General features: G+C 68.9%; 57 protein-coding genes, 1 tRNA gene and 1 riboswitch (2 of these 59 only partly in view). Of the genes, 36 read left to right on the top strand and 22 right to left on the bottom strand.

The features are described from left to right. From EDD31_RS04375 to EDD31_RS04365, 3 genes are all read right to left on the bottom strand, one after another. A protein-coding gene (locus tag EDD31_RS04375) for a DUF2207 domain-containing protein (RefSeq protein ID WP_170163184.1) crosses the window boundary here: on the bottom strand, positions 1-607 show its 5' end (the start). 1,412 nt of this gene lie to the left of the window's left edge; 607 of the gene's 2,019 nt are visible here — the first part of the coding sequence; its start codon is at positions 605-607; its stop codon lies off the left edge, out of view. Positions 608-748: 141 nt separating this feature from the next. Then, positions 749-1,003 carry a GlsB/YeaQ/YmgE family stress response membrane protein gene (locus EDD31_RS04370; protein WP_123303078.1) on the bottom strand — a complete coding sequence of 85 codons (255 nt, stop codon included), beginning with the start codon at positions 1,001-1,003 and terminating at the stop codon, positions 749-751. 139 nt (positions 1,004-1,142) lie between these two features. Next, positions 1,143-2,453, bottom strand: coding sequence for a cytochrome P450 (locus EDD31_RS04365; RefSeq protein ID WP_123303077.1), 1,311 nt, complete (start codon positions 2,451-2,453; stop codon positions 1,143-1,145). A 202-nt stretch (positions 2,454-2,655) separates the two neighbouring features. Here EDD31_RS04365 and EDD31_RS04360 point away from each other — a divergent pair, with 202 nt between their 5' ends. Beyond that, entirely contained in the window at positions 2,656-3,693 is a 1,038-nt protein-coding gene (locus EDD31_RS04360) for a LacI family DNA-binding transcriptional regulator (protein WP_123303076.1), read from the top strand. A 21-nt stretch (positions 3,694-3,714) separates the two neighbouring features. Here EDD31_RS04360 and EDD31_RS04355 read toward each other — a convergent pair whose 3' ends face one another. From EDD31_RS04355 to EDD31_RS04330, 6 genes are all read right to left on the bottom strand, one after another. Further along, a complete protein-coding gene (locus EDD31_RS04355) occupies positions 3,715-4,512 on the bottom strand; it encodes an ABC transporter ATP-binding protein (RefSeq protein ID WP_123303075.1) in 798 nt (265 codons plus the stop codon). Next, positions 4,509-5,456: an ABC transporter permease gene (locus tag EDD31_RS04350; RefSeq protein ID WP_123303074.1), complete on the bottom strand. Its 948-nt coding sequence runs from the start codon at positions 5,454-5,456 to the stop codon at positions 4,509-4,511. The genes EDD31_RS04355 and EDD31_RS04350 overlap by 4 nt, the downstream gene beginning before the upstream one ends. A 14-nt stretch (positions 5,457-5,470) precedes the next feature. Beyond that, the gene (locus EDD31_RS04345; protein WP_170163183.1) at positions 5,471-6,544 is read right to left on the bottom strand and encodes an ABC transporter substrate-binding protein; all 1,074 of its coding nucleotides are present in this window, start codon (positions 6,542-6,544) and stop codon (positions 5,471-5,473) included. Between the two features lie 200 nt (positions 6,545-6,744). Beyond that, a complete protein-coding gene (locus EDD31_RS04340; RefSeq protein ID WP_123303072.1) occupies positions 6,745-7,962 on the bottom strand; it encodes an MFS transporter in 1,218 nt (405 codons plus the stop codon). Positions 7,963-7,993: 31 nt separating this feature from the next. Continuing rightward, complete coding sequence (locus tag EDD31_RS04335; protein WP_123303071.1) at positions 7,994-8,752, bottom strand: DUF1353 domain-containing protein; 759 nt, start codon at positions 8,750-8,752, stop codon at positions 7,994-7,996. A 167-nt stretch (positions 8,753-8,919) separates the two neighbouring features. Continuing rightward, a complete protein-coding gene (locus tag EDD31_RS04330) occupies positions 8,920-9,399 on the bottom strand; it encodes a winged helix-turn-helix transcriptional regulator (protein WP_211336165.1) in 480 nt (159 codons plus the stop codon). Between the two features lie 194 nt (positions 9,400-9,593). Between EDD31_RS04330 and EDD31_RS04325 the strand changes: the two genes are divergently transcribed. From EDD31_RS04325 to EDD31_RS04315, 3 genes are read left to right on the top strand one after another with little or no spacing between them, the layout of a single operon-like run. Then, positions 9,594-10,127 (top strand): dihydrofolate reductase family protein, encoded by a 534-nt coding sequence (locus EDD31_RS04325; protein ID WP_123303069.1) that lies wholly within the window; start codon positions 9,594-9,596, stop codon positions 10,125-10,127. Then, a complete protein-coding gene (locus EDD31_RS04320) occupies positions 10,127-10,471 on the top strand; it encodes a YciI family protein (protein ID WP_170163182.1) in 345 nt (114 codons plus the stop codon). Before EDD31_RS04325 ends, EDD31_RS04320 begins: the two co-directional genes overlap by 1 nt. Continuing rightward, complete coding sequence (locus tag EDD31_RS04315; protein ID WP_123303067.1) at positions 10,468-10,854, top strand: pyridoxamine 5'-phosphate oxidase family protein; 387 nt, start codon at positions 10,468-10,470, stop codon at positions 10,852-10,854. The genes EDD31_RS04320 and EDD31_RS04315 overlap by 4 nt, the downstream gene beginning before the upstream one ends. Here the strand turns inward: EDD31_RS04315 and EDD31_RS04310 are convergent. After that, entirely contained in the window at positions 10,848-11,432 is a 585-nt protein-coding gene (locus EDD31_RS04310) for a winged helix-turn-helix domain-containing protein (RefSeq protein WP_170163181.1), read from the bottom strand. The two genes, EDD31_RS04315 and EDD31_RS04310, sit on opposite strands and share 7 nt — an antisense overlap. A gap of 291 nt (positions 11,433-11,723) precedes the next feature. On the opposite strand from EDD31_RS04310, the gene EDD31_RS04305 reads away from it, so the two are divergent. The 8 genes from EDD31_RS04305 to EDD31_RS04270 all read left to right on the top strand — a co-directional run bounded on the left by EDD31_RS04305 (position 11,724) and on the right by EDD31_RS04270 (position 18,614). Beyond that, the gene (locus EDD31_RS04305) at positions 11,724-13,145 is read left to right on the top strand and encodes an MFS transporter (RefSeq protein WP_123303065.1); all 1,422 of its coding nucleotides are present in this window, start codon (positions 11,724-11,726) and stop codon (positions 13,143-13,145) included. 118 nt (positions 13,146-13,263) lie between these two features. Next, positions 13,264-13,863, top strand: a complete 600-nt coding sequence (locus EDD31_RS04300; RefSeq protein WP_123303064.1) for a hypothetical protein — start codon at positions 13,264-13,266, stop codon at positions 13,861-13,863. Beyond that, positions 13,853-14,452 (top strand): TetR/AcrR family transcriptional regulator, encoded by a 600-nt coding sequence (locus EDD31_RS04295; protein ID WP_170163180.1) that lies wholly within the window; start codon positions 13,853-13,855, stop codon positions 14,450-14,452. The genes EDD31_RS04300 and EDD31_RS04295 overlap by 11 nt, the downstream gene beginning before the upstream one ends. Positions 14,453-14,460: 8 nt before the next feature. After that, a riboswitch (TPP riboswitch) is annotated at positions 14,461-14,566 on the top strand. Then, a complete protein-coding gene (gene thiC / locus EDD31_RS04290) occupies positions 14,565-16,355 on the top strand; it encodes a phosphomethylpyrimidine synthase ThiC (RefSeq protein WP_123303062.1) in 1,791 nt (596 codons plus the stop codon). Its footprint overlaps the riboswitch before it by 2 nt. Before the next feature lie 87 nt (positions 16,356-16,442). After that, positions 16,443-17,009: an RNA polymerase sigma factor gene (locus tag EDD31_RS04285; RefSeq protein ID WP_123303061.1), complete on the top strand. Its 567-nt coding sequence runs from the start codon at positions 16,443-16,445 to the stop codon at positions 17,007-17,009. Continuing rightward, positions 17,002-17,673, top strand: coding sequence for a hypothetical protein (locus EDD31_RS04280; protein WP_123303060.1), 672 nt, complete (start codon positions 17,002-17,004; stop codon positions 17,671-17,673). Before EDD31_RS04285 ends, EDD31_RS04280 begins: the two co-directional genes overlap by 8 nt. 52 nt (positions 17,674-17,725) lie before the next feature. Continuing rightward, positions 17,726-18,112, top strand: a complete 387-nt coding sequence (locus EDD31_RS04275; RefSeq protein ID WP_123303059.1) for a hypothetical protein — start codon at positions 17,726-17,728, stop codon at positions 18,110-18,112. Positions 18,113-18,167: 55 nt separating this feature from the next. Continuing rightward, entirely contained in the window at positions 18,168-18,614 is a 447-nt protein-coding gene (locus EDD31_RS04270; protein ID WP_170163179.1) for a cytochrome b5 domain-containing protein, read from the top strand. A 35-nt stretch (positions 18,615-18,649) separates the two neighbouring features. Here EDD31_RS04270 and EDD31_RS04265 read toward each other — a convergent pair whose 3' ends face one another. Next, positions 18,650-19,087, bottom strand: coding sequence for a hypothetical protein (locus EDD31_RS04265; protein WP_123303058.1), 438 nt, complete (start codon positions 19,085-19,087; stop codon positions 18,650-18,652). A 129-nt stretch (positions 19,088-19,216) separates the two neighbouring features. Continuing rightward, positions 19,217-20,101 carry an SDR family NAD(P)-dependent oxidoreductase gene (locus EDD31_RS04260; protein WP_123303057.1) on the bottom strand — a complete coding sequence of 295 codons (885 nt, stop codon included), beginning with the start codon at positions 20,099-20,101 and terminating at the stop codon, positions 19,217-19,219. Between the two features lie 128 nt (positions 20,102-20,229). On the opposite strand from EDD31_RS04260, the gene EDD31_RS04255 reads away from it, so the two are divergent. Continuing rightward, a complete protein-coding gene (locus EDD31_RS04255) occupies positions 20,230-21,105 on the top strand; it encodes a helix-turn-helix domain-containing protein (RefSeq protein ID WP_123303056.1) in 876 nt (291 codons plus the stop codon). Here EDD31_RS04255 and EDD31_RS04250 read toward each other — a convergent pair. The 3 genes from EDD31_RS04250 to EDD31_RS04240 form a co-directional block, all read right to left on the bottom strand. Continuing rightward, a complete protein-coding gene (locus tag EDD31_RS04250) occupies positions 21,092-21,865 on the bottom strand; it encodes a MerR family transcriptional regulator (protein ID WP_123303055.1) in 774 nt (257 codons plus the stop codon). The two genes, EDD31_RS04255 and EDD31_RS04250, sit on opposite strands and share 14 nt — an antisense overlap. Before the next feature lies 1 nt (position 21,866). Beyond that, entirely contained in the window at positions 21,867-23,102 is a 1,236-nt protein-coding gene (locus EDD31_RS04245) for an MFS transporter (RefSeq protein ID WP_123303054.1), read from the bottom strand. A 94-nt stretch (positions 23,103-23,196) separates the two neighbouring features. Continuing rightward, complete coding sequence (locus EDD31_RS04240; protein WP_123303053.1) at positions 23,197-23,568, bottom strand: MerR family transcriptional regulator; 372 nt, start codon at positions 23,566-23,568, stop codon at positions 23,197-23,199. Between the two features lie 53 nt (positions 23,569-23,621). On the opposite strand from EDD31_RS04240, the gene EDD31_RS04235 reads away from it, so the two are divergent. Continuing rightward, on the top strand, positions 23,622-24,554 hold the full coding sequence (locus EDD31_RS04235; protein WP_170163178.1) for an SDR family NAD(P)-dependent oxidoreductase: 933 nt from the start codon (positions 23,622-23,624) through the stop codon (positions 24,552-24,554). A 118-nt stretch (positions 24,555-24,672) separates the two neighbouring features. On the opposite strand, the gene EDD31_RS04230 is transcribed toward EDD31_RS04235, so the two are convergent. Continuing rightward, positions 24,673-24,745 (bottom strand) — tRNA-Lys (locus EDD31_RS04230). 10 nt (positions 24,746-24,755) lie between these two features. Then, positions 24,756-25,565, bottom strand: coding sequence for a hypothetical protein (locus tag EDD31_RS04225; protein WP_123303051.1), 810 nt, complete (start codon positions 25,563-25,565; stop codon positions 24,756-24,758). Positions 25,566-25,648: 83 nt separating this feature from the next. Here EDD31_RS04225 and EDD31_RS04220 point away from each other — a divergent pair, with 83 nt between their 5' ends. From EDD31_RS04220 to pstB, 8 genes are all read left to right on the top strand, one after another. Then, complete coding sequence (locus tag EDD31_RS04220) at positions 25,649-26,284, top strand: hypothetical protein (RefSeq protein ID WP_245990884.1); 636 nt, start codon at positions 25,649-25,651, stop codon at positions 26,282-26,284. Beyond that, on the top strand, positions 26,284-27,252 hold the full coding sequence (mshD, locus tag EDD31_RS04215) for a mycothiol synthase (protein ID WP_123303049.1): 969 nt from the start codon (positions 26,284-26,286) through the stop codon (positions 27,250-27,252). Before EDD31_RS04220 ends, mshD begins: the two co-directional genes overlap by 1 nt. A 91-nt stretch (positions 27,253-27,343) precedes the next feature. Then, positions 27,344-29,761, top strand: a complete 2,418-nt coding sequence (locus tag EDD31_RS04210) for an RNA degradosome polyphosphate kinase (protein WP_170163177.1) — start codon at positions 27,344-27,346, stop codon at positions 29,759-29,761. A 47-nt stretch (positions 29,762-29,808) separates the two neighbouring features. After that, positions 29,809-30,813 carry an NUDIX hydrolase gene (locus EDD31_RS04205; protein ID WP_123303048.1) on the top strand — a complete coding sequence of 335 codons (1,005 nt, stop codon included), beginning with the start codon at positions 29,809-29,811 and terminating at the stop codon, positions 30,811-30,813. A 19-nt stretch (positions 30,814-30,832) separates the two neighbouring features. Beyond that, positions 30,833-31,942 (top strand): phosphate ABC transporter substrate-binding protein PstS, encoded by a 1,110-nt coding sequence (locus EDD31_RS04200; RefSeq protein ID WP_123303047.1) that lies wholly within the window; start codon positions 30,833-30,835, stop codon positions 31,940-31,942. 182 nt (positions 31,943-32,124) lie between these two features. Then, positions 32,125-33,102 (top strand): phosphate ABC transporter permease subunit PstC, encoded by a 978-nt coding sequence (gene pstC / locus EDD31_RS04195; RefSeq protein WP_123303046.1) that lies wholly within the window; start codon positions 32,125-32,127, stop codon positions 33,100-33,102. Continuing rightward, entirely contained in the window at positions 33,102-34,184 is a 1,083-nt protein-coding gene (pstA, locus tag EDD31_RS04190; RefSeq protein ID WP_123303045.1) for a phosphate ABC transporter permease PstA, read from the top strand. Before pstC ends, pstA begins: the two co-directional genes overlap by 1 nt. Before the next feature lie 33 nt (positions 34,185-34,217). Then, positions 34,218-34,997, top strand: coding sequence for a phosphate ABC transporter ATP-binding protein PstB (gene pstB, locus EDD31_RS04185; protein WP_123303044.1), 780 nt, complete (start codon positions 34,218-34,220; stop codon positions 34,995-34,997). A 115-nt stretch (positions 34,998-35,112) separates the two neighbouring features. Here the strand turns inward: pstB and EDD31_RS04180 are convergent, their stop codons facing one another. After that, positions 35,113-35,556 (bottom strand): septum formation family protein, encoded by a 444-nt coding sequence (locus EDD31_RS04180; RefSeq protein ID WP_170163176.1) that lies wholly within the window; start codon positions 35,554-35,556, stop codon positions 35,113-35,115. Between the two features lie 207 nt (positions 35,557-35,763). After that, on the bottom strand, positions 35,764-36,459 hold the full coding sequence (locus tag EDD31_RS04175) for a winged helix-turn-helix transcriptional regulator (protein ID WP_123303042.1): 696 nt from the start codon (positions 36,457-36,459) through the stop codon (positions 35,764-35,766). Between the two features lie 110 nt (positions 36,460-36,569). Between EDD31_RS04175 and EDD31_RS04170 the strand changes: the two genes are divergently transcribed. The 6 genes from EDD31_RS04170 (at position 36,570) to EDD31_RS04145 (ending at position 42,644) form a co-directional block, all read left to right on the top strand. Beyond that, positions 36,570-37,334 (top strand): hypothetical protein, encoded by a 765-nt coding sequence (locus EDD31_RS04170; protein WP_123303041.1) that lies wholly within the window; start codon positions 36,570-36,572, stop codon positions 37,332-37,334. A gap of 50 nt (positions 37,335-37,384) precedes the next feature. Beyond that, positions 37,385-37,975 (top strand): heme-binding beta-barrel domain-containing protein, encoded by a 591-nt coding sequence (locus EDD31_RS04165; protein WP_123303040.1) that lies wholly within the window; start codon positions 37,385-37,387, stop codon positions 37,973-37,975. Beyond that, entirely contained in the window at positions 37,975-39,075 is a 1,101-nt protein-coding gene (gene ygfZ / locus EDD31_RS04160) for a CAF17-like 4Fe-4S cluster assembly/insertion protein YgfZ (RefSeq protein ID WP_123303039.1), read from the top strand. The genes EDD31_RS04165 and ygfZ overlap by 1 nt, the downstream gene beginning before the upstream one ends. Before the next feature lie 88 nt (positions 39,076-39,163). Then, entirely contained in the window at positions 39,164-39,496 is a 333-nt protein-coding gene (locus tag EDD31_RS04155) for a DUF2516 family protein (RefSeq protein WP_123303038.1), read from the top strand. Then, a complete protein-coding gene (gene dtd / locus EDD31_RS04150) occupies positions 39,493-39,918 on the top strand; it encodes a D-aminoacyl-tRNA deacylase (protein WP_123303037.1) in 426 nt (141 codons plus the stop codon). Before EDD31_RS04155 ends, dtd begins: the two co-directional genes overlap by 4 nt. 146 nt (positions 39,919-40,064) lie before the next feature. Then, positions 40,065-42,644 (top strand): ATP-dependent Clp protease ATP-binding subunit, encoded by a 2,580-nt coding sequence (locus tag EDD31_RS04145; RefSeq protein ID WP_123303036.1) that lies wholly within the window; start codon positions 40,065-40,067, stop codon positions 42,642-42,644. Between the two features lie 286 nt (positions 42,645-42,930). Here the strand turns inward: EDD31_RS04145 and EDD31_RS14700 are convergent, their stop codons facing one another. Both EDD31_RS14700 and EDD31_RS04135 read right to left on the bottom strand, forming a co-directional pair. After that, positions 42,931-43,863: a hypothetical protein gene (locus EDD31_RS14700; RefSeq protein ID WP_170163124.1), complete on the bottom strand. Its 933-nt coding sequence runs from the start codon at positions 43,861-43,863 to the stop codon at positions 42,931-42,933. A gap of 314 nt (positions 43,864-44,177) precedes the next feature. Beyond that, positions 44,178-44,930 (bottom strand): glutamine amidotransferase, encoded by a 753-nt coding sequence (locus tag EDD31_RS04135; protein WP_123305122.1) that lies wholly within the window; start codon positions 44,928-44,930, stop codon positions 44,178-44,180. 243 nt (positions 44,931-45,173) lie between these two features. Between EDD31_RS04135 and EDD31_RS04130 the strand changes: the two genes are divergently transcribed. Next, the gene (locus EDD31_RS04130) at positions 45,174-45,344 is read left to right on the top strand and encodes a CsbD family protein (RefSeq protein ID WP_123303034.1); all 171 of its coding nucleotides are present in this window, start codon (positions 45,174-45,176) and stop codon (positions 45,342-45,344) included. Positions 45,345-45,616: 272 nt separating this feature from the next. Beyond that, entirely contained in the window at positions 45,617-48,163 is a 2,547-nt protein-coding gene (locus tag EDD31_RS04125) for an MMPL family transporter (RefSeq protein WP_123303033.1), read from the top strand. On the opposite strand, the gene EDD31_RS04120 is transcribed toward EDD31_RS04125, so the two are convergent. Beyond that, positions 48,160-48,768, bottom strand: coding sequence for a TetR/AcrR family transcriptional regulator (locus EDD31_RS04120; protein ID WP_123303032.1), 609 nt, complete (start codon positions 48,766-48,768; stop codon positions 48,160-48,162). The genes EDD31_RS04125 and EDD31_RS04120 overlap by 4 nt on opposite strands. Before the next feature lie 117 nt (positions 48,769-48,885). On the opposite strand from EDD31_RS04120, the gene EDD31_RS04115 reads away from it, so the two are divergent. The 6 genes from EDD31_RS04115 to EDD31_RS04090 form a co-directional block, all read left to right on the top strand. Beyond that, complete coding sequence (locus EDD31_RS04115) at positions 48,886-49,851, top strand: ABC transporter ATP-binding protein (protein WP_123303031.1); 966 nt, start codon at positions 48,886-48,888, stop codon at positions 49,849-49,851. After that, positions 49,848-50,612: an ABC transporter permease gene (locus EDD31_RS04110; protein ID WP_123303030.1), complete on the top strand. Its 765-nt coding sequence runs from the start codon at positions 49,848-49,850 to the stop codon at positions 50,610-50,612. Before EDD31_RS04115 ends, EDD31_RS04110 begins: the two co-directional genes overlap by 4 nt. Before the next feature lie 46 nt (positions 50,613-50,658). Continuing rightward, positions 50,659-51,777 carry a sensor histidine kinase gene (locus EDD31_RS14970; protein WP_245990883.1) on the top strand — a complete coding sequence of 373 codons (1,119 nt, stop codon included), beginning with the start codon at positions 50,659-50,661 and terminating at the stop codon, positions 51,775-51,777. Then, positions 51,771-52,400: a response regulator transcription factor gene (locus EDD31_RS04100; protein WP_245991279.1), complete on the top strand. Its 630-nt coding sequence runs from the start codon at positions 51,771-51,773 to the stop codon at positions 52,398-52,400. Before EDD31_RS14970 ends, EDD31_RS04100 begins: the two co-directional genes overlap by 7 nt. Before the next feature lie 181 nt (positions 52,401-52,581). Next, positions 52,582-53,568, top strand: coding sequence for a trypsin-like serine peptidase (locus EDD31_RS04095; RefSeq protein ID WP_148058859.1), 987 nt, complete (start codon positions 52,582-52,584; stop codon positions 53,566-53,568). A gap of 89 nt (positions 53,569-53,657) precedes the next feature. After that, on the top strand, positions 53,658-55,980 hold the 5' portion of the coding sequence (locus EDD31_RS04090) for an FAD-binding and (Fe-S)-binding domain-containing protein (protein WP_123303027.1). It continues 608 nt past the right edge of the window; 2,323 of the gene's 2,931 nt are visible here — the first part of the coding sequence; its start codon is at positions 53,658-53,660; the stop codon falls past the right edge of the window.

The raw sequence follows: 55,980 nt of genomic DNA, 5'->3' as shown, positions 1-55,980 counted from the left end.
TGGAGCATTCCTGCTCGGAGCCGATGGGGCCGCTGAAGCACGCGGCGGAGGTGACTTCCTCGGGCCCGGTGACGGAGACGCTGACCTCCTCCATGGTCACGAGCGTCTCGTGACCGGTGGCGTTCCAGTAGAGCTCGTCCTGATCGGACACGTCCTGGTCACGGATGGCGTTCACGGCGCCGTCGATCGTGTAGCTGAGCACGTAGGTCTGCACGCCGCTGCGCGTCTCCTCTGACCCGTCGGGGGCACCGATGACCAGTTCGAGGTACTCGTCGTCGCGTTCGACCCACCACTGTGCCGGCGCCTGTGAGGGTGAGGAGACGGTGATCTCCTCGATGTCGAGCACGCGCACCATCGAGGGCTCGGGCTCCCAGTCCATCCGCTGCAGGATGTTGCGGTAGAAGCCCAGCCCATCCCGGTCACCGAAGTCCCATGCGTAGGTCTCGGTGATGTGCAGCGATCCGGTGGGGTCGAGCTCGGCCTCGATCTCCAGGGAGCGCACCACATCGTCGTTGACGTCGGCAGCAGCCGGTGCCGCCAGGAGCACTCCCGCGGAGAGGCCGACCACGGCCGCCAGAAGGGGCGCAGCTGTGCTCCAAGTCTTCACGCCCTGCACGGTACCGCGCCGCTCACCGCTGCAGGGAGGTGAAGCTCGACCAGCCGAGGCAGGTCACCGGAGATCGTGGCGTACACGCACGCAGGGAGGCCCCGCCCTCGGGCGGGACCTCCCTGTATGCGCGGTGGTCTGTCAGACCCGGGACTTGCGGCCGAAGGCACCCACGTAGATCGAGATGAACAGGACGGCAAGCAGGATGCCGACGATCCACATCACGAGGGTGGAGCCGTCGAAGAGCTGCTCAGCGATCCACCCGCCGGCCAGCGCCCCCAGTGCTCCGAGGACGATCGTCCAGATGATGCCGATGGGCTGAGAGCCCTTCATGAATAGGCGTGCGAGCGCTCCGAAGATGGCGCCCAGGATGACGAGTCCGATGAACGTTCCCACGGTGGTCCTTCCGTCGATGGTGAGATCTCAAGCGCGCTTGCGCTCAGTGCTCCGCAGCGTGGCATGGGCTGGGTGCGCGCGCATCCGGTACCACCCGGAGCGTGCCGATCAGCCGAGATGCGTGTGGCCCGTCAGTCGGCTAGGCGCGCCGGGTGGCGCGGAACCTCAGCGAGAAGGGATCCAGCGAGGGCGGGATGCGCTGCGCGGGGAACTCCCGGCCGCTGAAGTCGTGACCGGAGACCAGCCGGCTCAGCACCAGGGAGGAGACCATCAGCACCACGTTGCGTCCCGGGCACATCCCCGGCCCGCCCGAGAAGGGCACCAGGGGCCAATCGGCGTCGGTGCGCTCGCGCATCCACAACTCCGGGGCGAAGGAGTCGGCCTCGGCGAGGTGGTCCGGATCGCGATGGAAGAAGGGCGCGAAGATCACCAGGGATGACTGCGGCGGCAGGGTGCCCGAGGCCCACTCGGTCTCCGTGGTGGTCTCGCGGAGCACCAGGGGCGTGGTGGAGAACAACCGCAGCGACTCCAGGATGACCGCGCGCGAGTAGGGCAGGTCCGGCCGGCCCTGATCGGCCCCGGCCAGTTCCTCGCGTAGCTGCGTCACGACCTCCGGGCTGTTCGAGACCAGGGCGAGAGCACGCATGGTCGCCCAGGCGGCGGCGTCGAAGGCGAAGAGCCATTGCGGCACCTGCTGGTGCCTCTCCACCCCCGGCTCCGCCGGAACCGTGGCCACCATCTGCGCCAGGCTCCCTGGCTCGGCACGCTCGACGTAGTCCTGGATCGAGGCGAGCACCCTGGCGCGCAGCTTCTTGCGTGTGGGCTTCAGATAGCTCGTGTTGGCGTCCTGGCGCAGGCGAAGCAGCCCGTCGGTGGTGGCGGTGTCGTCCCGGGCAGAGGCGCCCAGGGTGATCTGGCGGACCATGCGCCACCAGGCGATCGCGAAGGGCCGCCAGCTCAGCCCGCCGGCGAAGTCCACGTGCCCCAGGAGCGCCTCGGTCTCGGCCTCGATCGCCGCGCTCATGGTGGCGGCATGGTCGTGCACGGGCTGGCGTGTCTGCAGTGCCGCTTCGTTCAACGGCCGCCGCTTGAGGCGCTCTTCGGGGGTGGAGATCAGCACTCCCTCGGGCTGGAAGTGCTCGAGCGCGCCGCGCTTCTCCTTGGTGTCCGGCCGGAACGGCTCGGGCGTGTTGTTCAGGATGTGGTGGACGTCGTCCGGGTCGAGGACGAGTGCCAGGCGGCGTCCCGGGGTGATCTGCACCGGCCCGGGCCCGTACTTGCTCCGTAAGCGGCGCATCTCGTCGATGGCGCCGGCGTCGAGGTTGAGCCGGTCCACCATGCGCATCATCGTCGGGCGCCGGGCGATCGCGCCCCCGGCAGCCATGGGGAGCAGGATCTTGGCGATGGCGCGTGTGGCATCGGTGGCGGCAATGGCCGGCATATCGGTCATCGGTGCGTCCTCACATCCCTCGTTCGGGTTCGGGTGTGGCTCTCCACCAGTAGACGGGACCGTGACGCACGCCGCATCTGGGGCGGCACAGTGGCCGCCGACCAGCCGCGTGGGCGAGGTGGCCGACCGGCCCGTGGACACGCCCGGGGCGAGGCGTCCCACAGGTTACGATTTGGCAAAGTGGTGAAGGAGTGGAGCTGATGTGAGCAGAGCTGCGGTACGGCTCGTCGACGTTGCCGAGCAAGCCGGCGTCTCGTTGGCCACCGCGTCGCGCGTGTTGAACTCCTCGCGCCCGTACGGAGTGCGCGCCGATTTGCGCGCCCGGGTGCTCGAGGCGGCGGAGCAACTCGGTTACGAGCCCAACCATCACGCCCGGGCACTCGCCGGCTCGGCCTCCATGACCATCGGCCTGGTGGTCCACGACGTGCGCGACGCCTACTTCGCCCTGGTGGCCGGGGCGGTGGTCAGTGCGGCCGAGGAGCACGGTCTCTTTGTCACAATCGTGAACACCTATCGCGACCCGGAACAGGAGACCAAGTACCTGCGTCTGCTCCGCGCCCAGCGCCCGCGCGCCATCATCGTGGCGGGCTCCGGGTTCCGCGGCGAGGCCGCTGAACCGATCCTTGCTGAGTTGAAGCAGTTCGAGGCTTCCGGCGGGGTGGTGGTCGCACTGGGCACCCAGCACGCCGGGCACAGTATTGATGTGGGGAACCACGACGGGGCGCGGAGGCTTGCGCACTCGTTGTGCGATTTGGGCCACCGTGAGTTTGCGGTGGTGACCGGGTCGGCTGCGATGAACACCGTGGCGGACCGCGTCGAGGGATTCCGCCAGGGGCTCTCCGAACGTGGCGTTGAACTGGGCGAATCCGCGGTGCATTACGGCGAGCCCACCCGAGAGACCGGCCGGCAGGCTGCCGAGCGGTTCGCGGCGGCGCGTGCGGCGGGAGCGCAGGTGCCTACCTGTGTCTTCGGTACCTTCGATCTGATCGCAGCCGGGTTGGTGGGTGGGCTGACCCAGGCAGGGATCGTGGTTCCGGATCAGGTCTCGGTGGCGGGCTTCGGTGACGTACCGCCGGCGGCGGACATGACCCCGGCGCTGACGACCGTGCGTCTGCCATTGGAGGACATCGGGCGACGCGCTGTGGAACTGGCTCTGCTCACCGAGGGCGACCGTCAGCTCGTGACAGTCGAGCCCGAGGTCCTGCTCCGCCAGAGCACCGCTGCACCGCGGGAGCGCTGAGCGTTCCCGCGGTGCAGCGAGTCAGACCCCCGACATCACGTTGCGGATGGCTTGCCGGTACTCGCTGGACTGTGCCTCGTTCAGATCGCCTCGCACGTCGAACTCCTTGGCCACGTGCCCCGGGGCGCGGAAGACGGCCACGCGGTCGCCCACGGTGACGGCTTCCTCGATGGAGTGGGTGATGAAGACACCGGTCTTCCCCTCCTCCTTCACGATGGAGGCGAACTCGCTGCGGAGGCGATCCGCCGTGAGTTCGTCGAGCGCGGAGAAGGACTCGTCGCAGAGGATGATGTCCGGGTTCAGGGCGAAGCAACGGGCGATGCCCACACGCTGGCGCATGCCGCCGGAAAGTTCGTAGGGGTAAGCCTTCTCGCGGCCTTCCAGCCCCATGCGGGCCAGCCATTCGCGGGCCCGCTCGAGACGTTCGGCCTTGGGTACGCCCAGGTACTCCAGGCCGAGCGCGGCGTTCTGCTCGGCGGTGCGCCACGGAAGCAACCGGCCGTCCTGGAAGACCACGGCGATGCGTCCCTTGAGGGCCTCGAAGTCCTTGTGCGGGTCCATGCCCTGCACGGAGACCGTGCCGGACGTGGCGTCGTAGAGACCGAGGAGCATGTTGAAGGCGGTCGACTTCCCGCAACCGGTCTGCCCGACGATCGCCAGCATCTCGCCGCGCGCCACCGTGAGATTGAGGCCCTGCACGGCACGCACCTTCTCACCCTGGCGGGTGATGAAGGTCTTGGACACGTTCTCGAAGATGATCGAGGGCTCGGATGCTGAGCGGGTCACCGGCGTCTCCTGGTAGTCGTGCAGGGTGCTCATCGCGAGCTCCCGCCGCCGAAGGTGGTGGGCGAGGTGCGGTCTGGCGTGCCGGCATCCGAACCGGCCGGGCCACCCACGGGCTGGAGCGGCTGGTCCGGCTGGTCCGCGTCGGTGGCGGTGGCCGTGTTCGCACCGGGGCGGTAGCGCAGCAGGTGCCGTTCCACGCGCTCGATCAGCCACTGGATGATGAGCACGAAGATCACCAGCGAGGCCGTCCACGCGAGGATGCCGTCCATGCGCAGGAGCGCCTGCTCGCTGCGCATCTGGATGCCGACTCCGATGGTGGTTCCGGCGTACTCGGCGATGATCACCACGCGCGTTCCCAGGCCGAGGTTCACGCGCCAGGCGGTGAGCAGGCCGGGAGTGATGGCAGGCAGGGTCAGCGTGCGGAACATGTCGAGCCGGGAGCGGCGCGGCCGCAATGACTTCGCCATATCGCGCAACTCCTGCGGGATGGCCTGATAGGAGTCGCGCGTCTGGAAGACGAAGCCGGGCAGGGTCACCATCAACATGAGGAACCAGATGCGCACCTCCGCCTCGGTGAACCACGTAGCGGCGATGAGCACCCAGGCCAGAGAAGGGATGCCCTGGATAATCTGCAGGTAGGGCATAAGGATATTGGTCAGCCGCTTGGACTGTGCCATCAACAAGCCGCCGACCACCCCGACGACGAAGGCCGAGACCAGGCCGAGCATGACCCGGCCAATCGTCACAAGCCAGTTCCACCGCTGGTCAGCATCGGTGAAGACTTCGATGACGCGGGCGATGGCGACATCCAGCTGCGGCAGGACGAAGGGCGGGGTGACGTGGGCGAGGATCACCCACAGCACGGCACCGACGGCCAGAGCGGCCACAGTCTCCCAGGCGGGTAGCCGCTTCGCGGAACGCGCCAGCCGGCGCTGCCAGATGCTCTCGGCCCTCGTCGTCGAGGGGTTGGCGTTCATGGGTTGAGGCTCTCTCAGTTCTCTGGGATCAGGGTCAGCGAGGGGGCGGTGTCGAAGTAGTCGATGTCGACCCCGGCGTCGAAGACGGCCTGGATGCCCTCTTCGATCTCGCTGGCTGGGCGCACGTTCAGCCCGAGGCGGTCGTTGTCCGCGATGAGGCCGGTCAAGGCCTCGACATTGTCGCTGCCCATAGCCTCGGCAATGATCTCCGCCGCTGCCTCCGGGTTGGCCAGGGTCCACTCCGCGGCGTCCTCGTAGACGCGCTGCAGGGCTTCGGCCTCGTCCGCGTGATCATCGAGCCACGCACGGTGCACGGCCACGCCGAGGAAGGGGATGTCCGAGGTGCCGAATTCCTCTTCCCACAACTCGAAGGGCAGCGGGATGTCGGTGACATTGTCCAGCTCCTGCGACATGAGGTTCGCGTAGGCCGGCTCCCAGAGCTGAACGGCGTCCGTCCGGCCGGTCTGCGCCTGGCTGCCTAGAGCGCCGGTGTCGTGCACCTCGACCCCGACGTTGTCCATGTTCACTCCGGCTGCCTGGGCGAACCACAGGAACATCGCGTAGTTGGTGGAGCTCGTCGCACCGGAGAGGGTGTGGCCTTCGAGGTCGGTGATGTCGGTGATCTCGTCGGTGGTGGAGACCAGGCCGCCCCAATAGTCGTGCACGTTGAAGAGGTAGACCACGTCCACGCCCTGGTCGAGGCGGCGAGCTTCGGACATCAGCGAGCCGGAGGCACCGATCTGGTACTGGCCGACCGTGAATTCCTGGTTGTAGACGTCCGGCGGTCGCTCCACGAAGGTGATGTCCAGGCCGTGCTCTTCATCAAAGCCTTCGGCCATGATCACCGAGGGCAGGAAGGCGCCCAGGGACGGGTGCTGGAAGCCGACGATCTCGAGCTCGGTGAGCTCCTCCGGTGCGGCGCCGTCGTCACCCTCGTCGGTGTCGGTGTCGGTGTCGGTGTCGGTGTCGGTGTCGGTCGTGTCCGGGGTGTCGTCCCCGTCGGTGGTGCCGCCGTCGTCGTTGCAGGCTGCGAGAGTGAGGGCGAGAGCAGAGGCCGCCGCGGCAGCCATGAACTTCTGGTGACGCATCATTGCGTTCTCCCAAAGGGGTGAGTTGGGCGTTCGGTAAGCGCTTACTAAGAGTGCACCCGGGTCCGGAGGGAAGTCAAGGAGGGGCGAGTGCTTCCGCCGACCGTGCCACTTACTCGCTATGGCGCTACTGGTGGGTGCCCGTGAGTGGCGTGCTCACGAGTTCGTGGCGCGTTCGCGAGAGTGCCAGCCAGAAGCCCTTACGCCGCCCGGGCGGAGCGGGCCCGGCCTCCGGCGGTGGCCGCCGCCAGGACGTACAGCGCGACCAGTGCCGCCCACGCCCAGGTGTAACTGCCAAGAGCGTCGACGATCGCGCCGACGCTCACCGGCCCCATCGCGAAGCCGAGGTACATCCCGAGGGCCACCAGGCCTGAGGCGCGACCGACGGCCTCCGGGCCGACGACCCGCAGCACGTCGACCATCACCACGACGTTCGCGGAGATGCCCGTGGCACCGAGCAGGATCGCCCCGGCCCAGACCAGACCGGGATGGATGTGCTGGGCGAGGAGGATCAACGACATCGAGACAGCGCCGCCGAGGGAGACGATCACCAGTGCCGTCGTGCCGCTCAGGCGCGAGGAGAGCGCACCCCAGCCGATGCGGGCGATCACTCCGACGGTGCCCACCACGGCGGCGAGCAGACCCGCAGTGCCCAGTGGGAGACCGAGTTGCTGATAGCCGTAGAGCGGGAGGTAGAAGTTCACGCCCTGCAGCGCGGCGCCGGTGAGGAAGAGGAAGGCGGTCAGCCACCACACCGGGGCGGGCACGTGGGTCCCGGCCGACTTCGGGAGGCGCGCGGCCGGAGCTTCATGCGGGACGTAGCGCGCCACCAGTAGCACGCCGATGAGCAGGCAGCCGCCCGCGATGACGGCGAAGGCTCCGCGCCATCCCGCCAGGACGGCCAGGGCCGGGAGTGCGAGTCCCGCGGCGGCCTGTGACATCTGCACGCCGGATTGTTTGACCCCCATGACCATGCCGCGATGCGGCAACGGGATCCGGTGGGCCGCCAGGCGGTTGGTCACCGGGTTGGACAGGGCCGTCAGGATGCCGGAGGCGGTCACGGCCATGAGCAGGACGGCGTAGCCGGGCGCGGCGGCCGCAGCCAGGACCGCGCCGGCTGCTCCGAGGATGAGCCACCACATGATGACCCGGACGCCGGTGGTGTCCACGATGCGTCCTGCTTGACGTGAGGCGAGGGCGGCGGCGGCGAAGTTGATCGTGGCCAGCGCGCCGTACTGAGTGCTGCTCAGGCCGAGGTCGCGCACCAGCACCGGGCTGAGTGTGGAGATCGAGTAGACGATCAGGGGGCCCGCTCCCATGGCCACCGCCATGGCGGCGGCGAGCCCTGGGACAGATCGGACCGGGGGAGTGGCGCCCTCGTGTGGCCGGGCAGGCTCGTCGTCAGGCGCACGGGGCATGCCCGACAACCTAAGGCATGCCCGCACCGGGTCAGTGCGCCGGTGGGCTCGCCGGGGCGCGGCCTTCCCTCGCCGCTCGAGGTCCACTGACGAGGCGTTCGGCGAGCAAGTACAGCGCAGTCAGCACCGCGAGGAGCACGGTCACGTGCAGCAGGAAGGCGAAGGCGATGCCGGTGATGGCGCCGGCCGCCCAGAGCCGCCCCCAGGTCAAGGACAGGAGTGCCGGAATGACGATGGCGGCGCCGGCCCCGATCAGCAGATCGGTCCAGAGGTGCTGCTGCCCCAGCCAGGGCAGCAGACTGGTGACGCCCAGGAGATCCAGTGTGGACAGCGTGCCCAGCGTACCGATGGTCGCGAGCACCCCCACGAGCGGGAGGCGCCAGCCCCAGCGGCGGGAAGTCCACATGGTCGCCATGACCACGGCGGCCCACATCATCCAGGCGCGCACGCGGCCGGTTCCGAGCACGATCATGGCCTCGCGGAAGATCTGGTCGGACTCGATGCGCTCGATTCGTGGGCCGCGGTAGTGGCCTCCCACGTGTGCGTCATGCAGGAGAGCTGCCGGAGTGAAGATCCCCGCTCTCGGAACCAGCCAGGTGAAGATCTTGGGTACCGACGCCAGATCGGTGCTGAAGGTGGCGAGGTCGTCCGGGATGACCCAGGGTTCGGCGAAATCGGCGCTGCGATAGGCAAAGGGGCGGAGCATGGTGAAGTCCCGGCCGTCCACGCTCTGCAGCTCCACACGCAGAGGTCCGCCGTCGCCGATGTCGTAGAAGCTCCCCCGAGGCATGTCTCCGAGCCTACGAGGTCGAGCCCGGCTGATTGGGGAGACAAAGTGTCACCAGGCGCCACTTTGTCTCCCCGCTGAGGCGTGTCGGGGTCGTGGCGGGCGGGAGCTCCGAGTGGCTGCTCCGAGTGGCTGCTCCGAGTGGCTGGGCTCGGTGCCCGTTCGGAAAGTCAGGAGAGAGCGGCCTGGTAGGCGGCTTCGAGTTGCTCCATGACAGAACCGGCTCCCTCCGGCCGGGCGATCCCCAGGTGCAGCTCGCGCAGCTCATCCATGAAGTCCGCCCACATGGATGGCCCGCCTGCGCCCAGGATGGTCGCCCGGATGCTCAGCTCGGGAGTGGCCGGTAGATGTGCGGCCCCCCAGGCTCCCAGGGCTGCCAGTACCGGCACGAGCTGGATCGAGGCTTCGGTGAGGCTGTAGATCTGGCGCTGGCGATGGCGAGGGTCGGGCGCCTTCGACAGCAACCCGGCGGACTGCAGGCGGCGCAGGCGGTCGGTGAGGATGTTCGAGGCGATGCCTTCCTCGGAGGCGGTGAGGAGTTCGCGGAAGTGCCGGCGGTTGCCGAACATGACGTCACGGATGACGAGCAGGGACCAGGTGTCGCCGATGACCTCGAGGGAGAGATTGATCGGGCACCCTGAGCGCTGCATTGCTGCCACGTCCTTCTCCTGACTAGAAGGTGCTGCCGGAAGGGCCGCCTCCCCGTGGCTCCCTGCCGGCCAGACCAGTTGCATTCTACCTCCGGTGAGCGCTATGGTGCTGAAACCAGTTGCATAACGCAATCAGTCGATGGGTTGATGCGGACGGCTCGTCCGTCTTACCGTGACGTCCCTCAGGAGTTCCGATGTCTCACTCTCCCGTGCTGTGGCACGTGACCATGTCGCTCGATGGGTACATTGCCGCACCCGGTGATGACATGAGCTGGGTCTTCGACTTCGTCGACGCGTCGGATCCGGGTGGTGACGGCGTGGGGGAGCGGACGGGCGCCGTGGTCGCCGGACGACGGAGCTTCGAGGTGGGCAGCCGCGATGGCCGCGATGTACTCGACGGCGCGTGGTCCGGCCCGCAGTTCCTGCTCACCCATCGGCCAGTCGAGGTCCCGGAGACCATCGCGGTCCGCTCCGGCGACGTGCGCCCGGTGATTGCCGAGGCGCGTCGCGCCGCTGCGGGGCACGGCGTGCTCCTCATCGGTGCCGACGTCGCCCGGCAGTGCCTGGAGGCAGGCCTGATCGACGAGATCGTCGTGCACATCGCACCGGTCCTGCTCGGTGACGGCGTGCGATTCCGCGGCGCCACCGGCCGCCACAACCTCCACCTCACCGACGTCAGCCGTCACGGCGACCTCATCACCCTGCACTACCGCACGGAAGGACGATGATGACTGAAGCGACCCACCTCCTCATCCACCGCTACCGCCCCGGTACGGGGCCGCAGCCGGGCAGTGCCGAGCACGAGGAGGAGATGCGGCAGTGGGCGGCGGTCGATGCCGAGCTCCGGAGCTCCGGCGTTCTGGTCGGCGGATACGCCATCGCGGATCGCGGCGTCCTGGTCGGGGCGGCCGTGGGCCCCGATGGCGAGCGAGCCTGGGCTCCGGGCGAGGAGATCCTCTTTGCCGTCCATGCCATCGCCGTCGAGAGTGACGAGGCGGCCGTGGCGCTCGCGCGGAACATGCCGACCGCCGAGTACGGCAGCATCGAGGTGCGCCCGGCGATGGACGGATGACTCTGCCGAGCGACGTCCGGCGAGTTCTTGAGCAGCCGGTGATTGCGGCGCTGGCCACGGTCATGCCGGACGGCGCGCCCCACAGTGTGCCGCTCTGGGTCGGCCTCGAAGGTGAGTACCTGGCATTCCTGACGGCCCCGGGATCGCAGAAAGCCGTCAACATCGCCGCTGAACCGCGGGTGGCGATCTCTGCGACCGACCCCCGCGATGCCGCAACGATGGTCATGGTGCGCGGCACGGTTGTCGAGAGGGTGGACGGTGCGGCGGGTTGGGCCGTGATCGATCGGATTGCCCAGAAGTACCTGGGCGGCCCGTATCCCCTGCGCACCGATCGGGTCGCCTTTCTCGTGCGGCCCGATCGTGCGATGCGTGCGAGCTACTGAGGCTCCGTCCCAGTCTCTGCGGTTCCACCGGGGTCGTCGCCGGGTTCGCGGCGCAACGGGAAGACGTCGATGTGGGCCCGGACGCGCCGCCGGCCGTCGGTCTCGCCCGCTGCCCGTTTGTCGCGGGCCGCATCGATGTGGCGTTCGGCCACCGCAGTCAGCTCTTCGGACATCGCGGCCATCTCCTCGACGGTCAAGTGGGCCGAGAGCATGCTCATGCGAGTGGCCTGGGCCCAGGCGACGGGCTCGTCGCTGATCCGCTCGAGGAGGTCCTGCAGGCCCAGTGCGCGGTTCGCGATCGACTGGTGCGCCATGATCTGGAACGACGGGTCGCGTGCCAGTGAGGGCACGGACTCCGGCGTGGTGCTGAACCCGACCATCTTCCACCAGCGCTCGCGGCCGGTGCCTCGGCCCTCGATCTCGGTGATGACGCCGTGTCTGGCGAGCTGTCGCAGGTGGTAGGACGTCTGCCCGGTGGACTCACCCAGCTCCTTGGCGAGGGTGGTGGACGTCGCCTCCTCGTGGTCGGTGAGGTAGCGGATGATCTCCTGGCGCAACGGGTGTGTCAGCGCTTTCAAGCTCTGCGCATCGAGGGTGGGCGCGAGCGGCTCCGATCGCCGCCGACGTGCTGTATCGGATGGGCTCGCCCCAGGGGGCGGTGCGTCCGAGGGGGCGGGGGTGACGTCACCGGTCATGTCAGGGCCACTCTCCCGAGCAAGGTTTCCAGAGCATTCTTTGCAGAGTGTACCCAACCCCCTTGCCAAGACTGATCTGCAAAGCTATCTTTGCAACATGCATACAGAGATTGCTTTGCAACTAGTTCTTGGTAGCGATCGCGGCGTCGCCGCGTCGACGGAGGGAGTCGCGGCATGGGAAAGCAGGAACAGCGGCCGCCGCACGGTGGCTCACGGTCCGGAGCGCACGGGGGTGCGGCGCTCGATGTGGCGGCGGGCGCCGGTGGTGGCAGCATGAGCGCGGACGCGCAGAGACTCCCCGGTCCCGCTGAGCCGGAGATCGCCACGACCTCCGCTACGGCCGGGAAGGTCGACGACGGCGGGCCGCTGGGGCGCCCGTTCCGGGTCTCGCTCAGCTCCTTCGCCTTCACCGCGGCGGCGATGGGCGTCTTCATCGCGGGGGTGCCGCTGATTGCGGCCTCGCTGACCGACTCCCCGCAGGAGATCTCCTGGATCCGCACGGCCATGGCGCTCCCCGCACTCCTCTTCGGTGTGGTGATCGGATTGATCGTGGATCGCACGGATCGGCGCCGCGCCCGTCTCGTGGCGCTGGTCGCGCGGTCGGTGCTGCTGTTCGGCGGCGCGGTGCTGGCCCTGGTGGGAGGGTTGAGCATCTGGGTGCTCGTGCTCTTCGCCTTCGCCTTCGGCACCATCTCTGAACTCTCCACCACCGCGGCGCGGACCATCACCCCGCAGCTGGTCCGCCGCGAGCACCTGGCGCGGGCGAACAGCCGTGAGGAAGCCGTCGGGCTGGCCTTCGCCGAGTTCGTGGGGGCGCCGATTGCTGCGGCGCTGGTGCTGCTCGGTTCGGTCTGGCTGCTGGGTGTGCCTGCCGCGCTGACCCTCGCGGGGGCGCTCGTGCTGTGGCTGGGCTTGCGCGGCCGTGACTTCCGGGTGCCGCCCTCGGAGGAGGTCGGCACGGAATCACGGTGGGCCACGCTGACTTCCGGCTTCCGCTTCGTGCTCACCCACCGTGCGCTGCGGCCCGTGATCATCATGGCGATGATTGCGAACTTCGCTTCCAGTGCCTACCTGGCTGTCTTCGTGCTCTGGATGGTGGGGCCGGAGTCGCCGGTCGGCGTGACGGCGGCGCAATTCCCCTTCTTTCTCACGGCGCAGGCCGTGGGTGCAGTTGCGGGAGCGCTGTCGGTGGGCAGGCTGAAGCAGGTCATCTCCGAGGTGCCCTTGGCCTACCTGGGCTGGGGTTCACTGTCGGTCGCGGTCGTGGCGCAAGTGCTCTGGCCCACGTGGTACGTGATGGCCATGAGTCTGGCCTTCCTCGCCTTCGGCAACATGGTCGGCAACATCACCTTCATGACGATCCTCCAGCGGCTCACCCCTCAGCGTGTGCTGGGCCGGGTGATGGGTGCGCTGAGCACGCTCGGGTCCGGGCTCGCGCCGGCCGGCGCGCTGGTCGGCGGAGTGGTCGCCGAGGCCTGGGGGCTCTCCGTGCTCTATCTCGGTGTCGCCGCCGCGGTGGCCCTGGCCGTGCTGTACCCGACGCTCACGGTCAGCCAGCGGCTGGTCGATGAGTACGAGGCGGTCACCGGGGAATGAGAGCGCGGGCCTGGCCGCTCCGAGGGGGCGGGCCGGTACTGCCGACACGGGTGATCCGGGGCGTCAGGTTATAGTAGAGAGAAGTCTCTATTATTGTGGTGTAGTCCGGGAGGGGCCCATGTTCTCCAGCGAGGCACAAGAGCGCGCCGGCCGTCTGCCGTGGGTGTGGGGCGCGCCCGTGGCGGCCGAGGCGCTCGCCGTCACCGAGCCCATGGGTGGCCGTGAGGTGCGCCGGGCAACACGTGCGGTGGTCACCGGTGCCGAGCCCTCGGCGCTGTTTCTCTGGTTGTGTCAGTTGCGGCGCGCCCCCTACAGCTATGACTGGATCGACAACTTCGGGCGGCGCAGTCCCCGCCAGGCGGACCCGGAGATGCAGGATCTGGCGATCGGCCAGGAGTTCATGACGATCTTCACGCTCACGGCGTACGAGCCGGGCTGGGCGTTGACTCTGCGGATGAACCCGGGCTGGCCCCGGCGGGTCTTCGGTGACCTTGCCGTGACGTACCGGATCACGCAGGTGGGCAGATCCCTCTCTCAGCTCAATGTGGTGCTGTGGTTGCCGCTGAGCGGGCATGGGTTCGGCCGCCTGCGAAGGTATCTGCTGGCCTGGGGCGACGTGCTGATGATGCGCAAACAACTCCATGTCCTCCGCCGGCTCGCCGAACACGAACCATTCGCGGGTGCTCCTCTCGCGCACCACAAGCGGCGTGACAGCTGAGATGGGACGGACGGCCAAGTACACCGACCAGGACATTCTCGATGCGGCGCTGGGCCTCACAGCGGAGGGTGGGGTCCAGGCGGCCACCGTGGTCGCCATCGCGAAGCGCATCGGCGCACCGTCAGGGTCGATCTACCACCGGTTCGCCTCTCGCGACCTGATCCTCGCCACCCTGTGGATCCGGACCGTCAGGCGCTTCCAGGGCGGGTTTCTCGAGGCGCTCGCCCTTGAGGAGCCAGTCGATGCCGCCCGCCGAGCGGTGTCCCACACCCTGCAGTGGAGCGCGAGCCACCACAGCGAGGCCCAGGTCCTGACCATGTACCGGCGTGAGGATCTCCTCGAACTGTGGCCTGAGGAGCTCGGACCCGAACTCGCCTCGCTCAACGACGAGGTCAGGAGGGCCATGGTGAGGTTCACTGCCGCACAGTTTGCCGTGGTCAATGCCGAAACGCTCGGGAGAGCGCGGTTCGCACTGATCGAGATTCCCACGGTGGCCGTTCGCCAGATGATGGGCAATGGGCCACTCTTGCCGTGGCTGGAGCGCACGGTGACCGACGCTGCGATGGCGGTACTGCGCAGCACGCCGTGATATAGATGAGACGTCCACACGGGGGCCCTGAGAAGGGCTGAGATCGAGCTGAGGCTCGGGACCGTTGAACCTGATCCGGTTGATACCGGCGTAGGAAGTGAGGAGCACAGCTATGTCTGCGTTCGTGCCTCAGGAATCCCGCCTCGAAGAGTCCGCGCCTGCGGACACCGAACAGCATCCCGCCCACCGTCTGGGGTGGGTGGAGGATCCCGATCACGGCGTGCGTGTGCCGGTGACGGAGGTTCACCTCGAGGAGTCTCCCGGTGGCCAGCCCAACGCGCCGGTGCGGGTGTATCGGACGATGGGTCCCGGCAGCGTGCCGGAGGAAGGATTGGCCCCCGCTCGGGCCGAGTGGATCGCGGCCCGGGATGACACCGAGACCTATCAGGCCCGGGGGCGCCAGCTCCTGGACGACGGCCGGGCGGCGGTCCGCCGTGGCGCGCCCTCCCAGCTGTGGCAGGGACGCCGTCCCGAACCTCGGCGCGCCAAGCCGGGAGCGCGGGTCACGCAGATGCACTACGCGCGCCGCGGGGAGATCACCCCGGAGATGCGCTACGTCGCCCTGCGCGAGCAGTGCGACCTGGAACTGGTCCGTAGCGAGGTGGCAGCCGGGCGGGCGATCATCCCCGCCAATGTGAACCATCCGGAGTCCGAACCGATGATCATCGGCAAGGCCTTCCTGGTGAAGATCAATGCGAACATCGGGAACTCTGCGGTCACGAGTTCCATTGCCGATGAGGTCTCCAAGCTGCACTGGGCAGCGAAGTGGGGCGCGGACACGCTGATGGACCTGTCCACCGGCAATGACATCCACACCACCCGTGAGTGGATCATTCGCAACGCTCCGATTCCCATCGGCACCGTGCCGATCTACCAGGCGCTGGAGAAGGTCGATGGTGACGCCAACGCGCTGACCTGGGAGATCTACCGGGACACGGTGATCGAACAGTGCGAGCAGGGGGTGGACTATATGACGGTCCACGCCGGGGTGCTGCTCCGATACGTGCCACTGACCGCGGAGCGCGTCACTGGGATCGTCTCGCGCGGCGGGTCGATCATGGCCGGCTGGTGCCTGGCTCACCACCAGGAGAACTTCCTCTACACCCATTTCGACGAACTCTGCGAGATCTTCGCGGCCTACGACGTCGCATTCTCCCTCGGGGACGGGCTGCGGCCCGGTTCGATCGCCGACGCCAACGACGCAGCCCAGTTCGCCGAACTCGACACCCTGGCCGAGCTCACCAGACGCGCGTGGGCGCATGACGTCCAGGTGATGGTCGAAGGCCCCGGGCACATCCCCCTGCACAAGATCCGAGAGAACGTCGAACGACAGCAGGAACTCTGTGACGGCGCGCCGTTCTACACCCTGGGCCCCCTGGTGACCGACATCGCTCCCGGTTATGACCACATCACCTCCGCGATCGGCGCGACGGAGATCGCCCGCTACGGCACGGCCATGCTCTGCTATGTCACGCCCAAGGAACACCTGGGGCTGCCGAACCGCGATGACGTCAAGACCGGGGTGATCACCTACAAGATCGCCGCCCACGCCGCGGACATCGCCAAGGGGCACCCGGGCGCCTCTGCTCGCGACGACGCCTTGTCCAAGGCCCGCTTCGAGTTCCGTTGGCGCGATCAGTTCTCCCTCGGCCTCGACCCGGTCACCGCCCAGGAGTTCCACGACGAAACCCTGCCGGCCGAGCCGGCCAAGACCGCTCACTTCTGCTCGATGTGCGGGCCGAAGTTCTGCTCGATGCGCATCTCCCAGGACATCCGCGACACCTACGGCAGCGCCGAGGCGCAGGCTGCGATCGCCGGTATGCAACGCAAGAGCGAGGAGTTCCTCGCCTCCGGCGGGAAGGTCTACCTCCCGGAGCCGACGGTGGGACCGTCGCAGGCGTGAGGCGCCCGCGCTGCGAACGGCGACGTTCCCGCACCGGTCGGCAATCCTTTTCGGCTGCCCGCCCGTAATGTCTCAGTGGTGGTCTTGATGGGAGCGGATGCAGCAGACGATGCTGCGCTTCTGGCTGCCTTCGCCGTGGGGGATGAGTCCACCTCGGCAGCCTTCGTGCGCCGCTTCCAGGGCAAGGTCTACGGGCTGGCCCTGTCGATCATCCGTGACACGGCCATTGCGGAGGACATCAGCCAGGAAGTCTTCGTCCGTGCCTGGCGGGCGGCGCAGAACTACGACCCGCGGCGCGGCACGGTGCTCACCTGGTTGCTGACCATCACCCGCAATGCCGCCATTGACGTCATGCGGGCCCGGCGCCTCATCCCGGCCGAGGACGAGATCCTGGACCATCTCCTCCACGCCACTGTCGACGGCAGCACGACCACGGAGGACCTCGCCGTCCACCGGGTCGAGGTCCAGTCCGCACTGCGGTACCTGCAGGGGATCTCGCGGGAGCAGGCGCGCGCCGTCGTCCTCGCCACGATGGGTGGGTGCACCGCGGCGGAGATCAGCCGCCGCGAAGGGATTCCTCTGGGCACCGCGAAGACGCGGATCCGTGATGGCCTGCGCCGGATCCGCCAGCATCTGGAGACTGCACATGACTGAGAACCTGCATCCCGACGAGGACCGTCTGCTCGACGTCGTCCTTGGTCGCGCCTCGGCTCAGGACAGCAGCCAGATCATCCGACACCTGGGGGCCTGCGGGCCGTGCCGCACGGCCTACGATGAGCTGTCCGCAGCCCTGGAGAGCCTCCTCCCGGCCGTCCCCGAAGCCACCGCCCCCGTGGGATTCGAGTCCCGCGTGCTCGCACGCTTGCACCCACCGTCAGCGTCCCCCGCCGTCAGCGCGCCGCCCCGGCGTCGCCATGCTGTGCTGGCGGCCGCGGCCGTGTGGGTGCTCGGCGTGGTGGCGGGCGGTGTCGGCATGTATGCCTACGGGCTGGGCGACGCTGAGGAGGCGACGCAGCCGTCTGCCCAGGCAGAGCGCTCGGCAGATCTGGTCACCACGGAAGGGGACACCGTCGGCTGGGCAGCGGCCGGGTACGACGCCGAGGGGCCTGTGCTGATCCTCGCGGTGGATGATGCCTCCGCCGGCACGACCTTTGCCTGCCGCGGAGTCTTCGAGGACCAGAGCACCGAGATCCTCGCCGAATGGACGGTCTACGCCGACGAACCCAACTTCTGGATACTCGACGATGCTGAGCGAGCCTTGACGGCACTGGAACTCGTCGATGACGCCGGGCGCGTCTGGGCGGTGGCGAGTTGGTGACCATCATGCTGCCGCGGCAATCTCTTTCGGCACCTCGCCCGTAGTACCTCACATGACGCCCGCTTCGTTGTTGCTTGCCGCCCGGATCGCTGCGATCCTCACCCTGGCCTTCGTGGGGGTGCTCTTCGTCTCGGCAGGCCTGCTCGTCCAAGAAGCTCGCGGCCTGGATGTGCACGGCATCGGAGCGATCGCGATCCACGTGTCCTCCGGGCTGCTCGCCGCGCTCCTCACAGTGCGTGCCTGGCGCACGGGTTCAGGGCGTACCGCGGCCGGGGTGGCGATCGTCCTGTTCGGGGCGACCTTCGCGCAAGCGGCGCTGGGGGACTATCTGACGCTGGCGCTGCATGTGGTCGGGGCACTGGTCGTGACCGTGCTCGCCACAGGGCTTGCCGTGTGGGCCTTCACTTCACCGAACAGGACGGCGGCCGCCACGCAGTGAGCGTGGCGCCCAGCGGCCTTTGATCCGATCAACCATTCCATCGAAGGAGAACCTGATGACCCGCACCCAAACGCGTATGCGCCGACTGCTGACCGCCCCGCTCATGGCGGCCGCGCTGGTGGTTGCCGCCGGATGCTCCGACGACGCCGGTTCGAGCCCGGAGTCCGACGAGGACACCGGCGCCGAGCAGGAGGACGGCGCCGGCGACCTGGACGAAACCGGCGACGAGGACGGCGCCGACGACCAGGAAGAGAGCGGCGACGAGGGCGCGATCACGCTCGCGGAGGTCGAGGAGAATGACTCTCCTGACTCGTGCTGGGCCGTCATCGACGGCACGGTCTATGACCTGACCGACTGGATCGGCCGGCATCCCGGGGGAGCTGACCGCATCGAGCAGCTCTGCGGTACGGATGCCACCGAGCTGTTCACCCAGCAACACGGCGGGAGTCAAGGGCCCGAGGGGCAGCTGGAGAACTTCGAGATCGGCACGCTGGAGGGGTGAGGAAGCCTGGCCGGCGTGCTTCGCCTGCGCAGTGACTACTCCTGGACAGTCGTCCCGCAGGTGACCTCCTCGCCCGGAGCTGGTGACTCTTGCTCGTCGACGACTTCGCCGTCGACGAGCACCGTGCAACTGAGGACCGCCCCGGGTATGGCTGCTGCCGTGATGGAGACCGAGTCGCCAGATTGGGCGAGTGTCTCGTAGCTCACGGGAAGAGCGGCGGCTCGGGGTACGGTTTCGCCAACAGTCTCCTGGTCGCCCAGGCCCCACTCCCGCCCGAGGTATTCCACCCGGACCGGCTCGTCATCGACGTCGCCGGCCACGTCGACCTCATAGGTGATCGGCAGCGCCTCCTCGAAGAGGCTGCATGCGCTGAGCGCGCCCACGGCGGTCAAGCAGGCTGCTGCACCCAGGAGGCGGCGAGCGTTGCTGCCGGCTGGGGTGGAGGGTGGTGTGCTGATCGTCGGGCTGGGCATCGGTCAATCCTCATCAGTCGCTGGACGGAGTCACTGTGGGTTTCCACGCGGCTGGTGCGCTCGCGCCCCCACAGCTCCAGGCTGGCAGCGCGAGCGTCTCGGCACATCGACCGCCAGGAGGATCTCGCCCTACGCCGCAGGCATGACACCACTCACGAGACTGGCCGTCTCCTCCCAGAGCACCTTCGCTCCGCCGGCATCCCGGGCGGCGGCGGAGGCCCGGCCGATGACCGGGAAACCTTTGATGCCCCCGAGGCCATCCGGGCCGACGTAGGACCCGCCGGGCACGTCCTGGGTCGCCGCAAACAGCGTCGGTAGCGCGCCGTGCTCGACGTCGTTGAGCAGCGGGCCGAGGGAGTTGACGCGCCCGAAGATGGATGGATCGTGGGCGACGAGCGCGGTGCGGGCGATGCCGGGATGGGCCGTGATCGATCGGACCCCGCTGCCCGCGTTGCTCAGCCTTCGCTGCAGTTCGTTGGCGAACAGGACGACGGCGAGCTTCGAGTCGGCATAGGCAGCAGCGGGGCTGTACCGGTGCGTGGCGTAGTTCAGGTCATCGATCCGCAGGCGGCTGGTGCGGTGCAGTTGTGAGGAGAGTGAGACGACGCGGTCGGTGAGGTGCGGCAGGAGGGCCTGGGTGAGTGCGAAGGTGCCGAAGTAGTTGGTGGCCATCTGCAGTTCGAAGCCGTCTTCGGTGTACTGCAACGGCATCAAGCTGATGCCCGCATTGTTGATGAGGACGTCCACCGGTCCGGTCCAGTCCTGTGCGAACCTGCGGACTGATGCCAGGCGGGAGAGATCGAGCTGGCGCACCTCGATCACGCCACGGGTCTGACCGATGCCGTGCACGACGCGGGATGCCTTGGCTTCATCGCGAACCGCCATCACCACCCGGGCTCCGGCCCGCGCGAGTTCGCGGGTGGTCACTTCACCGAGCCCGGCCGTGGCGCCGGTGACGATGAAGGTGCTGCCGGTCAGGTCGGGAAGTTCTGCTGCTGTCCACTTCTGGCGCATGACGTGCCTTTCTCTCAAGGGTGCGGAATGCCCAGAGTCGCCGGTGTCTCTCCAGTCCTCCAGGCCGCGTTCATCAGTGACCTGACAGGTCCTGTTTCCGGAAAGGGCGAGCGGGGAGAATGGCCGGTATGGACCGATCTGCGCTGGCGAGCTTCCTGCGGGTGCGCCGCGAAGCGCTGCGCCCGAACGACGTCGGGCTGAGCCCGGGCATTCGCCGCCGCGTTGCGGGCCTACGCCGGGAGGAAGTCGCTCACCTGGCGTCGATGTCGGTGGATTACTACAGCCGTCTCGAACGAGGACAGGGCGCCCAGCCGAGTCAGCAGATGCTCACGGTACTGGCTCGCGTGCTGCACCTCTCCCTCGATGAGCGCGACTACCTGTACCGTCTGGCCGGGCATCATGCGCCGGACCGGGCATCGGGCGATGCACATGTGGCGCCACGACTGCAGCGCATCCTGAATCGGCTGGCGGACACTCCCGCGCTCGTGCTCTCGGACCTCGCGGAGACCCTCAGCCAGAACCACCTTGCCGCCGCGCTCTTCGGGGACGTGGCGGGGCTCCGCGGGCTGGAGCGTAGCGGGGTGGCCCGATGGTTCCTCCAGTCCGAGCACGAGCGACGTGTCTATCGGGAGCAGGACCGCAACCGCCAGGGGCGCGCTCTGGTGGCCGCACTGCGCGCGACCGTCGGCCGCCGCGGCCCGGCCTCGCCCGCTGCCGAGCTCGCCGAGGAACTGCGCCGGCGAAGTGAGGAGTTCTCCCGGTTGTGGGATCTACAGGAAGTCGGTACCCGCTACGAGGACCACAAGGTGCTCGTCCACCCCGAACTCGGCCCGATCGAGCTCGATTGCCAAGCGCTGTCGACCGAGGACCAGTCGCAGACTCTCCTGGTGTTCACCGCTGCACCGCGCAGCGCTGCCGAGGAACAGCTCGCGCTGCTTTCCGTGCTCGGCAGGGCCCGGTTCGCGGCGGCACCGGGCGACGATGGTGGGTTCATGGCTCGCTGAGGCTTCCGGTGAAGCGCTGGGCCAACAGGGCCAGCGCCCGACGCTGTGCCTCGGTGTACGTCTCGGCGCCGTACTCGTCGAGAAGCTCGGCGGCTCTGCCCAACTCGATGACCTGTCCCTGGGGCGTGAGCGCGGTGAGCACGTCCGCCAATGCGGTCGCGAAGTCCCCGACCAGATCCGCGATCTGTTCATCGCTACTGTTCTCGCCCAGAGCGTCGAAGCGCCGGGAGAAGTCTGCGGCGGCGCGGACCACATCCGGTCGGCGGCTGAGCTGCTCGTAGAGCGCTGACAGGTAGGCCTTCCCTGACTCACCGGAGAAACGACTGAGCAGCACTGCCTGGTCGCGGTCCATCTGGGCCACGCGCTGGGGATATCCCGCCACCGCGAAGAGCCCGAAGAAGGGGGCCAGCTCCGTCGGCATGTCGGGGGATGCTCCATGACGGCGCAACTGGGCGATCAGCTCGCGCTGCTGGGCGAGGCCCTCGATCTGCCGGTCGAGTTCCCGGTCGAGCTCATCCAGGAGCTGCGCTGCACTCTCGCCATCGCCATCGCCATCGCCCAGGAGGGCGGGCATCTGACCCAAGGTCACCCCCAGCCCGGAGAGCTGTCTGATGCGCAGGACCTGGACGAGGTCGCGGATGCTGTACTCGCGGTACCCGTTGGAGGCACGCGGGGGTTCAATCAGCACGCCGACCTGGTGGTAGTGCCGCAGCGTGCGCACGGTGATCCCCGCGAGGCGGGCGAGCTCCGCACTGCGCATCTCAAGCCTCCTGGAGCTCCTCGGGCGGGGATTTCTCCAGCGTACGGAACGCCGACGCGAAGAGACCGTAGATCACGAAGAGCACCCAGATGCTGACGATGATCAATGCCGCAGCCCCCAGGCTGAGGAACTCCACCATCACCGCAGCCCCGGCAATGCCCGCCGGCGCCGCTGCAGGGACCAGGGCGTTCTGAGTTCCCAGGATCCTTCCGCGCATCTCGTCGGGGATGCGCTCGATGTTCAGTACCGAGATCAGCGCTCCGAACAGGGCGTTGAAGAAACCCAGGACGAAGGCTCCCACGAAGACCACCCAGATCTCCGCCAAGCTGGCCACGACCATCAGACCCACGGCGCTGCCACAGATGCCGAGAACGAACCAGACACGGCGCCGGCCTCGCGCCCCGGTCACGGTGTAGGTCAGGCCACCCAGCAGGGAACCGGCTGCCAGGGAGGTGAGCACGAAGCCGAGCAGCTCCGGCGAGCCCTCCGTGGTGAAGTAGACGGGCAGGATCAGGCCCTGCAGTGACGCGACGGTCACCAGCGCTGCGATCATCAGGAGCGTCACACCGACCAGGAAGCGGCTCGTCAGCAGCGCCTTCCACCCGTCCTTGAGCTGGGACCATCCGGTACCCGCCAGCTTGGGCATCTCACCGTCTGCGGCAGCGGATCGGCCGACCACCGCTGGAAGCATCAGCATCATGACCGCCGCGACCAGGGACGTCGCGGCGGTGATCCACAGGACCGTGGTTCCGTCGAAGAATCCCATCAAGGTGCCCGCCGCGGCAGGTCCGAGCAGCAGAGCGATCGTCGTCATGGTCTCCCGCAGGCCCATCAGTCGCTCAGCGGAGATCCCCCCGTGGCGGACGATCGCCGGCAGCAGGGTCTCCCGGGCGGTCACACCTGGCCCGTCGCCGAGAGCGGACAAGGCGCCGAAGAGCATGAACCAGCCGAGGTTCAACCCGGTGATGAGGTCGATGATCGGCAGCGCGGCGATCGCCGCCGCAGAGATCAGGTCCGACATGACGGCGGCCGTACGGCGGTTGATCCGATCCAGGACCACCCCCATGAACAGGCCGGCCAACAGGCCCGGGATAGCGGTGGCGGCCGCCACCGCACCGGTGCCCAGGACACTGCCGGTGGTGGTCAGCACGATGAGCGGCAGGGCGATCGCGGCGATGGATTGCCCCAGGACCGCCAGGGTGATGGAAGAGAGATAGAAGACGACGACTCGGCGCATGCCCTCTATTCAGAACTATGACGTCGCGTCGGGGTCAAGCGGTCAGTGTGTGACGGGCGGGAAGGGCCCAGCGGTGCCCCCGCTAGGGGTGCTCTCACTCGGTCGAAACAGCCGGAGACGCCTGGGCGTTGGCGCTCAAATACGACGTCAGCGATGCGTCGATCGACTCGAAGCGCGCCGCGCGGGATCGAACATCGTCACGAAGAACTGCGATTCGCTCGAGGAGCTCCGGGCATGCCGCCTCGGCCTTCTCTCCCACCGTGCATGGCAGCACATCCTTCACCAATGCGGTCGGCAGGCCGATATCGAGCAGCGACCGGATCGTCTGGACCATGGCCACCGCATTGGCCCCGTACTCCCGGTAGCCATTCGACTGGCGCTCCGACGACAGCAGTCCCTGCTGCTCGTAGTAGCGCAACGACCGAGGGCTCGCTCCCGTTCGCGCACTCAGTTCACCGATACGCATGGCGTCCCCACTCCTTGACCTTGACACTGATGTCAAACAATACGGTCCGTGGCATGACCCAGTTGACGCGCATGCGACTCACCGATCCTCTCGCCACCGCACCTGACCTCACCGGGCGCCATGCCATCGTGACGGGCGGTGCCAGCGGCCTCGGGCTGGCCAGCACGCGCTCCCTCGCGCTCCGCGGTGCCACCGTCCTGATCGGCGCCCGAGACCTGGAGCGAGCCAACACCGTTCGCGACCGCCTCCTTGAGGAGAACCGTCTACCCGCCGAGCGGATCGCCCTCGCCCCCCTGGACCTCATCGACCCTGAGTCCATTCGGCAGTTCGCCCTTGGCGCGGCACATCGCTCAGTGGACCTCCTGGTCCTCAATGCGGGGATCAGCAGCGTCCCTCTCCGACATGATCGCGCCGGAGTAGAGAGCCAGTTCGCCACGAACCACCTGGGGCACTTCGCTCTCACCGGAAGACTCCTCCCTTCCCTCGGGCGCGGCACCGCAGCCCGCGTCGTGACGGTGTCTTCGGCCCTCTACGTGCGGGCCAGGATGGACCTGGGCGATCTCGCCTCCACCGGCCACTACTCGCCCGGTGGCGCCTACGCTCGGTCCAAGCTCGCCAATGCGGTATTCGCGGTCGAGCTCAACCGTCGCCTCGCGGCCTCCGGAAGTCCCATCCGCAGTTTCGCGGCTCACCCCGGAATGGCGCGCACCCCTTTGCACACCACGTACCCCTCGGCCGCCACTCGACTCCTGACCGGCGCCATTGCTCGCGCCATCGGCCGCGAATCTGACCCCGCCAACGTCGGCGTCATGACCGCAGCCCTCCATCCGAATGCCGACCCAGGTCTCTTCTGGGGGCCTGTCGGCTCCAAGACGGCGCCCGATGCCCTCGGCGAACCGTTCAAGCCCATCGCCACCGACCTCGCGACGGGGACGGCTCTCTGGAACACGTCCGAGCGGCTGACCGGTATCCGCTTCCTCAGTTGAGATGAGGTCACCAGGATCCGGGGCTGCCTGCCTTCCCACAGCTCCAATCTGGTAGCAGTGGTGATCGAGTCTGGCGTCCGGATCGCCCTGGGTGCCCGCGCGTAGAGCGACGTTTCGGTGCCCCCCGTGGGACTCGAACCCACGACCCTCGGATTAAAAGTCCGGTGCTCTACCAACTGAGCTAGAGGGGCACAGACGATCCTAAGGGTCTGCCCGTGGCTCCGTCGCTGAGGTGCCGGTGGCGGAACCGTCGGCTCCGTCACTCTCGCCGTCAGCGTCGCCGTCGCCGTCGTCACCCTCGTCGTCGTCCTTGTCCTTGGGGCTGCGCACGATCAGGTACATCGCCCCCATGGTCAGGAGGCCGGCCGCGACGGCGGCGGCGATCGCGAATTCCTCACCCACCAGGTCCTCCAGGAACGTTCGGAACTCCGATTCCGGATCGATCAGGGCAATGATCACGAAGGCCGCCACCACCACCGTGGCCAGCACCTTGCCCAATAGCGGCAACCAGGGCGAGGAGCCCTTGGACTGCAAGGATTCACCCGCCCGGGCCACCTGCTTGGCGCGCAGTACCCGAAGGGCTCCGACACTGCGGACCAGCCGCAGGATCTGCATCGGTCCGAAGCTGAAGACGACGCCGAGGATCACCAGTGCGGTGAGTCCCACCAGCCACCAGTTGCGCTTGAGCCAGTCGACCTTCTTCGGCGAGACGAGGAAGAGCACCACGACCTCGACCACCAGCACAGCACTGGTGATCCAGAGCCCGATGTGCCCGATCATCTCCCAGGGTTCATCCAGCAGGGTGAGGAAGACGGCGGGTACGGAAATGACCGCTGCACCGAGCACCGGCCAGACCAAGCGCCGGTCCCAGCGCTCCTGCAGCTCCTCGGCTCGCTCTTGTGAAACCTGGCCGGATGAGGTTTCCCGGAGCTCCTTGGCAGCTGAGGTCGCCTGCGCCTTCCGGCTCTGCGGCGAGCGCTCGCCGGCGGATGATGTGCCCTCGGAACTCATGCTGTCAGGTTAGGGGGCGCGGACCGAGTGCGCCCGGTCCGCGGCGGGGAGTACCGTGCAAGGACGCGAGTGAGGAGCACCCCATGAGTGAGCAACGACGACACCGGCGGCCGGCCATGCTGGATCCGGCCGAGGCCGATCAGATCGAGGGCGATGAGGATCCGGCTGTGCGCTCGGAGATCGCGCACAGCACTGCCCATGCCATGGTGACCGGCGGGCGCCAGAACGCTTCCGACGCCGCCATCGTCGAGCGGCTCGTCACCCTGGTGGACACCGAAGGTCTCGATGCCGTGGCCACCCTGTGGTCCCGCAGCCCGCACACCACGCTACCCGGCACGCTGTGGCGGCTGTACCTCCTGCGGGAGTGGGTCAAGCTCGGACCGGATATCGTGGCTGATCGCTACCGTCGCGGTCTCGAACGCGCCGAGGTGGCCGGCGTGATCGCCGGCGTGGCCGACGCCCCAGGGCCGGAGGAGATCCGCCGCGCCGTGGACCAGGTGCTCACCGGAGTCTACGACGGGGACTTCGCCGTCACCCTCGAACGTGCCGGCGCCTTCCTGCGCGTCCTGGCCACGGGATCGGCCATGGACGCTGACTGGATCGAGGACGACGATCACGATCTCGCCCACGTGGTGACCCGCCGCGCCGGTGCCCTCCTGGCCACCGCCGAGGAACTGGAAGAAGCAGCGGCCTTGCATCGCCAGGGCCGGCTCAGCTGATGCCGGCGGGCACGCTCACCATCGAGAACCACCTCAGCCGGGCCGATGCCCACGCCGCCTTGGCGCTGGCCACGATGATCGACGAGCACGACGGCGTGAGTGCGTTCAACGATCAGAGCCGCGTGGTGCTGCGCAGCCAGCTCACCGGCGGTCCCGCCCCGGAGGCTGAAGGCGTACGACACGTCCTCCTGCGCGCAGGCGATGCCCTCGTGGGCTATGCCCAGCTCGATGTCGCGGGGCACTCCGGCGAACTCGCGGTGCACCCGGAACGCCGCAGGCAGGGCCACGGCCGTAGCCTGCTCGACGCCGTCCGCACCGAAGACCCACGCGCCGCCCTGTGGGCCCACGGTGACCTGCCCGGTGCCCGAGCGCTCGCCGCCTCCGCCGGCCTGCAGCCGCAGCGCACCTTGCTCAAGCTCGCCGCGAGCCTGCCCGAAGCCATGGCGGTCGCCGGTGTACCCGCCGATTCGAGCCCCGCCGCGCACGGGCTGCCCCAGGCCCGGACCTTCGAGGACGACGATGCGCAGGCGCTGCTGGAGCTGAACGCCCGCGCCTTCGCGACCCACCCGGAACAGGGCCGGATGAGCCTCGCCGATCTGCGCGCCCGGCAGCAGGAGCCGTGGTTCGACCCCGGGGAACTGTGGCTGGTGCCCGCCGAGTCCCTCGAGGTCGCAGCTGAGCCTTCGGGGTCCCCGGCCCCCCGGCTTGCGGCCTTCCTGTGGCTCAAGATCGAGCCTGGCGCCGATCGTGCCGGACCGCAAGAAGGAGAGATCTACGTGCTGGGAGTGGATCCGCAGGAGCAGGGGCGGCGATGGGGATCGCGCCTGACCTCTCTGGCCTTGGCCCGCCTCGCCGCCCGTGGCCTGCGGCACGCGGCGCTCTACGTCGAGGCCGACAACATCGCCGCGCGCCGCACCTACGAGCGCAAGGGCTTCGCCACCGCAGCAGTGGACACCCAGTTCGCGTGACGAAGAGTCCGATGATCGTGAGGACGCACGGTGGCCCGACGCGGCCCGGCTTGGTCACTCATTGGTCACCTGGGGATGACACCATGACCTCATGACCGCTGACTCCACCGGCCACAGCCAGCCGGACGCCCGCGACGAGGACGCTCTGGCCGCTCAGGCCCGCTCCATGGCGCAGGACACCAGCGCCACCAGCCCCGCCCACGCCAACGGCGTGGCGACCGGCTCCCCGGCGCCGGCAGCAGCCGAGGAACGACCCCCGGCACAGACCCCGATGCCGCTCGCGACGCCACAGGCGGCGGCTCCGATCGCCTCCCCGGCCTCACCGGACGCCGCCCCACACGACGATGAGCTGCCGGACGACCGCTTTGCCGACCGGGAGCTCAGCTGGCTCGCCTTCAACGAACGCGTGCTCGAGCAGGCGGAAGACCCGGCACTGCCGATCCTGGAGCGCGCGTGGTTCCTGGCCATCTTCGCCTCGAACCTCGACGAGTTCTACATGGTGCGCGTGGCCGGACTGAAGCGCCGGATCGCCGCCGGGATGGCGGTCACCGGCGCCTCGGGGCTGAGCCCGCGCCAAGTGCTCGAGGCGCTCTCGCACCGCGCCCGGGAACTGGTCGAGCGTCACGCCCGCACCTTCGCCGAGGACGTCCAGCCGACGCTCGTCGAGCACGGGATCGACATCCTGCACTGGGACGATCTTGGCCACAGCGACCAAGAGCGGCTGAAGAAGTTCTACCGCAAGCAGATCTTCCCCGTGCTGACTCCACTCGCCGTCGACCCGGCCCACCCCTTCCCGTACATCTCGGGACTCTCACTGAACCTGGCGGTGCTGGCGCGCAATCCCGCCACCGGCAAGGAGCACTTCGCTCGCGTGAAGATCCCGCCCCTGCTGCCGCGTTTCATCGCCGTGGACGCCGAGGGCAAGCCCTACCGTCCCGAGGACGTGCCCAGCGACAAGGCTGGGCGCACGGCGTATGTGCCCCTCGAGGAGATCATCGCCCACCACCTCGACGCGCTCTTCCCGGGCATGGAGATCGTGGAGCACCACACCTTCCGTGTGACCCGCAACGAGGACGTCGAGGTGGAGGAGGACGACGCAGAGAACATCCTCAAGGCCCTGGAGAAGGAGCTCATGCGCCGCCGCTTCGGCCCGGCGGTCCGCCTCGAGGTCGCCACCGGCGTCTCCAGTCACGTGCTCGACCTGCTCATGCGCGAGCTCGGCGTGGGAGAGCAGGACGTCTTCCACCTGCCTGAACCCCTGGACCTGACCGGTCTGAACGTCATCCACGATCTCGACCGCCCTGAGCTGAAGTACCCGAAGTTCGTGGGTGTGACCGCCAAGGGCCTCGCTGAGGTCGAATCCGCCAACCCTGCGGACATCTTCGGCCGGATCCGTGAACGCGACATCCTGCTGCACCACCCCTACGACTCGTTCTCGACGTCGGTCCAGCAGTTCATCTCCCAGGCCGCAGCCGACCCCCATGTGCTGGCGATCAAGCAGACCCTGTACCGCACCTCGGGGGACTCGCCGATCATCGATGCCCTGATCGATGCCGCCGAAGCCGGCAAGCAGGTGCTCGCCGTGGTGGAGATCAAGGCGCGCTTCGACGAGGAAGCGAACATCACGTGGGCCCGCAAGCTGGAGCAGGCCGGCGTGCACGTGGTCTACGGCATGGTCGGGCTCAAGACCCACGCCAAGCTCTGCCTGGTGGTGCGTCAGGAGACCGATGGGCTGCGCCGCTACTGCCACGTGGGCACCGGCAACTACCACCCCAAGACCGCGCGCGGCTACGAGGATCTCGGCCTGCTCACCTGCCACCGCGACGTCGGTCAGGATCTGACCCGGCTGTTCAACCAGCTCTCCGGCTACGCCCCGTCGACCAAGTTCCACCGGTTGCTCGTGGCGCCGAAGTCGGTGCGCACCGGCCTGGTGGACCGGATCGACCGCGAGGTGGAGAACCACCGCGCGGGTCAGCCCGCATGGGTGAAGATCAAGATCAATTCCCTCGTGGACGAGAAGATCATCGACGCGCTCTATCGTGCCTCCCGCGCCGGAGTGCCGGTGGACATCGTGGTGCGCGGTATCTGCGCCATCAAGGTGGGTGTACCCGGATTGAGCGAGAACATCCGGGTGCGCTCCATCCTGGGGCGCTTCCTCGAGCACGCCCGGATCTTCGCCTTCGCCAACGGCGCCACGGTGCCCGAGGGGTCGCGCTCGCCGGCGGAAGAACCCGAGCTTCTCCCGGAGGTGTGGATCGGTTCGGCCGACCTCATGCACCGCAACCTCGACCGCCGCGTCGAGGCGCTCATCCGGCTGAGCGACCCGGCCCACGTGAGCGAGCTGATCACGCTCATGGAGATGTCCATGGCCGAGACCACCGCCTCGTGGCACCTCTCGCCCGAGGGCTGGGAGCGTCATGCCGCCGTCGACGGTGAACGCCTGGATGACCTGCAGGAACTGCTCATGGATCGCGCCCGTTCGCGCACGGCGGCCTCCCGCTCGCGCTGATCGACGGTGATGTCGCGAGTGTGCACCCGAGCCGAGGAGGCAGGGCATTGAGCAGTTCGAGTTCCGAGGTCCAGGCCGCCGGCGGAATCATCTGGCGCACCTCAGGCCGCCGTCTCGAGGTGTTGCTGATCCATCGTCCCAAGTACGACGACTGGTCCTTCCCCAAGGGCAAGCTCGACGCCGGGGAGTCCCTGCCGCAGTGCGCGGTGCGCGAGATCGCAGAGGAGACCGGTCTCGACGTCGCCCTGGGGCAGCCGCTGCCCGCGGTGCGGTACCGGGTGGCCGAGGGGCGGCGCAAGGTCGTCCACTACTGGGCAGCCCAGGAGACCGCCCCGCCCGCGGAGGCTGCGGAACGTCCCGAGGACGACGAGAACGCTGGCGGACCACGCCACCGCGCGGCCGGCCCACTCGACCTGACCGAGGTCGACGAGACCCGCTGGGTGGAGGCACGTGCCGCATGGTCCATGCTCACCAACGCCCACGATCGGGCGCCGCTGGAACACCTCATCGATCAGTGGCGCGACGAGAAGCTCCGCACCTGGACCCTGGTGGTGCTCCGGCACTCCCGTGCCATGAAGCGATCCGCCTGGCGCGGCGACGAGGACACCCGGCCGTTGACCGGCGGCGGCTCCCAGCGGGCCCAGCACCTGGTGCCCCTGCTCGTGTCGTATGGCATCAACGAGGTGATCACCTCGCCATGGGAACGGTGCGCCGCGACCGTCCGGCCCTTCCTCGAAGCCACCGGGGTGGGTGCCTCGCTCGCCGAGGAACTCACCGAGGCCGCCCATAAGGCGCGGCCCAAGCTGGCACGCCGCCTCATCCGGCATGAGCTGATCACCCGTGATGTGCCCGTGGTCATCTGCACACACCGGCCGGTACTGCCCACGCTCATCGAGGAGATCGCCGCGCGCACCCCGCATCGGCTGCGCAAGCGCCTGCCCCAGGACGATCCCTATCTCAAGACCGGGGAGATGCTGGTGGTGCACGTGGCCCAGCGCACCGGCCGCGGTGCCACTGTGGTCGCATTGGAGAGTCACCGCTCGCCCCGCTGAGTGTGCCTAGAGTGAGCCCGTGGGTTCTGCCGTTCGTCTCCCGTTCACTGCCCGATCCCGGGCCGCACTGCTGAGTGCAGTCGTCCTCGCGCTCGGGGTGGGTGCGTGCACGCCGGCCGAGCAGTCCGGTGTCGGGGGGCCGCTCGCCGGCGCCGGATCCTCGGCGCAGGAGGTGGCGATGACCGCCTGGGTGGCCGGCATGAACGATTCCCATCCCGACCTCCTGCTGTCCTACGACCCGGTGGGTTCCGGGACCGGGCGCGAGATGTTCCTCGAGGGCGCCACCCATTTCGCCGGCTCCGATGCCTCACTGAACGAGTCCGAGGTCGAGCGGGCCAGGCAGCGTTGCTCGGGCGCCGAGCCCATCGAACTGCCGCTGTACATCTCGCCGATCGCGGTGGCGTACAACCTCCCCGAGGTCGAGGAGGAAGTACAGCTCACCCCCCAGGCGCTGGCCGCCGTCTTCGCCGGCGAGATCACCGCCTGGGACCACCCGGAGATCGCCGAGTCGAATCCCGGCCTGGACCTGCCGGATCTGGCGATCATCCCGGTCAACCGCTCGGACGACTCGGGCACCACACAGAACTTCACTGAGTACCTCGCTGCGGCCGGTGGCGAAGCCTGGCCCTACGAGCCCAGCCAGACCTGGCCGCGTGGGGGAACGCAGTCCGCGCAGGGTTCCAGTGCGCTCGTACAGACCATCCAGGCCGCCGACGGGACCATCGGCTACGTCGATGCGGCCCTGGTCAGTGACGAACTCGAGACGGCGGCGGTGCTCGTGGGGGAGGGCTTCGTGTCCTACGACGCGGCGGCGGCGGCCGCCGTCGTCGACGCCTCGCCGCCTGCCGAGGGGGCGAGCGACCTGCGCCTGACGCTCGATCTCGCCCGGGACACGGACGAGGCCGGGGTCTACCCGATCGTGCTCGTGTCGTATCTCATTGCCTGCTCGGCGTACGAGTCCGAGCGAGAGGTCGCCAACGTGCGCACCCTGCTCGAGTACGTGGCCTCACCGGAGGCTCAGGATCGCGCAGCGAGGCTGGATGTGGCGGGTTCTGCGCCCATCACCGAGAACCTCCGGGAGCAGGTCCTGGAAGTGGTGGCGCAGATCCACGTGGTGGAGGGCGACTGAGTCCCCGTGGATGACGCCCAGGATCGTGCTCGGTGTGGGGCACGCAACAGTGGTTGTTCACCCGTCGTTCACCTTGCGCCTTTCTTATGGGTACCGGCCCTCCCTGGCGCGCGGGTGGCCGCATGACGTGACCACCGCGCCGCTCGCCGCCAGTGACCGCCGAACTGCCCTGAGGAGGAGCCGTGGCCTCTGCCGCACCTGAGCCGCGCCGTGGCGGTCCGGTGACCGCTCTGCGCGATGCCCCCGGGCGCGTGGGCAACGTGGTCTTCTCCGGGATCTCCACCGGTGCCGGGATCGTCATCCTCGCCGTCCTGACCGCGGTGGCTTCCTTCCTGCTCTACCGCTCCTGGCCGGCCCTGACCGCAGCGCGTGAAGACTTCGCCTCTGTGGGCTTCATGCGTGGGCAGGGGCTGGCCGAGTACATCGCACCGCTGCTCTTCGGCACGCTGCTCTCCTCGGCGCTGGCGCTCCTGATCGCCGTGCCGCTGAGCATCGGCATCGCCCTGTTCATCTCCCACTACGCGCCACGGCGCGCCGCGCAGGGTCTGGGCTATCTCATCGACCTGCTTGCAGCGATTCCCTCTGTGGTCTACGGCATGTGGGGTATGGCGTGGCTGGTGCCGCAGCTCAACCCCTTCTTCGCGTGGCTCTCGGGGAATCTCGGCATGATCCCGCTCTTCGCCGGATTCCAGGCACCGGCACGCAACATCATGACCGTCGGGGTCGTGCTGGCGGTGATGATCCTGCCGATCATCACCGCCACCACCCGAGAGGTCTTCCTCCAGACGCCCCGCCTGCACGAAGAAGCCTCGCTGGCCCTGGGGGCCACCCGCTGGGAGATGATCCGTCAGGCGGTGTTCCCCTTCGGTCGCTCGGGCATCATCGCCGGATCCATGATCGGCCTGGGGCGGGCACTGGGGGAGACCATGGCCGTGCTGATGATTCTCTCGCCCGGCTTCGCCATCAACGCCTTCCTCCTTCAGCCCGGCCAGCACCAGTCGATCGCAGCGAATATCGCCGCCCAGTTTCCCGAGGCGTACGGGCTCGGTGCCGACGTGCTGATCGCCACCGGCCTGGCGCTCTTCGCGGTCACCCTCGTGGTGAATTTCCTCGCCCGCTGGGTCATCTCGCGCCGCGCCGAGTTCTCCGGAGCCAACTGATGGCCAGCAAGACGGACCTGTACCCCAGCCCGCGCAGCGCTGGGACCGGCGTCTCCCCGCAACTGGCCCACCAGGGAATGCTCCCGGCGTGGGGGCTGTGGGCGGTCGCCGCCGGCTCCCTCGCTCTCGCCCTGCTCGTGCTGACCCTGGCCGGCCGGCCCACACCCGTGGCCACGGCGGCGCTCACCGGACTGTTCTTCATCGCCGGCTCCTGGGCGGCCTCGCGAGCTGTCGAGGGAGCGCGCCGGGCCCGCGACCGCCTAGCCACCTCCGTGGTCACCGCAGCCTTCGTGATCGCCACCATCCCGCTGATCTCGCTGGTGTGGACCGTGGTCTCGCGGGGGATGGACATGATGTCCTGGGAGTTCCTCACCAGCGACATGAGCGGCATCTACGGTCAGATGCGCGAGGGGGGCGCCTTCCACGCCATCATCGGCACGATCATCGTCACCGGACTCACGGCGGCGTTCTCGATACCGCTGGGGCTCTTCACCGCCATCTACCTGGTGGAGTACGGGCGCGGGCGCCTCGCGCGAGCCATCACCGTGCTGGTGGATGTGATGACCGGAATCCCCTCAATCGTCGCCGGCCTGTTTGCCTTCGTGCTCTTCACCTCCTACGCGCCCCAGTACCGTTCGGCATTCATGGGCGCCATCGCGCTCTCCGTGCTGATGACCCCCGTGGTGGTACGTGCTTGCGAGGAGATGCTCCGTCTCGTGCCGAACGAGCTGCGCGAGGCCTCCTACGCCCTCGGTGTGCCCAAGTGGCTGACCATCGTCAAGGTGGTCCTGCGCACCTCCGTGGCCGGGGTGACCACCGGGTGCATGCTGGCGATTGCGCGAGTGATCGGTGAGACCGCCCCGCTGCTGCTCACGGTGGGCTTCATCACCAACATCAACTGGGATGCCTTCGACGGACGCATGGCCACCCTCCCGGTCTACGCCTACCGCTCCTTCGTCCAGGGTGGCGTCGGGGTCGAACGCGCCTGGGCGGCAGCGCTGACGCTGGTGGCCATCGTGATGCTGCTCAACCTGACGGCGCGGCTGATCAGCGCCTACTTCGCCCCCAAGGGAGCCAAGTGATCTGCTCTGCTCCCCGCCAGACCTGGAGGACCCGTGTCTAAGCGCATCGATGTCAGGAACCTCAACGTCTACTACGGCGACTTCCTCGCCGTGGAGGATGTGACGATGACGATCGAGCCCTGCTCGGTGACCGCTCTCATCGGGCCATCGGGCTGTGGCAAGTCCACCTTCTTGCGCACCCTGAACCGCATGCACGAGGTCATTCCGGGGGCGCGCGTGACCGGTGCCGCCCTCATGGACGGGCAGAACCTCTACGGCCCCGGCGTGGATCCCGTGCAGGTGCGGCGGCAGATCGGGATGGTCTTCCAGCGGCCGAATCCCTTCCCGACCATGTCCATTGCCGACAACGTGCTGGCCGGGGTGAAGCTGAACAACCGCCGGCTCGGCCGTGAGGAGTCGCAGGACCTGGTGGAGCGCTCGCTGCGGGGCGCGAACCTGTGGAACGAGGTCAAGGACCGGCTCGACCGCCCCGGCTCCTCCCTCTCCGGCGGCCAGCAGCAGCGCCTCTGTATCGCGCGGGCGATCGCGGTCAAGCCCGACGTCGTGCTGATGGATGAGCCGTGCTCCGCGCTCGACCCGATCTCCACCCTCGCCATCGAGGACCTGATCTATGAGCTCAAGAACGACTACACGATCGTCATCGTCACCCACAACATGCAGCAGGCAGCCCGCGTCTCGGACAAGACCGGGTTCTTCAATATCGCCGGCACTGGCAAGCCCGGCAAGCTCATCGAGTATGCGGCGACCGACAAGATCTTCTCGAACCCTGCCAACGAGCAGACCGAGCGTTACGTCTCCGGGAAGTTCGGCTGAGTGCCCGGGATTGCCTGAAGGGCCGCGCAAGCGACCGCGTGGGCGGTGGTGCGGCCGTTCGTTCGGCTGAACGACCGCGTGGGCGGCCGAAGGGAAAGCGCGCTACTCGCTCCGCTCAGGTGCCGGAGTTCTCCAGTGAACCGCTCACCGGCTCGCTGACGAGCAGGCAGAGGCTGGTGCGGTCGTCGGCGTTCTCCCAGGACTCCTGGGTGGGGCTGACCACGTAGTACTCGTGCGCGGACTCTTCGTACGGCACGCCCACGAAGCTCTGGAACTCGTAGTAGCAGTGCTCGTCGGCCTCGTCGAACAAGTCCTGCAGTGCGGGCGCCGTCTCGCTCTCGGCGTGCTCCAGGGAGCCGAAGACCTCGCCCGTGTGCTCCTCGGTGCAGTCCACGGTGTCGACCGTGCTGACCTCGTCGGCGCCCTCCAGGGCGGAGGCGTCAAAGCAATCACCGACCTCCAGGTCCATGACCCCGGTGCTGCAGGCACTCAGCGGAGCGATGGCGAGCAGGGCAACAGCGGGCAGTGCGAGACGGCCCATCCGGTAGTGCCGAGACATGGGGGACCCTTCGACGTGGCGCGGGGCCAGCAGGCATGCCCCCTGAGCAAAGCAAGGACGCCGGGCCGAGAAGCGCCAGTCGGCGCGTAGGCCGCTCGTAGCGGCTGAGGGTGGAGCCCGGGGCATTCTCGGCCCGACGTCGTGATCGAGTCTACGCCCGTGCTTCGGTCTCGCAAAGCCCTGGGCCCTGAGCGCCGCGGGCGGGGATCAGGAGCTGGCGGCCTCGCGGCTGCGCAGATCGAAGCGGTAGCCCACGTTGCGCACCGTGCCGATGAGATGGTCGTGCTCGGTGCCCAGCTTGGCCCGCAGACGCCGCACGTGGACGTCCACGGTACGCGTGCCGCCGAAGTAGTCGTAGCCCCAGACCTCCTGGAGCAGCTGAGCGCGCGAGAGCACCCGGCCGGGATTGGTGGCCAGATGCTTCAGGAGCTCGAATTCCTTGTAGGTCAGATCCAGAACCCGCCCGCGCACCCGGGCGGTGTAGGCCTGGGCGTCGATCACCAGATCGCCGGCTTCCAGACGGTCGGGCGCGGGAACTGTGATGGCCTCTTCTCGGGTGGACTCGGCCATCATGCGGAGCCGGGCCTCGACCTCGGCCGGTCCGGCCGAGGTCAGGATGACGTCGGCCGCACCCCAGCTGCGCGAGACGGCAGTGAATCCACCCTCAGCGAGGACGAGGAGGACTGGAGGTGATTGCACGGGGCCGGCCAGGATCTTGCACAGGCTGCGCGCGCCGACCAGATCGTGGCGTGCATCCAGGACCACCGCGGTGGCGTGCTCGTGTTCCACGAGCGCGGAGGCTGACGGGGCCGCCACGTGCACGTGGTGGCCCAGCAACGTCAGCGAGGGCAACACCTTGGTAGTGCCACCCGGCTCATTGGTCAGCAACACGAGTTCCGACACGGAACTCCCTTCGTACGGGTGGCCATACTCTAATGCGATCCCGGCCCTGTGCCCGACTCCAGCCCTGCGGTGAGACACGAGGGCACCGGCGCCCGTGCCAGAATCGCCGGGTGGCCCTCGACGACGCTCCCTCAACGACCACCGGAGCGGTGGCGCGAGCGTCCGTCACGGCGGTCGCTGCCGCCGCGATGGCCACCTCCGGTTATCTCGGTGCCCACGGCATCGGCGTGGTCGTCCTCCTGATGGCGCTGGCCTTCGCGGCCGGCTGGCCCAAACTGCTCGGCCTCCCCACCGCGCACGGTGGCAGCGTGGTGATCGCGCTGAGCGCGATCGCGGGCGTTGTGGTGGTCCGGGTGCTGTCGTTCAGTCACCTGGCCATCGTCATCGCGCTTGCGGTGATCGCCGGGGTGATCCATCAGATGGTGCGTCGCGATGGCCGGCCGCGCCTGGTCGAGTCCCTGTCCGGGATCGTCACCGGAGCGGTGGTGGCGATCTCCGCCGCCGGGTGGGCCGCCACCGAGACGGACGGTGAACTGGTGGTGCTGGCCGCCGCGACGATCGCCACGGCGGCACTGGTGACCTCCCTGCCGCTGGGGGCGGGTCTCACCGGCATTCTCGCCGCCGTCGCCGGTAGCCTCATCGGCGCCGGGGCGGGGTTCGCCTTCGAGCAGATCGGTTGGCTGCCGGGACTGCTCATCGGTATGGCCACTGGAGTGCTCACCGCCGCCTGCCATGTGCTCTACGGCCGGTTCCCGGGTGCCGGTCACGGCCGTGCCGCCCTGGCCGCGGGCCTGGTGCTGGTGCTGGTGCCCGGGGTGCCGGTGTACCTCGTAGGCGAACTGCTCGACGGTCGCTTTCTCGGTTTCCTCGGCTGAGTCCTCGCCGGTGCTCTCCTGGAGACCGGCCCGGCCGATACCCTGATGGGGTGGCTTTGACGATTCCTGATGACCTGGCACCCGAGTGTTACCCGCTGGCATGGCTCGTGGGGACGTGGCGCGGTTTCGGCCAGCTGACCTATCCCGGCATCGAGGAGTCCGCCTTCGTGCATGACCTCGTCTTCGATCACGACGGCGGGCCTTACCTGCGTGCCTCCAGCACCCTTCGGGTGGCCACCGGCGAGGTCAACCCGGAGCAGAGTGGCACTGCGGGTGCCGCCGGCCTCGACGCCGGTCAGATCTGGTCCTCCGAGACCCAGTACTGGCGTCCGGTTCCCGGGGCAGCGGACACCGCCGAGGCGACCTCGGAATCCGATAACGGCCCGGCGCCCACCGAGCTTGAGGTCCTGGTGGCCAACCCCGCCGGGCACGTGAGCGTCTACGTCGGCCAGGTGCGCGGCCCGCGGATCAATCTGAGCACCGATGCCGTGGTGCGGACCACCTCGGCGGCCGAGATGACCGGCGCCACCATGATGTACGGCCTGGTGCAGTCCGATCTCATGTGGGCCCAGGATCTCGCCGCCTTCGGCCATGAACTGCAGACCTACGCCTCAGGGCGCCTGAGCCGGGTGGACGGCTGATGGGCTCGCCACTGCTGACCACCACGGGAGCCGTCGAAGCGGGCGCCCCGGACGCCGGGGTGGCCCTGCACTACGGCGACCCGGTGCGCGAGCAGCGCGCGCTCGCCCGCGGCGACGGCCTGGTCGATCTCTCCCACCTCGGCGTCGTGACCATTGCCGGCGCGGACCGGATCACCTGGCTGAACACGCTGTCGTCGCAGTTGCTGCTGGATCTCGCGCCCGGGGTGTCCAGCGAGGTGCTGCTGCTCGACGTCCACGGCCACATCGAGCATGCCCCGGCCGTGCAGGACGACGGCGAGACGCTCTGGCTCATCACCGAGGCGGCCAGCGCGGAGCCACTCGCGGCGTTCCTGGACTCCATGCGCTTCACCCTTCGCGTCGAGGTCGCCCGGCGGGAGGACGTCGCCGTCCTCGGCACCCACGCCGGGGGCTGGAGCCGGCTGACCGACCACGAGGCGCATCTGCTCACCTGGCAGGATCCGTGGCCCCGCGTCGGTGCCGGATCGACGAGCTACGGCCCGGAGGAGGCCGAGCATCCCGGCATCGAGTTCCACCGCGCGTTCAGCCTGGTGCGCCGCGAGGCACTGACCGCCGTGGTGGCCGCCGCGCAGCAGGACGGCGCCCGCTTGGCCGGCGTCTGGGCCTGGGAGGCGCTGCGCATCGAGGCGCGCCGCCCGCGTGTGGCACGGGAGGTGGACGAGCGCACCATCCCGCATGAGCTGGACTGGCTGCGCACCGCCGTGCACTTGGACAAGGGCTGCTACCGCGGCCAGGAGACCGTCGCTCGGGTGGTCAACCTCGGCAAGCCACCTCGGCGGCTCGTGTTCCTGCACCTCGACGGCTCGGACCACCTGCTCCCCGAGGCCGGCGCCGAGGTCACGCTGGGGGAGCGCACCGTGGGGAAGCTGACGTCCGTGGCGCGGCACGAGGAGCTCGGGCCGATCGGGCTCGCGCTGATCAAGCGCAATGTGGACCCGGAGGCCGAGCTCAGCGTCAGCGGTATCGCTGCGGCCCAGGAGGTGGTGGTCCGCCCCGATGGCGTGACCGACGTCCGTCCGGCCGAGCGCCCCGGCGCGGGTCTGCGGCGCCGCACGATCTAGCGTGGTGGCGCTCCCGGCCCCTCCTGCGGTCGCGCCTGGAGCTCCAGGGAGGCCGCGGAGCGTTCCATCTGGCCGGTAGGCTCATCGGGTGATCGGCGGCCTGCAAACGCTCATTTTCCTCGTCCTGGCCTTGGCACTCTTCGGTGTCGAGGTCTGGGCCCTGGTGGACGCGGCCCGGCGCCCGGCCTCCGCCTTCGTGACGGCAGGCAAGCGCACCAAGACCTTCTGGCTGATCCTGACCGGCGTGGCCGCGGTCATCGGCTTCCTCACCCTGCCCCCGCCGGTCGGCGTCGCGCAGATCGGCGGATTCTTCATGTTCATCGCCGTCGTCCCTGCCGGGATCTACCTCGCCGACGTCCGGCCCGCGGTGGCTCCTTACTCCCGGCGGCGCCCCCCGTCGTCTCCCGGGAACGGCTGGTGAAGGCGGTCCTGCAGCGGGTCACCCGGGCCTCGGTCACGGTCGACGGCGAGGTCGTCGGGGCCATCGAGCGGCCGGGAATCCTCGCACTCGTCGGGGTCACCCACGATGACGGCCCGGCCCAGGTGCAGGCGCTGGCCGGCAAGATCGCGGGGCTGCGCATCCTGCGCGAGGAACGCTCGGTGCTCGACGCCCACGCCCCCGTGCTGGTCGTCTCGCAGTTCACGCTCTACGGGGATGCCCGCAAGGGCCGCCGCCCCACGTGGGCCGCCGCCGCCCCAGGTGCCGTGGCCGAACCACTCATCGACGGGCTCGTGGTGGCGCTGCGGGAGCTGGGCGTGGAGGTGGCAACCGGGAGCTTCGGCGCCGATATGGCGGTCGAACTGGTCGGCGACGGGCCGGTCACCCTGCTGCTCGAGGTGTGACGGCGGCACTGCGCCGCCGCCCAGGCGATCACGCCTGAAGCGAACACGGGCAGATATGGCCCCCTCGCGCCGTTAGCCTGGACGAACCGCCCAGACCGGTCGCTGCCGGGGTGACCAGGCCGTGGCGGAGCCAGTGAGGAGTGCACATGTTCGAACGTTTTACCGATCGTGCCCGACGCGTAGTTGTCCTCGCCCAAGAAGAGGCGCGGATGCTCAACCACAACTACATCGGCACCGAACACATCCTCCTCGGTCTGATCCACGAAGGCGAGGGGGTCGCCGCCAAGTCCTTGGAGGCCCTCGACATCTCGCTCGAGGCCGTGCGGGTCCAGGTCACCGAGATCATCGGCGAGGGCCAGCAGTCCCCCTCCGGGCACATCCCCTTCACCCCGCGCGCGAAGAAGGTGCTCGAGCTCTCCCTGCGCGAGGCGCTGCAGCTCGGCCACAACTACATCGGCACCGAGCACATCCTGCTCGGCCTCATCCGTGAGGGTGAAGGCGTCGCCGCCCAGGTGCTGACCAAGCTCGGGGCCGACCTCAACCGCGTGCGCCAGCAGGTCATGCAGCTGCTCTCCGGCTATCAGGGCAAGGAGCCGGCCACCGCCGGCGGTCCGGCCGAGGGGCAGCCCGCCGGCTCGGCAGTGCTGGACCAGTTCGGCCGCAACCTCACCCAGGCAGCCCGCGAATCCAAGCTCGACCCCGTCATCGGCCGCACCATGGAGGTCGAGCGGGTCATGCAGGTGCTCTCCCGGCGCACCAAGAACAACCCGGTGCTCATCGGTGAGCCCGGTGTGGGTAAGACCGCCGTCGTGGAAGGCCTCGCCCAGGACATCGTGCGAGGCGATGTGCCGGAGCTCCTGAAGGACAAGCAGCTCTACACCCTCGACCTCGGCTCGCTGGTGGCCGGTTCGCGCTACCGCGGTGACTTCGAAGAGCGGCTCAAGAAGGTGCTCAAGGAGATCCGCACGCGCGGCGACATCATCCTGTTCATCGATGAGATCCACACGCTCGTGGGTGCCGGTGCCGCCGAGGGCGCCATCGACGCCGCGTCCATCCTCAAGCCCATGCTGGCCCGCGGTGAGCTGCAGACCATCGGTGCGACCACGCTTGAGGAGTACCGCAAGCACATCGAGAAGGACGCCGCTCTTGAGCGCCGCTTCCAGCCCATTCAGGTGGCTGAGCCCTCGCTGCCGCACACCATCGAGATCCTCAAGGGCCTGCGCGACCGCTACGAGGCCCACCACCGTGTCTCCATCACCGATGAGGCGCTGGTGGCCGCGGCCAACCTGGCGGATCGCTACGTCTCCGACCGCTTCCTGCCGGACAAGGCGATCGACCTCATCGACGAGGCGGGCGCGCGCCTGCGCATCCGCCGCATGACGGCGCCCCCGGAGCTGAAGGAGCTCGACGAGAAGATCGCCGAGGCTCGTCGGAACAAGGAATCGGCGATCGACGATCAGGACTTCGAGCGCGCCGCGAGCCTGCGGGACGACGAGAAGCAGCTGACCGAACGCCGTGTCGAACGGGAGAAGGCCTGGAAGGCCGGCGACCTGGACGCCGTCTCCGAGGTGGACGAGGAGCTCATCGCCGAGGTGCTGGCGATGTCGACGGGCATCCCGGTCTTCAAGCTCACCGAGGAGGAGTCCTCGCGACTGCTGCACATGGAAGACGAGCTGCACAAGCGCGTCATCGGGCAGGACACGGCCATCAAGGCGCTCTCGCAGGCCATCCGGCGCACACGGGCCGGCCTGAAAGACCCCAAGCGCCCCGGCGGCTCCTTCATCTTCGCCGGCCCGACCGGAGTGGGAAAGACCGAGCTGGCCAAGGCGCTCGCCGAGTTCCTCTTCGGTGACGACGACGCCCTCATCCAGCTCGACATGTCGGAGTTCTCCGAGAAGCACACCGTCTCTCGGCTCTTCGGTTCTCCCCCCGGATACGTCGGCTACGAAGAGGGCGGGCAGCTCACCGAGAAGGTGCGCCGTCGTCCGTTCTCGGTGGTGCTCTTCGACGAGGTGGAGAAGGCGCACGCCGACATCTTCAACTCCCTGCTCCAGGTGCTGGAGGATGGCCGGCTGACCGACTCTCAGGGCCGGATCGTCGACTTCAAGAACACCGTGATCATCATGACCACGAACCTCGGCACCCGGGACATCGCCAAGGGACTGCTCACCGGGTTCCAGGCGCAGGGCGAGCTGTCGAACTCCTACGACCGGATGAAGACCAAGGTCAACGAGGAGCTCAAGCAGCACTTCCGGCCCGAGTTCCTCAACCGTGTGGACGACGTCATCGTCTTCCCCCAGCTCACGCAGAACGAGATCATCCGGATCGTGGATCTGGAGATCGCGAAGCTGGACCGCCGCCTGCGCGACCAGGACATGCTGATCGAGCTGACCTCGGCCGCGAAGGAGCTGCTCGCCGAGCGCGGCTACGACCCGGTGCTCGGAGCCCGTCCGCTCAAGCGCGCCATCCAGCGCGAGATCGAGGACGTGCTCTCGGAGAAAATTCTCTTCGGGGAGCTCAAGGCCGGGCAGAAGATCGTGGTCGACGCCGAGGGGGAGGGCCTGTTGGGCAACTTCACCTTCGCCGGTGAGGAAGCAGGCGAGATCGAGAAGCCGGAACCGGTGGCTGTCGGCGCGTCCGGTACCACGGTGGAGCAGCGTGACCTGCCGACCGCCCCGCCATCTGGTGGCGCCGGCGGCGGCGGCCAGCTGCAGCCCGGTAACTGAGGTCTGCTCGCCAGGCTGAATAGCCACACGGTCGCGATATCGGGCCCCTGGCTCCGGAACACTCCGGGACCAGGGGCCCGAGTCATGCCCGGCACACCTGCCGGGCGCTGCCCCCTCTCCACCCCGCCCTCCCCCTCTGACGATTGTGGTCAGTTGGTGCCGCTCTGGGGCCGCACGAGGCATGGAAACCGGCACCAACTGACCACAATCGCGGGTGCCGGGTGCCGGGTGCCGGGTGCCGGGTGCCGGGTGCCGGGTGCCGGGTGCCGGGTGCCGGGTGCCGGGGCTAGCGGGCGAGCACGGCGCGGATCTGGGCCACCGCTCGCGTGAAGCCCTGACGTGCGTCGTCGCGATTGAAAAGCAGCAGCGTCCAGCCTGCGGCGATGAAGGCGTTGTTGCGCGCCTGGTCCTTGCGAGCCTGTTCGGCAGCAAAGTGTGTCGCGCCGTCGTACTGCATCGCCACTCGGTGCCGGCGGTAGCCCAGATCGGCCCGCGGTGACCAGGGATCGCCTTCGGTCGCGGGCACCTGCAGCTCCGGCTCGGGCAGGCCGGCGTCGAGGACCGCGAGCCGCAACGCCGTCTCCTGTGGGGAATCGACGCCGACCCGCACCAGCGGTAGCGCCGCACGAGCCTTCTTCACACCGTGCATTCCTGCGGCTTCGCTCACCACAGCGCGAAGGCGTTCGATGCCCGTCCAGGGATGGGATCTCGACTCGTACTGGGGGTACGGATGCCGGACCAGATTGTCACCGAGAGCGATGAGCTCGGTGTACTCCAGTGAACTCGCGAGCTCCAGCCAGGTCAGTTCGGGCGTGCTGATCCTGGCGCCGTCGTAGCGCTCCAGTCGGCGCGGAGCCTTCGTTGCGCGATGGCATTGCACACGGTCGAGGCGGGTGCGGGTGCCCCTCAGCTTGGGCAGCGTGAGGTGCACGGTCTCAACGTCGTGGAGAGCCGTGGGTAGCCACCATCCACGCAGGACAGCGGCAGTGGTGTGGGAGATCCAGCAGCCTTCTCGTGCGCGGGCGAGGACCACAGCGCGCTGACGGAATCGCTCGGTCGTCTCGGCCGGCACGAGTTCGCGCTGGAGGTTGATCCCTCGAGCCAGCGGGGTGATGTCACGTCGGCGCAGACGGCTTCGGTGGACGCCGGCTTCGTGCAATGCCCGCGGCGTCAGGGTCTTCCCGGCGAGGGCGGAAGGTAGCGGCTGTGGCGTTCTCATGACGCCGGATCGTCGCAGTTCGCCAGGCGATCGGGCAGAGTTTTTCCACAGTCTGGGGACAAGCTGGTGTTTGCTGCTACTTCTGCGAACACCCCGCAGACTCGGCCACCAAACCCCGCAGCGTCGGCGGCCCGCACCCCGCAGCGATTGTGGTCAGTTGGTGCCGCTCTGGTGGCGCGAGAGGCCCGGATAGCGGCTCGAATTGACCACAATCGGCCCGGGGCCCGGGGCCCGGGGCCCGGGGCCCTGGGCCCCGGGGGCAGGGAGAGCCGGGGGTCCGGATGCCCCGGGGCAGAGGCGAGCCGGGGCGCAGCTCAGGCGGCAGCGGCGGGGCGTTCGCGGTAGCGCTGCACAAAAGCGTGCAGCACGGCGTGTGAGGACTCGACGTCGGCGGTGGCCACAGCCGCGATGATCCGGTCGAGCTCTTCCTCACGGAAGTAGCCCTGGCCGCGGTACGCCTGCAACCGGGTGATGATCGAGGCGCGATCCAGCTCGGGGTGGAACTGCGTGACGTAGATGTGCGCGCCCAGCCGGTACATCTGCACCGGGCAATCGGTGGAGGTGGCGAGCAGTTCCGCGCCTGGCGGCAGCACGGAGCAGGCCTCCTTGTGCCCCACGAAGGCGGTGAAGCGGGGCGCGACCTCTCGCAGCAGTGGATCGTGCTGACCAGCCTCGGTGAGCTCGACCTGCACGGCGCCGGGCTCCTCGCCATACACACTGTCGACGACGCCGCCGGCGCTACGGGTGAGCGCGCCCACGCCGTAGCAGAGCCCGAGGAAAGGGAGGTCCTTCGCGCGGATCTCGCGCAGGATCCCGCTCAGCTCCAGCTCGACCCGGCGCTGCAGCGCGGTCTTGTCCTCCCACGGCACCGAGACGGTGAAGGGGCTGCCGCCGAGGATGACGCCGGCGTAGTCGTCGAGGTCGAGCGCGGGGAGCGGACCGGCCTCCATCCGCATGCGCACCAGCTCGCTCTCCGCGAGGTCACCCAGCCGCAGCAGTGAGGAGTACTCCTCATCTGCGACGTGGTCCTCGGCACGGGAGGCCAGGAGCAGGAACGGCTTGCGCATGAGACCAGTGAACGCCATCGCCCGCGTCAGCGCTGGCAGGACAGGCCGCTCGTCCCAGATGGCGGACGCGTTGACCTCGCGACAACCGACACCGCCCCCAGCTGGCGCCGTGACCGCCGGCCCAGAGCCAGCATCGCAGCGGCTGGCCCGGGGCGCGCGGCCCGGGCGCTGCCAGCGGATGCGAGGTGGGGGTCGAGTGTCTACGGTCGTGAGGTACGTGATCCCGACCAAGAGGAGGTCGTTATGGGGACCGACGACAAGGCGCGCAACAGCGCGCAGGAGAACAAGGGCAAGCTCAAGGAAGGCGTCGGCGACGCCATCGGCAATGAGCAGATGCAGGCCGAGGGCAAGGCCGACCAGTCCGAGGGTGCACTGAAGCAGGCCGGCGAGAAGGTCAAGGACGTCTTCAAGTGAGCTGAGCTTTTCGCACGATCGTCAGCGCCCCCGCGAGACATCGCGGGGGCGCTGTTGTGTGTCCGGGCATCGCTGCAGCCAGGCGCCGCCCGGCACCACCTGGGCCGTGCCATCGGGCCCGGCACCTCCCGGACTGGACCACCCGGGTGCTCCACGCCCGGCCCCGCCCGAAGGTCTGAGTGTCTGAGGTCACACCTCACCGTGGAACACCAATACGAGACGGACCGTTTCGAATATAAGAACGCATCCTCTCCCTCGATACTGGAGTTCCCGTGGCCTCTCTCCTCCATCGCCTCGGTCTGCTGGCCGCCCGGCGCGCCAAGACCGTCATCACCGCCTGGCTGGCCCTGCTGGTCATCGCCGTGGGCTCCTTCGCGGCCTTCGGCGGTCAGTTGAGCGACCAGATCACCGTGCCGGATATGCCCACCACCGCGGTGGCGGACCGTCTCGCCGAGGAACTGCCCGGCGCCTCCGGCGGCACCACGACCGTGGTGTTCCGCACGCTGGACGACTCGACCTTCACTGCCGCACAGCGCGAGGAGATCGCTGAGCTCGCCGAGCGTGCGGAAAACCTCGACGACGTCGACACCGTCTCCGACCCCTTCGTGGCGCAGCAGGAGATGGACGACGCCGCCGAGGAACTCGACGCTGCCCGCGCGGAGATCAGCGAGGGCTGGGCCGAGATCGAGGAGGGGCGCGAGGCGCTGCAGGCCGGGCGCGCCGCACTCGAGGAGCAGGAGGCGGTGCTCGACGCCGCACAGGCTGAGATCGACGCGCAGCGCGAGGCGGCCGAGGAGGCGGGCACGCTGGAGCTGGTCGAACCGGCACTCGCACCGGAGCAAGAACAACTCGACGCCGGCCGGGAGGAGCTCGAGAGCGCTCGGACGGAGATCGAGGAGAGCGACGCTGCACTCGACGAGGGCACCGAGGAGCTCGCCGGCGCCGAAGCCGAGCTCGATCGCGGTGCGGCGATGCTGGAGCTGTCGGAGGAGTTGCGGCTCGTGTCCGAGGACGGCACCACGGCCGTGATGATGGTGAGCTTCTCCGAGCCGCTGGAAGCGATGGGCGCGGAACAGATCGGCACGGTCGGGGATGTCTTTGCCGAGGCCTCGATCGACGGCGTGGACATCCTGCCCTCGTCCGAGCTCAGCGCCGAGGCGTTCCACTTGTTCTCTGTGGGGGAGGTCATCGGCCTGGCGGTGGCCGCGGCGGTGCTGATCATCATGCTCGGCACCCTGATCGGCGCCGGCCTGCCACTGGTGAACGCCCTGGTGGGCGTAGGGATCGGCGTGACCGGCGCGCTCGCCTTCTCCGGTGCCGTCGAGATGATGGCGATGACGCCCATCCTCGGCCTGATGCTCGGTCTGGCGGTCGGCATCGACTACGCGCTCTTCATCCTGTACCGGCACCGCAAGCAGCTGCGCGCGGGCATGGGCGTGACCGAGTCCATCGCGCTGGCCAACGGCACCTCCGGCAATGCGGTGGTCTTCGCGGGAGCCACTGTGGTGATCGCCCTCGTGGCGCTCAACCTCACCGGACTGCCCTTCCTGGGCCTGATGGGCACCGTCGGCGCGATCTGCGTGGCGATCGCGGTGCTGATGGCGGTCACCATGACGCCGGCGCTGCTGAGTCTGGTCGGTGAGCGCATCCTGCGCCGTTCCGAGCGCGCCGAGGCCGCATCGGCCCAGGCGGCCGGCCACCGCGCCGAAGAGAAGATCACCACGCCGATGGGCAACCTCAAGGCGGCCGGCATGGCCCTGGGTGCCGTCGTGCTGCTCGCCGCGATGGCCATCCCCACCTTCTCGCTACGCCTGGGCCTGCCCGATGCCAGTTCCCAGTCGGAGGACTCCAGCTCCTACCAGGCCTACGCCGCGATCGACGAGGCCTTCGGCCAGGGCATGAACGGGCCGTTGCTCGTCGTGGCCGATCTCGAGCCCGGTCTGGACGAGGGTGGGGCCACCGATCTGCAGATCGAGGTGGCGCGCGAGCTCGCGACGCATGACGACGTCGCCGCCGCGGTGCCGGTCGGCCTGAACGAGGACTTCGACGTCGCCGTCTTCCAGCTCGTCCCGGAGGAGGGGCCGGCGAGCGAAGCGGTGGAGGCGCTCGTCCACGAGTTGCGCGGCGGCGAGATGCTCACCGGCGCCGAGTTCAGCGGGGTGGAACTGTCCGTCGCCGGCCTGACGGCGGCGAACATCGACATCTCCGACTTCGTGGGTGACGCCTTCCCGCTCTATCTGGTGGTGGTCATCGGCTTGTCGCTGGTGCTGATGACCATGGTGTTCCGCTCCCTGGTGTTGCCATTGATCGCCACCGCGGGCTTCGTGCTCTCCTTCGCCGCCGCGCTCGGTGGCGTGGTCGCAGTTTTCCAGTGGGGATGGCTCAGCGGCCTCTTCGGGGTGACCGAACCCGGCCCCGTGCTGAGCTTCCTGCCCATCGTGATGGTCGGAATCCTCTTCGGGCTGGCGATGGACTACCAGCTCTTCACCGCCTCCGGCATGCGTGAGGCCTATGCCCACGGCTCCGCGCCGCGGCTCGCGGTGCGCCAGGGCTTGCACGCCGGCCGGGCGGTGGTCACCGCGGCCGCGCTGATCATGGCTTCGGTCTTCGGCGGGTTCATCTTCGCCGGCGATCCGATGGTGTCCTCCATCGGGCTGGCCCTGGCGCTTGGGGTCCTGCTGGACGCCTTCGTGGTGCGGCTCGTGCTCGTGCCGGCCTTGCTGCACCTGGTCGGTCCGGCCGCCTGGTGGCTGCCCTCGTGGCTCGACAAGCTTCTGCCCGACGTCGATGTGGAGGGCGCCAGGCTCGAGCGCGGCTAGTTGCGGGGCTCGATGCCCTCGAGCACGGTGCGCACCAGGGCGCGGCCCCATTCCTGATCCGGCTCGCCGCCGGCGATGATCCGGAGGATCACCGGGTCGATCAGGGCGGCGGCGGCGGCCCGGGGGTCGGTGTCGGGGTGCACCGAGCCGGTTGCCAGCTCGGCGCGGATGCGCTCGGTCAGCGCGTCCTGGTCCCAGACGCGGTAGTCATCCAGCATTTCCTTGGCGCCGTCCCCGGAGTGGAGCAGCGCGGACAGGAGTGAACGGGCCATGGCCAAGGCGCTCTCGGTGAAGCCGATCCGGAGGGCTTCGGCCATCCAGTCGTAGAGATCTGCGCGCAGATCTCCGGTGTGGGGCACCGAGGTGAACTGGCTCTTGACGTCTCCCGAGAGAAAGGCCTCGAGGATGACGGCCGACTTGTTGTCCCACCAGCGGTAGATGGTCTGTTTGCCCACGCCCGCTGCGGCCGCGATGCCCTCGACGGTGATGTCCTCGAAGGGCACCTCTTCGAGGAGCCGCGCGGCCGCGACCAGCACGGCGCGGTGGGAGGCTTCGCTGCGGGGACGCCCCCGCCGGGGTGCCTCATCTCCAGCGACATCGCTCATTCAGTCAGTCTAGGAGGCAGGGGAGCCCGGCACGCACGAGTCGCATGACAGCTGTCATACCCAGGTGGTGACCGCGGGGGATCGTGGCCGCGGCCGCCGTGACGACAGGCTGGATGCATGATCAGTACATCAGCGAGCGAGGCCGTCCACCTTGACGGCGTCGTCAAGGAGTTCGGCCGCGGCAGCCATCGGGTACGCGCGGTCGACGGCGTGGACCTGTCCATCGGCCGCGGAGAGGTGGTGGCCTTCCTCGGGCCGAACGGTGCTGGCAAGACCACCACCCTTGACATGGTCCTCGGCTTGACCGCACCGAGTGCAGGCACCGCCAGGGTGCACGGACTGTCGCCGCGCGAGGCCGTCCTGACCGGCCGGGTCTCGGGCGTGCTGCAGTCCGGTGGCCTGCTCCGCGACCTCTCCGTCGGCGAGACCGTGACCATGATCGCCTCGACTTTCCGGAACCACGCCCGAGTCGCGGAGGTCATCCGCCGAGCGGACCTAGAGGGTATGGAGAAGCGCAAGGTCTCCAAGCTCTCCGGTGGCGAGCAGCAGCGACTGCGTTTCGCCCTGGCGCTGCTTCCCGATCCGGATCTCCTCATCCTCGATGAACCCACCGCCGGCATGGACGTCTCCACGCGGCGACAGTTCTGGGACACCATGCGCGCCGATGCCGACAACGGCCGGACCGTCGTCTTCGCCACGCACTACCTCGAGGAGGCGGACACGTTCGCCGAGCGCATCATCATGATCGCCGGCGGACGGATCGTGGCGGATGGCAGCACGGCGCAGATCCGTGCGCGCGCTACCGGGCGCACTGTCACTGCCCGGCTGGACGGTCCCCATCGCGCCACCGGCCTGCGGCGGCTCCGCAGCCTCGACGGCGTCTCCGCCGTCCATGAAGAGGGCCCGCGCGTACGAGTCCACGCCGCCGATTCCGATGCCGTGGCGCGTGCCCTCCTGGGTGAGCTCGGCGGCAGCGATCTGGAGATCACCACCGGATCGCTCGATGACGCCTTCACCACCCTGACCTCAGCGCCTGGCGCTGGCACCGTCTCGCAGATCCCGGCCGGGGAGGCCTCGCGATGAACCTCACGTACACCGTGATCGAACTCAAGCGGGTCAGCCGCGACCTCACCTCGATGTTCTTCATCGCCGTGCTCCCGGCCCTGCTCTTCCTGATCTTCGGCTCAGTCCAGGACTACTCCGACGACTCAGCCGGAAACGGCAATGTGACCCTGTATGTGATGGCCTCGATGGCTGCCTACGGTGCCGTGATCACCACCACCGGAGTGGGCGGCGCCGCGGCCGTGGAACGCATGCAGGGCTGGGGCCGCCAGCTGGGCCTGACCCCCATGCGCGACGGCGGCTACGTGGCGGCGAAGTCGACGGTCGCCCTGGTGATCGCTCTGATTCCCATCAGTTTGATCTACCTGCTCGGCTATCTCACCGGCGCCGAGGGCACCGCGGGGGCCTGGGTGTTCTCCGCCCTGATCGTGGTGGCGGGCGCCGGGGTGTTCTCGCTGTACGGCCTGGCGGTGGGCCTGATCTTCCGCTCCGAGGCCGCCGTGGGTGCGGCGAGCGGCTCGCTGGTGATCCTGGCCTTCCTGGGCAATCTGTTCTTCCCGCTCTCGGGAGTCATGTTGACCATCGCCAAGTTCACCCCCTTGTACGGCTTCGCCCAGCTCGCGCGCCGGCCCATCACCGAGGGCGCGCTCGTGAGCGTCGACGCCACCGGTCCGCCCGAGTTCGAGCCCTTGTGGGTCCCCCTGGTCAACCTGGGGGCCTGGACCCTCGTCTTCGCCGTGGCGTGCGTGCTGCTGGTGCGCCGCGGCCGCAGGCGCCAGTAGCGCCGGCCGCCCGACACGCCCGACACGCACAGGAGAAGATGGGACCGTGACCCCGTCAGCACCCGCTCCGACCGAGGAGCAGCGGATCCCCGCCTCGCCGTGGGACAAGTTCGGCTGGCTCATGGGTGTGGTGTGGCTGGTGTTCCTGGTCTTCCCCCTCCTCGGGGCCTGGGAGCTTGACCACCCCCTTCCACGCTGGACCGGCATCGCGCTGGTGGCGGTCTTCGCCGTGCTCTACGTCGCGGGCTTCTCCCGCGCTCTGGCAGACACTCCCACCTCACGCCGCGTCGATCGGATGATCCTCGCCGGGCTGGTCGTGCTGTTCGCCCTGACCTACGCGCTGGTGGGGATGGAGGCCGCCGGCATGACGAACTACCTGATCGCCTTCTCGCTGTTTCTCAAACCCACCCGGGCGGCCTTTGTCCTCGCCGGGACCTGGCTGCTGGTCACCACCGCCCTGGTGCTCGCCTCAGGCGATCCGGGCCGGTGGTGGTTCTACATCGTGATCAACGTGCTGACCGGGGCTTTCCTCACCCTGATCGTCGTCATCGGGAACCGGCAGGAACAGCACGATCAGGTGGTCAACGATCGCAACGTCATCGCCGAACGGGAGCGGGTGGCCCGCGATGTGCACGATGTGCTGGGTCACAGCCTGACGGTGGTGACGGTGCGCGCTGAGCTCGCCGAGCGCCTCGTGGACAGTGATCCCGAAGCCGCCAAGGCCGAACTGGCCCAGTTGCGGGCGCTCACCCGCGAGGCGCTCGGCGAGGTGCGAGCCACGGTGGCCGGTCTGCGAGTGGTGCGCCTGTCCGATGAGCTGGACAGCGCCCGGCTGGCACTGCGCGGAGCGGGGATCGAGGCGCAGCTGCCGGAGGGGCCCGACGCCGTCGACCCGCGCCGGCGGTTGGTGCTGGCCTGGGTGCTGCGCGAGGCCGTGACCAACGTGCTGCGCCACTCCCAGGCGAACCGATGCCAGGTGGTCTTCCACCCCGAGGGCATGGTCGTCTCCGACAACGGCGTCGGTTGCGGGCCCGGAGACGCCGATTCCACAGGACTGCGGGGCGTACGCGAACGTGTGGTGGGCGCCGGTGGCCAGGTGAGCATCACAGCCGCCGACCCCCACGACCCGGAGTTCCCGGGAACCCGATTGGAGGTCAGCTGGTGAACGCCATCCGGCTCCTCATCGCCGACGACCAGGCGCTGGTGCGCGGGGGATTGGCCGCGCTGCTGAACCTCGAACCGGATCTTGAGGTGGTCGCCGAGGCCGGCCGTCACGACGAGGTACTGCCCGCGGTACGTGCCCATCGCCCCGATGTGTGCCTGCTCGACATCGAGATGCCCGGGGCCTTCGCCGGCGTGAGCGACGGAATCGACGTCGCGGCCCTGCTCGCTCGGGAGGAACCGCAGGTGCGTTCGCTGATCGTGACCACCTTCGGCCGGCCCGGCTACCTCCGCCGCGCCATGGAGTCCGGCGCCGCCGGCTTCGTGGTCAAGGACACCCCGGCCGCCGAACTGGCCGAAGCCGTGCGCAAGGTCCACGCCGGCCAGCACGTGGTGGATCCGGTGCTCGCCACCGAGTCGCTCGCCGGGGGCGCCAACCCCCTCACCGCCCGGGAACAGGAGATCCTGCGTGTGGCGCTCCGCGGAGCTCCCGTGGCCGAGATCGCCGCAGCGGTGCACCTCTCCCAGGGCACCGTGCGCAACTACCTCTCCTCGGCTATCGCCAAGACCGCGACCGCGAATCGGATCGAGGCGGCGCGGGCTGCCCAGCGACACGGCTGGATGTAGTTCCCGATCAGCGCACGCTGCTCCGACCTCTTCCCTCCGTTATCAATATGTGACATTTTAGTGAGGCCCCTCGGTCACTCATGAGGCCGGGAGGCAGACATGGCGCAATGCCGCGCCGGACCATTCAGGCGGCCCTGCGGACCTCGCGGGGTCGCTCCGGGAAAGAAGTCAGGGGGACTTCATGACCACATCATCACCACGCCGCGTGCGGATCACCGCCGGTGTCGCCGCAGCGGCCGCCACGCTCCTGATGGGCAGCCAGGCAGTCGCCGCTCAGGAACGCGTCGCCGAGGTACCCGTCGTCGATCGCCACACCATTGCGACCCCGTTGTCCGCTGCCGCCTCCCAGTCGTGGAGCGCGGAGCGGATGGAAGCCGCCGTCCCCCGTGATCTGCCCGAGACCGGCGGCCAGGTGACCACTGAGGTGGCAGTGGGAGACCCGCTGGTGATCCTCGGCGAGACGGCAGAGCCCGAGGTGCGGGCCGAGCTGCTCGAAGAGGCCGCGCTGGATGCCGGCATCGCCTCGGAGACGCCGGTGTCGCACATCGGCAAGGTCTTCTTCACCATCGCCGGCGTGGACTACGTCTGCTCAGCCAACTCGGTCGTCTCCGACAACGACGCCACCGTCGCCACGGCGGGCCACTGCCTGAACGACGGCGCCGGAACCTTCGCCAGTGACTTCATCTTCGTGCCCGCTTACGACAACGGGCAGGCTCCCTACGGCCAATGGCCTGCCGTGGATCTGATCACCGCCAGCGCATGGAGCCAGCAGGAGGACATCAACTACGACATCGGCTTCGCGGTGGTCAGCAGCTCCGATGGCGCCAGCCTCACCGAGGCTGTGGGGGCCTCGGGAGTGGCCTTCAACCAGCCCCGCGGACAGAGCTACACCGCCTACGGCTACCCGGCGGGCTTCCCCTTTGATGGTGAGACGCTCGAGACCTGTGCCGGAGTGGCTCAGAACGACACCTTCGGCGGCACCCAGTCCATCGGGATCCCCTGCGACATGACCGGCGGTTCCTCCGGGGGCCCGTGGCTACTCGGCTCCGGGCCCACCGGGGTGCAGAACTCCGTGAACTCCTTCGGGTACCACGCCCTGCCGGACGTCATGTTCGGCCCCTACTGGGGAGAGGTCGCCGAGGCGGTGTACGCAGCCGCGCAGGAGTAGGTTCCAGCCAGGAGCTTGACGGTGCGGCCGCAGCTGCCCTCGGTGAGATCACCCCGCAGTCATCGCGATGAGCATGCGAAACTGCGCGGGTGACCACCCTGAGCGCTGAGGACGTCATCGCTGAACTGCGCACCGCCGTCTCCGGCGAGGTTGACGCCTCGCCGCGGCGTCGCGCGGAGTACTCCACTGACGCCTCGAACTACCGGGTGGCGCCTCAGGTGGTGGTCGCTCCGCGCGACGCCGATGACGTCCTCGCCGCCCTGGACGTCGCGCGGCGCACCGGCACCCCGGTGACCGCCCGCGGCGGCGGTACGTCCACTGCGGGGAACTCCATCGGCCCGGGCATGGTGCTCGACTTCTCCGTGCACATGAACCGCGTGCTCTCGCTGGACCCGGAGGCCCGCACCGCCGTCGTCCAGCCCGGCGTCGTCGAAAGCAGCCTCCAGGCGGTCGCGAAACCGCACGGGCTGCGCTTCGGCCCGGATCCGTCCTCCCAGAACCGCGCCACCATCGGCGGCATGATCGGGAACAACGCCTGCGGCCCGCACGCGCTGTCCTACGGCCGCACCGCCGACAACACCCGCCGACTAGACGTCGTCGACGGCCTCGGACGGCGATGGCAGGCCGGGTCAGGATCGGGCGCACTCGCGGCCGTCCCGGGCCTGGAGGAGCTGGTCCGCGCCCATCTCGCCACCATCCGCACCGACCTCGGTCGCTTCAAGCGTCAGGTCTCGGGCTACTCCATGGAACATCTGCTCCCGGAGAACGGCTCACACCTCGCCCGCATGCTGGTGGGCACCGAAGGCACGCTTGTCACCGTGCTCGAAGCTGAGGTGGACCTGGTGCCGCTGGCCACCAAGCCGGTGCTCGTCGCCCTGGGATATCCGGACATGGCCACGGCCGCCGACGCCGTGCCGGCCCTGCTGGATTTCGACCCGCTGGCGATCGAGGGCCTGGACGCCAAGCTCGTGGACGTGGTGCGCCGGCACAAGGGCGACGCCGCGATCCCGCCGCTGCCCGCGGGCGGCGGTTGGCTGATGATCGAACTCGGCCCGCGTGAGGGCGAGGACGCCGAGGACGTGCTGGCTCGCGCCGAGCAGCTGGCCGCGGCGGGCCAGACCGAGGCCCGCACCATCCTGGCGCCGGGCCCGCAGGCCGACGCGCTCTGGCGGATCCGTGCCGACGGCGCCGGCCTGGGCGGGCGCACCCCATCGAACGCCCCCGCCTGGCCCGGGTGGGAGGACGCCGCGGTGCCCCCGGAACGCCTGGGGGACTACCTGCGCGACTTCCAGGACCTCATGGACCAGCGCGGAGTGGACGGGCTGCTGTACGGGCATTTCGGCGACGGCTGCGTGCACGTGCGCCTGGACCTACCCCTGGACACTCCCGAGGGGATCTCTCCGTCGCGGGAGTTCCTCGAGGCCGCCGCCGATCTGGTGGCCGGCTACGGCGGCTCCCTGTCTGGTGAGCACGGCGATGGCCGGCAGCGCTCGGAGCTGCTGCCGAAGATGTTCCTGCCCGAGACCATCGAGCTCTTCGGTCAGGTCAAGCGGCTCTTCGATCCGGAGAACCACCTCAATCCCGGCGTACTGGTCAATCCGATGGCCTTGGATGTGGATCTGCGCCGGCCCTTCGCTCGCTCGCTGAACGACCAGCGCGGTTTCGCCTTCCTCGAGGACGGCGGCGACTTCACCACGGCCGTGCACCGCTGCACCGGCGTGGGCAAGTGCCGGGCGGACACCTCCGAGGCCGGCGGATTCATGTGCCCCAGCTACCTGGCCACCAAGGATGAGAAGGACGTCACCCGCGGCCGCGCCCGCGTGCTGCAGGAACTGACGCGCTCACCCAGCGCCGGTGGGCCCGATCTGGTGCGCGGCTTCGACGATCCGGGTCTGGCCGCCTCCCTCGACCTGTGCCTGTCCTGCAAGGCCTGTGCCTCGGACTGCCCCACCGGCACCGACGTGGCGAGCTACAAGTCCGAGGTGCTCTACCGCAAGTACCAGGGCAAGGTCCGCCCGCGCACCCACTACCTGCTCGGGCAGCTGCCCCGGTGGTCCGGGCTGGTGACCCGGGTGCCGGGCTTGGCGCGCCTGGTCAACACCGCGGCCCGCCTGCGGCCCCTCACGAAGCTGATCATGCGTGCCGGCGGGATGGATACCCGGCGGCAGATGGTGCGCTTCGCCGAACAGCGGTTCAGTTCCTGGGCCCGCAGCCCGCAGGGTGAGCGCGCCGGGCGCCAGGGCGACGGACCGGCAGCGAGGGGTGAGGCGACCGGTGCCATGGCGGCGGACCGCCCCGGCCACCGGCGCGTGGTGCTCTGGGCCGACTCCTTCTCCGAGACCCTTGATGGCAACGGCGCCCGTGCCACCCTGGCCGTGCTGCGTGAGGCCGGCTACGACGTCGTCCTGCCAG

The organism is Bogoriella caseilytica, from assembly GCF_003752405.1.
Taxonomy (GTDB): Bacteria; Actinomycetota; Actinomycetes; order Actinomycetales; family Actinomycetaceae; genus Allobogoriella; species Allobogoriella caseilytica.
Note: the sequence above shows the minus strand (reverse complement) of the source record. Positions and strands in the feature narration are given on the sequence as shown.

What these genes read in the sequence shown, in the direction of transcription:
- EDD31_RS04095 (WP_148058859.1), top strand. Translation starts at nt 52,582, where the DNA reads ATGACCACATCATCACCACGCCGCGTGCGGATCACCGCCGGTGTCGCC.
- EDD31_RS04245 (WP_123303054.1), bottom strand. Translation starts at nt 23,102, where the DNA reads ATGCGCCGAGTCGTCGTCTTCTATCTCTCTTCCATCACCCTGGCGGTC.
- EDD31_RS04110 (WP_123303030.1), top strand. Translation starts at nt 49,848, where the DNA reads ATGAACCTCACGTACACCGTGATCGAACTCAAGCGGGTCAGCCGCGAC.
- EDD31_RS04120 (WP_123303032.1), bottom strand. Translation starts at nt 48,768, where the DNA reads ATGAGCGATGTCGCTGGAGATGAGGCACCCCGGCGGGGGCGTCCCCGC.
- EDD31_RS04340 (WP_123303072.1), bottom strand. Translation starts at nt 7,962, where the DNA reads ATGCCCCGTGCGCCTGACGACGAGCCTGCCCGGCCACACGAGGGCGCC.
- EDD31_RS04325 (WP_123303069.1), top strand. Translation starts at nt 9,594, where the DNA reads ATGTCTCACTCTCCCGTGCTGTGGCACGTGACCATGTCGCTCGATGGG.
- EDD31_RS04350 (WP_123303074.1), bottom strand. Translation starts at nt 5,456, where the DNA reads ATGAACGCCAACCCCTCGACGACGAGGGCCGAGAGCATCTGGCAGCGC.
- pstA (WP_123303045.1), top strand. Translation starts at nt 33,102, where the DNA reads ATGGCCAGCAAGACGGACCTGTACCCCAGCCCGCGCAGCGCTGGGACC.
- EDD31_RS04270 (WP_170163179.1), top strand. Translation starts at nt 18,168, where the DNA reads ATGACCCGCACCCAAACGCGTATGCGCCGACTGCTGACCGCCCCGCTC.
- EDD31_RS04315 (WP_123303067.1), top strand. Translation starts at nt 10,468, where the DNA reads ATGACTCTGCCGAGCGACGTCCGGCGAGTTCTTGAGCAGCCGGTGATT.
- EDD31_RS04235 (WP_170163178.1), top strand. Translation starts at nt 23,622, where the DNA reads ATGACCCAGTTGACGCGCATGCGACTCACCGATCCTCTCGCCACCGCA.
- ygfZ (WP_123303039.1), top strand. Translation starts at nt 37,975, where the DNA reads ATGGGCTCGCCACTGCTGACCACCACGGGAGCCGTCGAAGCGGGCGCC.
- EDD31_RS04145 (WP_123303036.1), top strand. Translation starts at nt 40,065, where the DNA reads ATGTTCGAACGTTTTACCGATCGTGCCCGACGCGTAGTTGTCCTCGCC.
- EDD31_RS04135 (WP_123305122.1), bottom strand. Translation starts at nt 44,930, where the DNA reads ATGCGCAAGCCGTTCCTGCTCCTGGCCTCCCGTGCCGAGGACCACGTC.
- EDD31_RS04275 (WP_123303059.1), top strand. Translation starts at nt 17,726, where the DNA reads ATGACGCCCGCTTCGTTGTTGCTTGCCGCCCGGATCGCTGCGATCCTC.
- EDD31_RS04285 (WP_123303061.1), top strand. Translation starts at nt 16,443, where the DNA reads ATGGGAGCGGATGCAGCAGACGATGCTGCGCTTCTGGCTGCCTTCGCC.
- EDD31_RS04115 (WP_123303031.1), top strand. Translation starts at nt 48,886, where the DNA reads ATGATCAGTACATCAGCGAGCGAGGCCGTCCACCTTGACGGCGTCGTC.
- EDD31_RS04345 (WP_170163183.1), bottom strand. Translation starts at nt 6,544, where the DNA reads ATGCGTCACCAGAAGTTCATGGCTGCCGCGGCGGCCTCTGCTCTCGCC.
- EDD31_RS04180 (WP_170163176.1), bottom strand. Translation starts at nt 35,556, where the DNA reads ATGTCTCGGCACTACCGGATGGGCCGTCTCGCACTGCCCGCTGTTGCC.
- EDD31_RS04305 (WP_123303065.1), top strand. Translation starts at nt 11,724, where the DNA reads ATGGGAAAGCAGGAACAGCGGCCGCCGCACGGTGGCTCACGGTCCGGA.
- EDD31_RS04250 (WP_123303055.1), bottom strand. Translation starts at nt 21,865, where the DNA reads ATGCGCAGTGCGGAGCTCGCCCGCCTCGCGGGGATCACCGTGCGCACG.
- EDD31_RS04255 (WP_123303056.1), top strand. Translation starts at nt 20,230, where the DNA reads ATGGACCGATCTGCGCTGGCGAGCTTCCTGCGGGTGCGCCGCGAAGCG.
- EDD31_RS04280 (WP_123303060.1), top strand. Translation starts at nt 17,002, where the DNA reads ATGACTGAGAACCTGCATCCCGACGAGGACCGTCTGCTCGACGTCGTC.
- thiC (WP_123303062.1), top strand. Translation starts at nt 14,565, where the DNA reads ATGTCTGCGTTCGTGCCTCAGGAATCCCGCCTCGAAGAGTCCGCGCCT.
- EDD31_RS04130 (WP_123303034.1), top strand. Translation starts at nt 45,174, where the DNA reads ATGGGGACCGACGACAAGGCGCGCAACAGCGCGCAGGAGAACAAGGGC.
- EDD31_RS04260 (WP_123303057.1), bottom strand. Translation starts at nt 20,101, where the DNA reads ATGCGCCAGAAGTGGACAGCAGCAGAACTTCCCGACCTGACCGGCAGC.
- EDD31_RS04265 (WP_123303058.1), bottom strand. Translation starts at nt 19,087, where the DNA reads ATGCCCAGCCCGACGATCAGCACACCACCCTCCACCCCAGCCGGCAGC.
- EDD31_RS04335 (WP_123303071.1), bottom strand. Translation starts at nt 8,752, where the DNA reads ATGCCTCGGGGGAGCTTCTACGACATCGGCGACGGCGGACCTCTGCGT.
- EDD31_RS04365 (WP_123303077.1), bottom strand. Translation starts at nt 2,453, where the DNA reads ATGACCGATATGCCGGCCATTGCCGCCACCGATGCCACACGCGCCATC.
- mshD (WP_123303049.1), top strand. Translation starts at nt 26,284, where the DNA reads ATGCCGGCGGGCACGCTCACCATCGAGAACCACCTCAGCCGGGCCGAT.
- EDD31_RS04320 (WP_170163182.1), top strand. Translation starts at nt 10,127, where the DNA reads ATGACTGAAGCGACCCACCTCCTCATCCACCGCTACCGCCCCGGTACG.
- EDD31_RS04240 (WP_123303053.1), bottom strand. Translation starts at nt 23,568, where the DNA reads ATGCGTATCGGTGAACTGAGTGCGCGAACGGGAGCGAGCCCTCGGTCG.
- EDD31_RS04225 (WP_123303051.1), bottom strand. Translation starts at nt 25,565, where the DNA reads ATGAGTTCCGAGGGCACATCATCCGCCGGCGAGCGCTCGCCGCAGAGC.
- EDD31_RS04300 (WP_123303064.1), top strand. Translation starts at nt 13,264, where the DNA reads ATGTTCTCCAGCGAGGCACAAGAGCGCGCCGGCCGTCTGCCGTGGGTG.
- EDD31_RS04355 (WP_123303075.1), bottom strand. Translation starts at nt 4,512, where the DNA reads ATGAGCACCCTGCACGACTACCAGGAGACGCCGGTGACCCGCTCAGCA.
- EDD31_RS04220 (WP_245990884.1), top strand. Translation starts at nt 25,649, where the DNA reads ATGAGTGAGCAACGACGACACCGGCGGCCGGCCATGCTGGATCCGGCC.
- EDD31_RS04330 (WP_211336165.1), bottom strand. Translation starts at nt 9,399, where the DNA reads ATGCAGCGCTCAGGGTGCCCGATCAATCTCTCCCTCGAGGTCATCGGC.
- EDD31_RS14700 (WP_170163124.1), bottom strand. Translation starts at nt 43,863, where the DNA reads ATGAGAACGCCACAGCCGCTACCTTCCGCCCTCGCCGGGAAGACCCTG.
- EDD31_RS04210 (WP_170163177.1), top strand. Translation starts at nt 27,344, where the DNA reads ATGACCGCTGACTCCACCGGCCACAGCCAGCCGGACGCCCGCGACGAG.